The sequence below is a fragment of the Kitasatospora sp. NPDC086791 genome (assembly GCF_040685975.1).
GTDB lineage: Bacteria > Actinomycetota > Actinomycetes > Streptomycetales > Streptomycetaceae > Kitasatospora.
Genome location: NZ_JBFBOC010000019.1, coordinates 56,382 through 111,642, shown reverse-complemented (window position 1 = coordinate 111,642; position 55,261 = coordinate 56,382). Strand labels below are relative to the sequence as shown.

The 55,261-nt window shown below is 74.0% G+C and carries 55 protein-coding genes and 4 pseudogenes (1 of these 59 running past the window's edge); 34 read left to right on the top strand and 25 right to left on the bottom strand.

The features are described from left to right. A protein-coding gene (locus AB0Q99_RS23715; RefSeq protein WP_363574879.1) for a Pls/PosA family non-ribosomal peptide synthetase crosses the window boundary here: on the top strand, positions 1-1,118 show its 3' portion. Its footprint begins 2,890 nt before the window's first position; 1,118 of the gene's 4,008 nt are visible here — the last part of the coding sequence; the start codon falls outside the window, past its left edge; the stop codon is at positions 1,116-1,118. Positions 1,119-1,157: 39 nt separating this feature from the next. Here the strand turns inward: AB0Q99_RS23715 and AB0Q99_RS23710 are convergent, their stop codons facing one another. Continuing rightward, a complete protein-coding gene (locus AB0Q99_RS23710) occupies positions 1,158-1,394 on the bottom strand; it encodes a toxin-antitoxin system HicB family antitoxin (protein WP_363574877.1) in 237 nt (78 codons plus the stop codon). Between AB0Q99_RS23710 and AB0Q99_RS23705 the strand changes: the two genes are divergently transcribed. Both AB0Q99_RS23705 and AB0Q99_RS23700 read left to right on the top strand, forming a co-directional pair. Next, complete coding sequence (locus tag AB0Q99_RS23705) at positions 1,393-2,295, top strand: transposase (protein ID WP_363574875.1); 903 nt, start codon at positions 1,393-1,395, stop codon at positions 2,293-2,295. The two genes, AB0Q99_RS23710 and AB0Q99_RS23705, sit on opposite strands and share 2 nt — an antisense overlap. A 252-nt stretch (positions 2,296-2,547) precedes the next feature. Beyond that, positions 2,548-2,745, top strand: a pseudogene (locus tag AB0Q99_RS23700) (DUF4287 domain-containing protein); the annotation flags it as partial. Positions 2,746-2,785: 40 nt separating this feature from the next. Here AB0Q99_RS23700 and AB0Q99_RS23695 read toward each other — a convergent pair. Further along, on the bottom strand, positions 2,786-3,358 hold the full coding sequence (locus AB0Q99_RS23695) for a helix-turn-helix domain-containing protein (protein WP_363574873.1): 573 nt from the start codon (positions 3,356-3,358) through the stop codon (positions 2,786-2,788). 125 nt (positions 3,359-3,483) lie between these two features. On the opposite strand from AB0Q99_RS23695, the gene AB0Q99_RS23690 reads away from it, so the two are divergent. Together AB0Q99_RS23690 and AB0Q99_RS23685 are read left to right on the top strand one after the other, a co-directional pair. After that, a complete protein-coding gene (locus tag AB0Q99_RS23690) occupies positions 3,484-3,924 on the top strand; it encodes a nuclear transport factor 2 family protein (protein ID WP_363574871.1) in 441 nt (146 codons plus the stop codon). Positions 3,925-4,324: 400 nt separating this feature from the next. Beyond that, positions 4,325-4,969, top strand: a complete 645-nt coding sequence (locus AB0Q99_RS23685) for a hypothetical protein (RefSeq protein WP_363574869.1) — start codon at positions 4,325-4,327, stop codon at positions 4,967-4,969. 66 nt (positions 4,970-5,035) lie between these two features. On the opposite strand, the gene AB0Q99_RS23680 is transcribed toward AB0Q99_RS23685, so the two are convergent. Then, the gene (locus tag AB0Q99_RS23680; RefSeq protein ID WP_363574867.1) at positions 5,036-5,671 is read right to left on the bottom strand and encodes a carbonic anhydrase; all 636 of its coding nucleotides are present in this window, start codon (positions 5,669-5,671) and stop codon (positions 5,036-5,038) included. 217 nt (positions 5,672-5,888) lie between these two features. On the opposite strand from AB0Q99_RS23680, the gene AB0Q99_RS23675 reads away from it, so the two are divergent. After that, positions 5,889-7,205, top strand: coding sequence for a deoxyribodipyrimidine photo-lyase (locus AB0Q99_RS23675; protein WP_363574865.1), 1,317 nt, complete (start codon positions 5,889-5,891; stop codon positions 7,203-7,205). Between the two features lie 63 nt (positions 7,206-7,268). On the opposite strand, the gene AB0Q99_RS23670 is transcribed toward AB0Q99_RS23675, so the two are convergent. Beyond that, positions 7,269-8,456: a PP2C family protein-serine/threonine phosphatase gene (locus tag AB0Q99_RS23670; protein ID WP_363574863.1), complete on the bottom strand. Its 1,188-nt coding sequence runs from the start codon at positions 8,454-8,456 to the stop codon at positions 7,269-7,271. A gap of 220 nt (positions 8,457-8,676) precedes the next feature. On the opposite strand from AB0Q99_RS23670, the gene AB0Q99_RS23665 reads away from it, so the two are divergent. The 3 genes from AB0Q99_RS23665 to AB0Q99_RS23655 all read left to right on the top strand — a co-directional run bounded on the left by AB0Q99_RS23665 (position 8,677) and on the right by AB0Q99_RS23655 (position 10,027). Continuing rightward, entirely contained in the window at positions 8,677-9,057 is a 381-nt protein-coding gene (locus AB0Q99_RS23665) for a helix-turn-helix transcriptional regulator (protein ID WP_363574932.1), read from the top strand. A 5-nt stretch (positions 9,058-9,062) separates the two neighbouring features. Then, the gene (locus AB0Q99_RS23660; RefSeq protein WP_363574861.1) at positions 9,063-9,479 is read left to right on the top strand and encodes a VOC family protein; all 417 of its coding nucleotides are present in this window, start codon (positions 9,063-9,065) and stop codon (positions 9,477-9,479) included. A 155-nt stretch (positions 9,480-9,634) separates the two neighbouring features. Next, entirely contained in the window at positions 9,635-10,027 is a 393-nt protein-coding gene (locus tag AB0Q99_RS23655; protein ID WP_363574859.1) for a RidA family protein, read from the top strand. Positions 10,028-10,046: 19 nt separating this feature from the next. On the opposite strand, the gene AB0Q99_RS23650 is transcribed toward AB0Q99_RS23655, so the two are convergent. Further along, positions 10,047-10,883, bottom strand: a complete 837-nt coding sequence (locus AB0Q99_RS23650) for a hypothetical protein (protein ID WP_363574857.1) — start codon at positions 10,881-10,883, stop codon at positions 10,047-10,049. 217 nt (positions 10,884-11,100) lie between these two features. Then, on the bottom strand, positions 11,101-11,886 hold the full coding sequence (locus AB0Q99_RS23645) for an NAD(P)-dependent oxidoreductase (protein WP_363574855.1): 786 nt from the start codon (positions 11,884-11,886) through the stop codon (positions 11,101-11,103). Positions 11,887-11,951: 65 nt separating this feature from the next. Between AB0Q99_RS23645 and AB0Q99_RS23640 the strand changes: the two genes are divergently transcribed. Continuing rightward, positions 11,952-12,860, top strand: a complete 909-nt coding sequence (locus AB0Q99_RS23640; RefSeq protein ID WP_363574853.1) for a LysR family transcriptional regulator — start codon at positions 11,952-11,954, stop codon at positions 12,858-12,860. Between the two features lie 5 nt (positions 12,861-12,865). Here the strand turns inward: AB0Q99_RS23640 and AB0Q99_RS23635 are convergent, their stop codons facing one another. Beyond that, on the bottom strand, positions 12,866-13,507 hold the full coding sequence (locus AB0Q99_RS23635) for a flavin reductase family protein (RefSeq protein ID WP_363574851.1): 642 nt from the start codon (positions 13,505-13,507) through the stop codon (positions 12,866-12,868). Between the two features lie 276 nt (positions 13,508-13,783). On the opposite strand from AB0Q99_RS23635, the gene AB0Q99_RS23630 reads away from it, so the two are divergent. After that, positions 13,784-14,308 carry a cupin domain-containing protein gene (locus AB0Q99_RS23630; RefSeq protein WP_363574849.1) on the top strand — a complete coding sequence of 175 codons (525 nt, stop codon included), beginning with the start codon at positions 13,784-13,786 and terminating at the stop codon, positions 14,306-14,308. A gap of 247 nt (positions 14,309-14,555) precedes the next feature. Here AB0Q99_RS23630 and AB0Q99_RS23625 read toward each other — a convergent pair. The 6 genes and pseudogenes from AB0Q99_RS23625 to AB0Q99_RS23600 all read right to left on the bottom strand — a co-directional run. Beyond that, positions 14,556-14,822 (bottom strand): annotated as a pseudogene (locus AB0Q99_RS23625) (arylamine N-acetyltransferase); the annotation flags it as partial. Then, complete coding sequence (locus AB0Q99_RS23620; RefSeq protein ID WP_363574847.1) at positions 14,819-15,430, bottom strand: RICIN domain-containing protein; 612 nt, start codon at positions 15,428-15,430, stop codon at positions 14,819-14,821. The gene AB0Q99_RS23620 and the pseudogene AB0Q99_RS23625, both read right to left, overlap by 4 nt. A 35-nt stretch (positions 15,431-15,465) precedes the next feature. Beyond that, entirely contained in the window at positions 15,466-16,104 is a 639-nt protein-coding gene (locus AB0Q99_RS23615; protein WP_363574845.1) for a hypothetical protein, read from the bottom strand. A gap of 587 nt (positions 16,105-16,691) precedes the next feature. Further along, positions 16,692-17,159 carry an NUDIX domain-containing protein gene (locus tag AB0Q99_RS23610; protein WP_363574844.1) on the bottom strand — a complete coding sequence of 156 codons (468 nt, stop codon included), beginning with the start codon at positions 17,157-17,159 and terminating at the stop codon, positions 16,692-16,694. A gap of 241 nt (positions 17,160-17,400) precedes the next feature. Further along, complete coding sequence (locus AB0Q99_RS23605) at positions 17,401-17,538, bottom strand: DUF397 domain-containing protein (protein WP_363574842.1); 138 nt, start codon at positions 17,536-17,538, stop codon at positions 17,401-17,403. Further along, a complete protein-coding gene (locus AB0Q99_RS23600) occupies positions 17,498-18,448 on the bottom strand; it encodes a helix-turn-helix transcriptional regulator (protein WP_363574840.1) in 951 nt (316 codons plus the stop codon). The genes AB0Q99_RS23605 and AB0Q99_RS23600 overlap by 41 nt, the downstream gene beginning before the upstream one ends. Positions 18,449-18,609: 161 nt before the next feature. Here AB0Q99_RS23600 and AB0Q99_RS23595 point away from each other — a divergent pair, with 161 nt between their 5' ends. The 6 genes from AB0Q99_RS23595 (at position 18,610) to AB0Q99_RS23570 (ending at position 22,659) form a co-directional block, all read left to right on the top strand. Next, positions 18,610-19,038 carry an ATP-binding protein gene (locus AB0Q99_RS23595; protein ID WP_363574839.1) on the top strand — a complete coding sequence of 143 codons (429 nt, stop codon included), beginning with the start codon at positions 18,610-18,612 and terminating at the stop codon, positions 19,036-19,038. Positions 19,039-19,052: 14 nt separating this feature from the next. Next, positions 19,053-19,619 (top strand): hypothetical protein, encoded by a 567-nt coding sequence (locus AB0Q99_RS23590; RefSeq protein WP_363574837.1) that lies wholly within the window; start codon positions 19,053-19,055, stop codon positions 19,617-19,619. Between the two features lie 588 nt (positions 19,620-20,207). Continuing rightward, on the top strand, positions 20,208-20,450 hold the full coding sequence (locus tag AB0Q99_RS23585) for a hypothetical protein (protein WP_363574835.1): 243 nt from the start codon (positions 20,208-20,210) through the stop codon (positions 20,448-20,450). Between the two features lie 19 nt (positions 20,451-20,469). After that, complete coding sequence (locus AB0Q99_RS23580; protein WP_363574833.1) at positions 20,470-21,255, top strand: helix-turn-helix transcriptional regulator; 786 nt, start codon at positions 20,470-20,472, stop codon at positions 21,253-21,255. A 97-nt stretch (positions 21,256-21,352) separates the two neighbouring features. After that, positions 21,353-21,763, top strand: coding sequence for a sigma factor-like helix-turn-helix DNA-binding protein (locus AB0Q99_RS23575; protein WP_363574831.1), 411 nt, complete (start codon positions 21,353-21,355; stop codon positions 21,761-21,763). Between the two features lie 344 nt (positions 21,764-22,107). Further along, the gene (locus AB0Q99_RS23570) at positions 22,108-22,659 is read left to right on the top strand and encodes a hypothetical protein (RefSeq protein WP_363574829.1); all 552 of its coding nucleotides are present in this window, start codon (positions 22,108-22,110) and stop codon (positions 22,657-22,659) included. A 19-nt stretch (positions 22,660-22,678) separates the two neighbouring features. Here the strand turns inward: AB0Q99_RS23570 and AB0Q99_RS23565 are convergent, their stop codons facing one another. Beyond that, entirely contained in the window at positions 22,679-23,146 is a 468-nt protein-coding gene (locus AB0Q99_RS23565) for a DUF5994 family protein (RefSeq protein WP_363574827.1), read from the bottom strand. Between the two features lie 271 nt (positions 23,147-23,417). On the opposite strand from AB0Q99_RS23565, the gene AB0Q99_RS23560 reads away from it, so the two are divergent. From AB0Q99_RS23560 to AB0Q99_RS23530, 7 genes and pseudogenes are all read left to right on the top strand, one after another. Further along, positions 23,418-23,912: a CBS domain-containing protein gene (locus AB0Q99_RS23560; protein WP_363574825.1), complete on the top strand. Its 495-nt coding sequence runs from the start codon at positions 23,418-23,420 to the stop codon at positions 23,910-23,912. Between the two features lie 55 nt (positions 23,913-23,967). Further along, entirely contained in the window at positions 23,968-24,963 is a 996-nt protein-coding gene (locus tag AB0Q99_RS23555) for an aldo/keto reductase (RefSeq protein WP_363574823.1), read from the top strand. Between the two features lie 136 nt (positions 24,964-25,099). Further along, entirely contained in the window at positions 25,100-25,930 is an 831-nt protein-coding gene (locus tag AB0Q99_RS23550) for a DUF4253 domain-containing protein (protein ID WP_363574821.1), read from the top strand. Positions 25,931-26,158: 228 nt separating this feature from the next. After that, positions 26,159-26,902: pseudogene (locus AB0Q99_RS23545) on the top strand (ArsB/NhaD family transporter); the annotation flags it as partial. 90 nt (positions 26,903-26,992) lie between these two features. Next, positions 26,993-27,589, top strand: a complete 597-nt coding sequence (locus tag AB0Q99_RS23540) for an SMI1/KNR4 family protein (protein ID WP_363574819.1) — start codon at positions 26,993-26,995, stop codon at positions 27,587-27,589. 125 nt (positions 27,590-27,714) lie between these two features. Next, the gene (locus tag AB0Q99_RS23535) at positions 27,715-29,730 is read left to right on the top strand and encodes an RHS repeat-associated core domain-containing protein (protein WP_363574817.1); all 2,016 of its coding nucleotides are present in this window, start codon (positions 27,715-27,717) and stop codon (positions 29,728-29,730) included. A gap of 1 nt (position 29,731) precedes the next feature. Further along, positions 29,732-30,334, top strand: coding sequence for a hypothetical protein (locus AB0Q99_RS23530; protein WP_363574815.1), 603 nt, complete (start codon positions 29,732-29,734; stop codon positions 30,332-30,334). Between the two features lie 143 nt (positions 30,335-30,477). Here AB0Q99_RS23530 and AB0Q99_RS23525 read toward each other — a convergent pair whose 3' ends face one another. Further along, positions 30,478-30,753 (bottom strand): hypothetical protein, encoded by a 276-nt coding sequence (locus tag AB0Q99_RS23525; protein ID WP_363574813.1) that lies wholly within the window; start codon positions 30,751-30,753, stop codon positions 30,478-30,480. Between the two features lie 652 nt (positions 30,754-31,405). After that, positions 31,406-31,810 (bottom strand): annotated as a pseudogene (locus AB0Q99_RS23520) (IS701 family transposase); the annotation flags it as partial. A 40-nt stretch (positions 31,811-31,850) separates the two neighbouring features. Here AB0Q99_RS23520 and AB0Q99_RS23515 point away from each other — a divergent pair. Then, complete coding sequence (locus AB0Q99_RS23515; protein ID WP_363574811.1) at positions 31,851-32,327, top strand: DNA/RNA non-specific endonuclease; 477 nt, start codon at positions 31,851-31,853, stop codon at positions 32,325-32,327. 5 nt (positions 32,328-32,332) lie between these two features. Next, positions 32,333-32,860: an SMI1/KNR4 family protein gene (locus AB0Q99_RS23510; RefSeq protein ID WP_363574809.1), complete on the top strand. Its 528-nt coding sequence runs from the start codon at positions 32,333-32,335 to the stop codon at positions 32,858-32,860. Positions 32,861-33,749: 889 nt separating this feature from the next. Here AB0Q99_RS23510 and AB0Q99_RS23505 read toward each other — a convergent pair. Then, a complete protein-coding gene (locus tag AB0Q99_RS23505; RefSeq protein ID WP_363574807.1) occupies positions 33,750-34,826 on the bottom strand; it encodes a helix-turn-helix transcriptional regulator in 1,077 nt (358 codons plus the stop codon). Between the two features lie 180 nt (positions 34,827-35,006). Then, a complete protein-coding gene (locus tag AB0Q99_RS23500; protein WP_363574805.1) occupies positions 35,007-35,957 on the bottom strand; it encodes a hypothetical protein in 951 nt (316 codons plus the stop codon). 287 nt (positions 35,958-36,244) lie between these two features. Here AB0Q99_RS23500 and AB0Q99_RS23495 point away from each other — a divergent pair, with 287 nt between their 5' ends. Then, complete coding sequence (locus AB0Q99_RS23495) at positions 36,245-36,571, top strand: DUF1330 domain-containing protein (protein WP_363574803.1); 327 nt, start codon at positions 36,245-36,247, stop codon at positions 36,569-36,571. A 5-nt stretch (positions 36,572-36,576) separates the two neighbouring features. Here AB0Q99_RS23495 and AB0Q99_RS23490 read toward each other — a convergent pair whose 3' ends face one another. Next, complete coding sequence (locus AB0Q99_RS23490) at positions 36,577-37,584, bottom strand: NAD-dependent epimerase/dehydratase family protein (RefSeq protein WP_363574801.1); 1,008 nt, start codon at positions 37,582-37,584, stop codon at positions 36,577-36,579. A gap of 163 nt (positions 37,585-37,747) precedes the next feature. On the opposite strand from AB0Q99_RS23490, the gene AB0Q99_RS23485 reads away from it, so the two are divergent. After that, positions 37,748-39,115: an ALF repeat-containing protein gene (locus AB0Q99_RS23485; RefSeq protein WP_363574799.1), complete on the top strand. Its 1,368-nt coding sequence runs from the start codon at positions 37,748-37,750 to the stop codon at positions 39,113-39,115. A 177-nt stretch (positions 39,116-39,292) separates the two neighbouring features. Here the strand turns inward: AB0Q99_RS23485 and AB0Q99_RS23480 are convergent, their stop codons facing one another. After that, a complete protein-coding gene (locus AB0Q99_RS23480; protein ID WP_363574930.1) occupies positions 39,293-39,484 on the bottom strand; it encodes a hypothetical protein in 192 nt (63 codons plus the stop codon). 203 nt (positions 39,485-39,687) lie between these two features. Here AB0Q99_RS23480 and AB0Q99_RS23475 point away from each other — a divergent pair, with 203 nt between their 5' ends. Next, positions 39,688-40,209, top strand: a complete 522-nt coding sequence (locus AB0Q99_RS23475) for a peptidylprolyl isomerase (RefSeq protein WP_363574797.1) — start codon at positions 39,688-39,690, stop codon at positions 40,207-40,209. Positions 40,210-40,317: 108 nt separating this feature from the next. Here AB0Q99_RS23475 and AB0Q99_RS23470 read toward each other — a convergent pair whose 3' ends face one another. Next, positions 40,318-43,053: a M4 family metallopeptidase gene (locus AB0Q99_RS23470; RefSeq protein WP_363574795.1), complete on the bottom strand. Its 2,736-nt coding sequence runs from the start codon at positions 43,051-43,053 to the stop codon at positions 40,318-40,320. A gap of 263 nt (positions 43,054-43,316) precedes the next feature. Further along, a complete protein-coding gene (locus tag AB0Q99_RS23465) occupies positions 43,317-43,988 on the bottom strand; it encodes a hypothetical protein (protein ID WP_363574793.1) in 672 nt (223 codons plus the stop codon). Positions 43,989-44,397: 409 nt separating this feature from the next. On the opposite strand from AB0Q99_RS23465, the gene AB0Q99_RS23460 reads away from it, so the two are divergent. From AB0Q99_RS23460 to AB0Q99_RS23440, 5 genes are all read left to right on the top strand, one after another. After that, on the top strand, positions 44,398-45,264 hold the full coding sequence (locus AB0Q99_RS23460) for a hypothetical protein (RefSeq protein ID WP_363574791.1): 867 nt from the start codon (positions 44,398-44,400) through the stop codon (positions 45,262-45,264). Between the two features lie 75 nt (positions 45,265-45,339). Further along, complete coding sequence (locus tag AB0Q99_RS23455) at positions 45,340-46,251, top strand: hypothetical protein (protein ID WP_363574789.1); 912 nt, start codon at positions 45,340-45,342, stop codon at positions 46,249-46,251. Beyond that, entirely contained in the window at positions 46,248-47,186 is a 939-nt protein-coding gene (locus AB0Q99_RS23450; protein ID WP_363574787.1) for a hypothetical protein, read from the top strand. Before AB0Q99_RS23455 ends, AB0Q99_RS23450 begins: the two co-directional genes overlap by 4 nt. Then, positions 47,183-48,241: a hypothetical protein gene (locus AB0Q99_RS23445; protein WP_363574785.1), complete on the top strand. Its 1,059-nt coding sequence runs from the start codon at positions 47,183-47,185 to the stop codon at positions 48,239-48,241. Before AB0Q99_RS23450 ends, AB0Q99_RS23445 begins: the two co-directional genes overlap by 4 nt. A 159-nt stretch (positions 48,242-48,400) precedes the next feature. Continuing rightward, positions 48,401-49,084: a hypothetical protein gene (locus AB0Q99_RS23440; protein WP_363574783.1), complete on the top strand. Its 684-nt coding sequence runs from the start codon at positions 48,401-48,403 to the stop codon at positions 49,082-49,084. A 225-nt stretch (positions 49,085-49,309) separates the two neighbouring features. On the opposite strand, the gene AB0Q99_RS23435 is transcribed toward AB0Q99_RS23440, so the two are convergent. The 3 genes from AB0Q99_RS23435 to AB0Q99_RS23425 form a co-directional block, all read right to left on the bottom strand. Next, complete coding sequence (locus AB0Q99_RS23435) at positions 49,310-50,416, bottom strand: NADH:flavin oxidoreductase/NADH oxidase (protein ID WP_363574781.1); 1,107 nt, start codon at positions 50,414-50,416, stop codon at positions 49,310-49,312. Positions 50,417-50,553: 137 nt separating this feature from the next. Further along, positions 50,554-53,268 (bottom strand): AAA family ATPase, encoded by a 2,715-nt coding sequence (locus tag AB0Q99_RS23430; protein ID WP_363574928.1) that lies wholly within the window; start codon positions 53,266-53,268, stop codon positions 50,554-50,556. A gap of 473 nt (positions 53,269-53,741) precedes the next feature. Further along, positions 53,742-55,127 carry an MFS transporter gene (locus AB0Q99_RS23425; protein ID WP_363574779.1) on the bottom strand — a complete coding sequence of 462 codons (1,386 nt, stop codon included), beginning with the start codon at positions 55,125-55,127 and terminating at the stop codon, positions 53,742-53,744. Positions 55,128-55,261 lie beyond the last annotated feature (134 nt).

Here is a 55,261-nt window from a genome sequence, read left to right as displayed (position 1 = left end):
GCCTCTTCACCCCCGTGTGGCTGCGCCTGCTCGGCGCCCGCGTCGGCCGCCGCGTCGAAGCCTCCACCGTCCTCGCCCTGCCCGGCCTGATGCGCGTCGACGACGGCGCCTTCCTCGCCGACGACACCCTCGTCGCCCCCTACGAACTGCGCGGCGGCTGGCTGCGCCTGGGCCCCGCCCACGTCGGACGCCGCTCCTTCGTCGGCAACTCCGGCATCGTCGGCCCCGGCCGCCACCTGCCCGACAACTCCCTCGTCGGCGTGCTGTCCGACACCCCCGCCCACGCCCCCGAGGGCTCCTCCTGGCTCGGCCGCCCCGCCTTCGCGCTGCCCCGGGTCGCCGACGCCGGCGGCGAGGGCCGCACCTACGACCCGCCCCGGCGCCTGATGTGGGCCCGCGCCGGCGTCGAGGCCTGCCGGCTGCTGCCCGTCGTCCTCGCCGCCCTGCTCGGCGACCTCGTCCTCGCCGTCCTGCAGGAACTGCGCGACCAGTACGGCCTGGGCACCGCCCTGGCCGGCGCCGGACTCGTCCTGGCCTGCGCCGCCGTCGTCGCCTGCGCCGTCACCACCGCCGCCAAGTGGCTGCTGGTCGGACGCTTCCGGGTCGCCGAACACCCGCTCTGGTCCTCCTTCGTGTGGCGCAACGAGCTCTACGACACCTTCGTCGAGGAACTCGCCATGCCCTTCGGCGGCCACACCATCACCGGCACCCCCTACCTGAACCTGTGGCTGCGCAGCCTCGGCGCCCGGATCGGACGCGGCGTGTGGTGCGAGACCCACTGGCTGCCCGAGAGCGACCTCGTCACCGTCGGAGCCGGCGCCAGCGTCAACCGCGGCACCGTGCTGCAGACCCACCTCTTCCACGACCGCGTCATGCGGCTGGGCCCGGTCCACCTCGGCGCCGGCTCCACCACCGGCCCGCACTCCATCGTCCTGCTCAACTCCTCCCTCGGCACGGACACCACGGTCGGCCCCGCCTCCCTCGTCATGCGCGGCGAGAACGTCCCCGGCGCCACCCGTTGGCTCGGCAACCCCGTCGCCGCGTGGAACACCGACCCCACCCCGCCCGCGGGACGGCGCGCCGGACGCGGCCGGCGCCGGGCCCCGGCCGCGGTGTGACGCGGGTCACCTCCGGCGGGCGATGAGTGCGCGGTGCGGTCACCGAGTAGCCGGAGGATGCCCCGGCGTTGACGCCGAGGAGGAATCCGGCTTCCCGCGCAGCGGGTCAGGGGTGGCCGGATCGGCGTCAAGGCGATCCGGCGTCTGAGCGACGGTGGCGAGAGCGACGTCAAGCAGGTGCAGGATCTCGGAGTTGATGGACCGTCGATCGTGGGCGGCTTGGGCTGTCAGTCGCGCGTGCAAGTCTTCGGGGATGCGTAGGGCAAAACGAATCATGACGATATCGACGCCAGTGGAGGCGGTGACCGGACACGCCCGGTACACCTACCGCCTGCGCGTCTCGTCCACCGCCCTCGCGGCTCTCGGGCAGGAGTGGGGCCGGGCGCGCTGGGTGTGGAACGAGTGCGTCCACATGTCGCGCACGGTCCACCGCTGGAACCAAGCCAACCCCGAGCAGGAGCCCCGCACCTGCGGACCGGCGCAGCTGGACAGGCTGCTGACCGAGGCCCGTGGGGCGATGACCTGGCTGCGCGAGGGGGCATCGGTTCCGCAGCAGCAGATCATCCGGGACTTCGCGAAGTCCCGCGCGAAGGCGTTGAAGGACATCATCGACTGGGGCGTGAGGGAGACCGCGACCACCACCAGCGACGCGCACGACCTGCCGCACCCGGAGCACGGCAGGAAGGCCCGGGACGTGCTGACCCGGTATGACCGGATGGCGGCCCGGCGCAAGCCCCCGAAGGGCAAGCCCGGCTCCAAGGGCTACCGGCACGCGAAGAAGCTCCGCGCCAAGGCGTACCGCAAGGTCGCCGACCAGCGGCGGGACACCGCCCGCAAGTGGGCCAAGCAGGTCGTCCGCGACCATGACGCCCTCGCGGTCGAGGACTTCCGCCCGACGTTCCTCGCCAGGACCACCATGGCCCGCAAGGCGGCCGACGCGGCGATCGGAGCGACCAAGCGCGCCCTGATCGAGATGGGCCGCAAGCACCACCGGGCCGTGCACCTGGTCGACCCCAGGCACACCACCATGGACTGCGCGCACTGCGGGGCGAGAGCCAAGCACCGCCTGCCACTGTCCGAACGCACCTACACACGCACCGCATGCGGAGCCGTCTCCTCGAGAGACAAGAACTCCGCCCGCGTGATGCTCGTCCGGGCTGGACTCGTACCCGGCTGACGTTGAGGGCGTAAGACACGGCGGTCCGCAGGGCCACCATGCAGTCCGAGTCAGAAATCCCCCAGGCGAAGGCGGAATCCCCCGCCTTCAGGCGGGGGAGCAGTCAAGGTCCTACCCGTGACCGCACCGCCTCGGCGGTGCCCGGACCGACCGAGAGGAACCACGGCCATGACCGCCACTTCCGCGAAGAAGACCGCCGCCCCCGCGAAGGAGGGCGCCGCGAAGGACCCCGCCACGAAGGCCCCTGCGGCGAAGGGCAACCCGGCCTCCTACTTCCCGTCCATCGAGAAGAAGCACGGCCGCCCGATCGAGGAGTGGAAGGACCTGATCCGCGCCTCGCCCCTCGTCAGGCACATGGAACTCGTCGCCTGGCTCAAGACCGAACACGGCCTCGGCCACGGGCACGCCAACGCCCTCGTCGCCCACACCCTCGCCGAGCGCACCGCCTGACGGCGCCCCGGCCCCGGGCCGCTCCGCCCCGGGGGGGGGGTCAGCGCGGGCGCAGGCCGGCGAAGACGACCTCGAAGATCCGCTCGCGGGCGGCGGGGTCGTCGGCGAGGTGCTCGACCGCGGTGCCCACGCCGACGAGCAGGGCGACCAGTTCGGGCAGGCCGAGGTCGGGGCGGACGGCCCCGGCCCGCTGCGCTGCGGCGAGCAGGCCGGCCAGCCGGGCGCGCATCAGGTCGGAGGACTCCCGCAGGGAGGCGTGGACGTCGACGCCGGCGTCGGCCAGGGCGCGGGTGAACTCCTGCTTGCCGGCGGACCGTTCGACGACCAGGCGGAAGCAGGCCCGGAAGGCCTCGGCGGGCGGGTGCCCGGCGGCGAGCCGGGCGGTGTCGGCGGTGAGGGTCTCCAGCCGGCGGACCACGACCGCTTCCAGCAGCGCTTCCTTGGTGGGGAAGTGACGGAAGAGGGTGCCGACGCCGACGCCGGCGGCGCGGGCGATCTCCTCGGTCGGCACGGTGACGCCGCGGGTGGTGAAGACCTCGGTCGCGACGTCGAGCAGCCTGGCCCGGTTGCGGGCGGCGTCCGCGCGCAGCGGCCGTGGCGTGGCCCCGCTCATTCCCGTCTCCTTCCTCCGTCCGCGGCGGCCGCGGACTCCCCGTGGACAACCGGAGTGGTTGGTCCGTATCGTGGTAACCGGAGTCGCTGGTCCGATTCCGGCGACGTGTCCCGTGGGGGTTGATCATGTCCGAAACGCCGTCGCCGCGCGAGGTCTTCCTGGAGCTGCTGGAGGGCATCACCGCGGGGAGGTTCACCGAGCTGGCCCGGCTCTACGCCGAGGACGCGGTGGTGGAGACCGTGTTCGAACCGGTCGGGCCGCGCCGCTTCGAGGGACGGGCCGTCCTCGCCGAGCGGTTCGCGCAGGTCGGCGCGCAGACGCCGCTGGAACTGCGGGCGGAGAACGTGGTGGTGCGGGAGACCGACGACCCCGAGGTGATCGTCGCCCAGTTCGACTACCGGGCGCACCACCGCACCACCGGACGCGATTTCGCGAGCGCCAACATCCAGGTGCTGCGGGTCCGTGACGGCCTGATCGTGCACAGCCGGGACTACCACGACCACCTGGCCTTCCTGGTGGCCGACGGCGGGCTGCCCCGGCTCGTGGAGACGCTGGCCGGGCGGTAGGGGCACGGGGTGCGGGGCTCGGAACGTGGGGTGACCCGGGGGCCGGGGCCGCCGACGGCACGATCGGAAAGACGGCGGCCCCGGCCCCGGGTACGGGTTCCGTACGGGCGGGGCATCGACCGCGGTGCCCGTACGGCTGCGGTCGGGTGCCATTCGACAACTTCAACAGGACTTGAAGTCAAGCCCGCGGTCGGTCGGGCGGTCCGTCCGGCGGTCCGTCCGGCGTCCCGTTTCGGCAGTTCGTCCGGCGTTCCGTCCGGCGTTCCGCCGTGTTCCGCCGCGTCCCGGCCCCGGCCGCCCCCGGCCGCCCCCGGCCGCCCGCGGCCCTCCGCAGCGGGGTAGCCTCGCTCACGGCGGAGACCTGCGGACGGGTACGGACGAGGCGGACAGGGGCGGGCGGATGGCGGAGCAGCAGCGCGGGTACTGGCGGGTGTCGGACGGCGTGGCCGTCGGCGCCACCCAGGCGCACATCGTGTGGACCAGGGCGGCCTACCCGGCCCTGGTGGAGGTGGCGCGCCGCTACCACGCGGTGATCACCTACGCGGACCTGGCCGAGGCGGTCCAGGAGGCCTCCGGGGTGCGCACCCGCGTCAACCACCGGCACTGGATCGGCAAGGTGCTGTCCCTGGTGGTCCTGGAGGCGCACCGGCGCGGGGACCCGCCGCTGACGGCACTGGTGGTCAACGCGACGGACGGCAAGGTCGGCTCCGCCTACCAGGAGGTGCTGACCGTGGCCGGGCAGCCGCCGGTGGCCGAGGAGATGGACCGCGAACTGCACGCGGCCGCCGCCCGCCTGGCCTGCTACCGGCACTTCGGCGCCGACCTGCCCGCCGACGGCGGCACGCCCGCCCTCGCCCCGCGCCTGCTGGCCTCGGTGGAGCGCAGGACGACCACCACGGCCAAGGCCACGGCCAAGGGCGCGAGCAAGGCCGCGACGGCCACCGCCGCGGCCGTGCCGCGCCCGCCGGCGATCTGTCCGAACTGTTTCCTGGAGCTGCCGGCGACGCGGGTGTGCGACTCCTGCGGGGAGACCATCGCGCCGTGAGCCGCGGCCGGGTGCCGCCGCCGGGTGCCCGGTGAGCGGCCCCGGGCCGGTCGGTCCGCCGGTCGGTCAGTCCACCGGCCCGTGGGCGGCGACCTGACGGGCCTTGCCGTCACGCAGCCGGTAGGACAGGCCCACCACGGCCGCCTCGCCCGCCGCGACCCTGGAGGCGAGCACCTGGGAACGCTCCACCAGCAGGTCCACGGTCTGGCGGATGTGCTCGTCCACGATCGCGTCCCGGTCCTCGATGCCCGCCGCCCTGGCGGACAGCACGCTCGGCGTCACCCGCTCCACCACGTCCCGCACGAAACCGCCCGGCAGCCGCCCCTGCTCCAGGGAGTCCAGCGCCGCCGCCACCGCACCACAGGAGTCGTGCCCCAGCACCACCACCAGCGGGCACTCCAGCACGCTCACCCCGTACTCGATGCTGCCCAGCGCCTCCGCACCGGTGACGTGCCCGGCGGTGCGCACCACGAACAGGTCGCCCAGCCCCTGGTCGAAGATGATCTCGGCGGCCAGCCGGGAATCCGAACAGCCGAACAGCACCGCGAAGGGTCGCTGCGCCGGGGCGAGCGCGGCCCGGCGGCCGGCGTCCTGGTTGGGGTGCGCGGGGCTGCCCCCGACGAACCGGGCGTTGCCCTCCATCAGCATCCGCAGTGCGTGCGCGGGGTCGGAGATCGGGTCGGATATCGGTGTGGGGATCATGCCAGCACCCTAGATCGCCGAGGCCGGGCCCCGCAGCCGGGAGTGACCGGTCTCTCACCCGCCGCCCACCGCCGCCCACCGCCGCGACACGCCGGCCCGCCCGCCCGGGCCCGTTCGTCCACCTGGTCCGTCCGCTCGGTCGGTTCACCCAATCCGTCTCCCCGGCGGCTACGAACCACAGACGAACCACCGACCCGCCGCACCGTACGAGGCCCCGATGAGCACCGCCGTCGTCCTGTTCACCCAGGACCTGCGCCTGCACGACAACCCCGCCCTGCACGCCGCCCGCACCGGCGCCGACCAGGTCCTGCCCCTGTTCGTCCTCGACCCCGCCGTCGAGCAGGCCGACTTCGCCCCGCCCAACCGGCGGGCCTTCCTCGCCGACAGCCTCGCCGACCTCGACCGCGCCCTGCGCGCGGCCGGCTCCCGCCTGGTCCTGCGCCACGGCGACCCCGCCGAACAGACCGCCCGCGCCGCCGCCGAATGCGGCGCCACCGCCGTCCACGCCACCGCCGGCGTCTCCGCCTTCGCCACCCGCCGCGAAACCGCCCTGCGCCGGGCCCTGGGGGACCGGCTCCACCTCCACGACGGGCTCACCGTCGTCCCCGCCGGCGCCGTCACCCCCGCCGGACGCGACCACTACGCCGTCTTCACCCCCTACCTGCACGCCTGGCAGCAAGCCCCCCGCCGCCCCCTGCTGCCCGCCCCGCGCACCCTCGCCACCCCCGACCACCCACACGGCGACCCGCTGCCCACCGCCCCCGCCGGCACCTCCCCGGGCCTGCCGCCCGGCGGCGAACAGGCCGCCCGCCGCCGGCTGCGCGCCTGGGACGCCGACGACTACGACCGCCTGCACGACGACCTCGCCGCCGACGCCACCTCCCGCCTCTCGCCCTACCTGCACTTCGGCTGCCTGTCCGCCGCCGAACTCGCCCACCGCGCCGCCGCCCGGGGCGGACCCGGCGCCGACGCCCTGGTCCGCCAGCTCGCCTGGCGCGACTTCCACCACCAGGTCCTCGCCGCCCGCCCCGCCGCCGCCCACACCGACTACCGCCCCCGCGGCATCCGCTGGCACCACGACGAGCAGGAACTGCGGGCCTGGCGCGAAGGCCGCACCGGCTACCCCATCGTCGACGCGGGCATGCGCCAGCTCGCCCACGAAGGCTGGATGCACAACCGCGCCCGCCTGATCACCGCCTCCTTCCTCGTCAAGACCCTGCGCCACGACTGGCGCCCCGGCGCCGCCCACTTCCTGCGCCTCCTGGTCGACGGCGACCTCGCCAACAACCAGCTCAACTGGCAGTGGATCGCCGGCACCGGCAACGACACCCGCCCCAACCGCGTCCTCAACCCCCTGCGCCAGGCCGAGCGCTACGACCCCGACGGCAGCTACGTGCGCCGCTGGCTCCCCGAACTCGCCCACCTGCCCGGGCGCACCGTCCACCAGCCCTGGACCCGCGACGAACCCCTCGACTACCCCGACCCCCTGGTGCCCCCCGACGCCCTGACCGCCCGCATCCACGCCACCGGCTGAACCGCATCCACGCCACCGGCCGGCTGACCGCATCCTGGCCGCGGCCGGGGCGCGCCCCGGCCCCTACGGCGCCCCGCGCAGGGCCAGCACCGTCACGTCGTCGCGGCTGCGCCCGCCGCTCCAGCGCCGGGCCCGCTCGTCCAGGGCCCCCGGCAGGGCGTCGGCCGGGGTCGCGGCGAGCTCGGCCAGGCCCAGCTCCACCGGGTAGAACTCCCCGGCGGCGTCCTGCGCCTCGGTGATCCCGTCCGTCAGCAGCACCAGCACCCCGTCCGCGGGCAGCGCGAACCGCCGGACCGTCCGCGGCCGCGAACCGCCGGCCGGCTCCGCCAGCGACGCCAGGCCCAGCGGGATCCCGGCCGGCAGCGCGACGGGCTCCACCCGGCCGCCGGCGCGCAGCAGGTACGGGGCGAGGTGGCCGCAGTTGACGGCCTCCACCACGGGGGCGGGGTCCTCCAGCAGGGGGTCCTCCGCCAGGGGGTCCTCCGCCCCGGGCCCGGCGGCGTCGACCCTGGGGCCGTCGCGGTCACCGGGCCCGCCCAGGCCCAGGACGGTCGCCGTGACGAAACGTTCCTGCTCGCCGCTCTGCACCGCGTACGCGTTGTGCCGCTCGACCGCCGCCTCCAACGCGTCCGCGACATCGGTCAGCTCCGCCTCGCGGAACGCCGCCTCCCGGAACGCGCTCAGCACCGCGAAGCCCGTACCGATCGCCGGCAGGCCCTTGCCCTGCACGTCACCCACCAGCACCCGGGTCCCGTACGGGGTCTCGGCGACGTCGTACAGGTCGCCGCCGACCAGGGCGTCCTCCTCCACCGGCCGGTACAGCCCGTCCAGGCGCACGTCCGCCGTCGTCACCGGCAGCGGGCGCAGCAACTGGCGCTGCAGCGCCACCGCGCTCTGCCGCATCCGCGACAGCTCCCGCTCGCGCCGCACCCGCCGCGCGCACAGCCCGATCACCGCGGCCTCCGCCCCGACCACCCCGACCAGGGTGCCCACCCGCGCCTCCAGGTCCGGCGGCGGGAACAGCGCCGTGAGCACCACCACCACCACGGTCACCCACACCGACACGGCCACCGTCTGCGCGACCGTGCCCAGACCCGCCAGCAGCGCGGGCAGGAACACCAGCAGCAGCACCAGCCGGGCGTTGCTGCCACTGGCCGCCTGCGCCAGCAGCAGGACGACCGTGGCGGCCAGCACGCCCAGCACCACCGCCCGGTTGCCGGGGGCGCGCGGGACGGTTCCGTTGCTCTCCACCCCGCCGCCCTCTCCGCCGTCCGCCGCGCGCCCTGATCCTCGCCCGACCGTCCCCCCAGGGTGGTCGGCCCGGCGGCACGGGCGCCAACGGGCCGCGCCGGACGGGGTAAGCCGCCTGTCACCGGCGGTCGGTACGGTGGTCGGTGTGTCCACCCGTGAACCCCGCGCGACCCGCGTCCCCCTGGCCGACCTCGTCCGGCTGCGCCGGGCCCGGGACCGGATGGACCGCGACTACGCCGAGCCCCTCGACGTACCCGCCCTGGCCCGCACCGCGCTGATGTCCTCCGGCCACTTCTCGCGCAGCTTCCGCACCGCCTACGGCGAGACCCCGTACAGCTACCTCATGACCCGCCGGATCGAACGGGCCAAGGCCCTGCTGCGGCGCGGCGACCTGAGCGTCACCGAGGTGTGCATGGCGGTCGGCTGCACCTCGCTGGGCTCCTTCAGCACCCGCTTCACCGAACTCGTCGGCGAGAGCCCCAGCGCCTACCGCGCCCGCGACCACGGCGACGGCGCCGCGATCCCGGCCTGCGTCGCCAAGATCCGCACCCGCCCGTTGCGGCGCACGGAAGCCAAGGGCGGGACGCCTCCCGTAGCGTGACGGTCATGAGCATCGAACTCGCCCAGTGCTTCATCGCCGTCGACGACCACGACAAGGCCCTCGCCTTCTACCGCGACGTCCTCGGCTTCGAGGTCCGCAACGACGTCGGCTTCGAGGGCATGCGCTGGGTCACCGTCGGATCGCCCGACCAGCCCGGCGTGGAGATCGTCCTGGAACCCCCGCTGGCCGACCCGCACGCCTCCGAGGACGACCGCCACGCCGCCGCCGAACTCCTCGCCAAGGGCCTGCTGCGCGGCGTCATCTTCCGCACCGACGACTGCGACGCCACCTTCGAACGCATCCGCGCCGCCGGCGCCGAAGTCCTCCAGGAACCCATGGACCAGCCCTACGGCGTCCGCGACTGCGCCTTCCGCGACCCCTCGGGCAACATGCTCCGCTTCAACCAGCCCCGCACCACCTGACCCGCCCCGGGCCCGCCGGGGTCGGGGGGAGGGCCGGTGCGGGCAGGCGCCCAGGGCCGGCCTTCCGGGTCCGGCCGGTGGGCCCTTTCCGCAGGCGGGAGGGCGTCGAGCGCGGCGCCGGGTGCACTGGTGCACCGGTGCGGGACGATGGCGCCATGGAGAACACCCGACAGCTCGTCAGCTCCGGCTCGCCCCTCGAACCCCGGATCGGTTTCTCCCGGGCCGTGCGCAAGGGCCCGTACGTCGCGGTCGCGGGCACCGCACCCATCGGCGAGGACGGCACGGCGGTCGCGCAGGGCGACGTCCACGCCCAGACCGTGCGCTGCCTGGACATCGCCGAGGCCGCCCTGAAGGAGGCCGGCGCCTCGCTCGGGGACGTCGTGCGGACCCGCATCATGCTCACCGACATCACGCGGTGGAAGGAGGCCGCGCGCGCCCACGGCGAGCGCTTCGCGACGATCCGCCCGGCGTGCACGTTCATGGAGGTCTCGCGCCTCCTCGACGAGCGGTGGCTGGTCGAGGTCGAGGTCGACGCGGTCCTCGGTTAGCCGGCCGGCTCCCGGCCCGTCAGCCGGCCGGGGATGCCGGTGCCGGTGCCGGGCCCATCAGGGTGTGCAGCAGGTCGCTGCCCAGCGTCCGGCCGCTCGGCGACTCGTCCGGCAGCTCGTAGTCGCGGTACCAGTCGGCCGGGGCCTCCGGGTGCGGGCCGCTGACCGCGACCCGGCCCGCGCCGTACGGGGCGACCACGACGGCCGGGCGGTCGCCCGGGTAGCGGGCCAGGACCTCCGTGTCCGGGCCGTCGACGTCGAAGTACGGGCCGTCCTGGAAGTACATCCGCTGCGGGCGGCCGCGCCAGGTGACGTCGACCAGCCGGTCCCGCTCGTCGGTGACGGCCGCGCCCGGGGTGCGGATGTACTGCCCGGAGTCGCCCGGCAGGAGGTCGTAGCCCGGGTCCCCGGCCAGGTAGCCGCCCATGCACAGCCCCAGGTAGTGCCCGCCGCCGCGCACGTAGGCCCGCACCAGGTCCGGGGAGAAGCCGGGGTCGCGCCCCAGCAGGCCCCACGCGGTGCCCACCTCCTGCCCGTTGGTGCCGCCCGGCTGCACGTACAGGGCCACCCCGGCCAGCGCGGCCGGGCCGAACCGCACCTGCTCCTGCGGCCCGATGAAGCGCACCGCGAAGCCGTCGTGTTCCAGCATCGTCCGCGCCGCCTCCGGGCACCCCTCGCACGCCGCCGGGCCCCGGTAGACCAGGGCCGTCGGCCGGCCGTCGTCCCGTCCCTGCGGTGTCCCGTCCCCGCCCGCCGGCCCGTCCCCGTCGGCCGGTCCGGCTCCGCACCCCGAGGCCACCAGCACCAGCGCGGCCGCCAGCACCGCCCGGATCCGCCCACCCCGCACGTCCGCCACCCCTCCCCAGGGTTGCCACCGCTCGTACGCCCGGCTCGCCCGGGCCGCTCGCCGACGACGCTACGTCCCGGCGGGGGAGCGCGGCGAACCGGCCCCACGATCGGGTGGGTTTCGGCTGCGCGCGTTGACGTCCGGCGGCGGGTCCGGACGGGCGGCCGGCCCGAGCAGCGGTGGATCCGAACGGCGTCGGCGGGTGCGGGCGTTCCCCGGCGGCGGCCTACCGGCGCCGCAGGGAGCCCACCACCGCCGACAGGTCCCGCTCGGCGATCGACGGGTCCGCCAACAGCACCTCGCGGGCCGCCGACAGGACCGGCCCGCCGCCCGCCAGCGCGAGGTCCTTGGCGGCCAGCCGGACCGGGAAGTCGGAGTCGGCGCTGTGCGCCCGGGCCACCACCCCCGCGAGCGGCCCGGCCGTCAGCGCCTCCCGCGCCAGCTCCTGCGAAAGGCCCAACTCCTCGGCCACGGCCAGCACTTCGCCAACCACCGCGACCGAGGCCACGATCGCGCCGATCACCACCACCTTCAGCGCCGCCCCCGACCCCGGGCCGCCGCAGCGCCGCACCCGGCCCAGGTGCTCCAGGACGGGCCGCGCGCGGTCCAGGTCGGCGTCCTCGCCGCCCGCGTAGACCACCAGGTCGCCGGTCGCCGCCGGGCCCACGCTGCCCAGCACCGGAGCGTCCACCAGGCCCACCCCGTCGGGGAGTCGCTCGCGCAGTCCGGCGGTGGCCGCCGGGCCGATCGAGGACATGTCGATCCACAGCGTGCCCGGCGCCAGCCGCGCCGCGATTGCTCCGGCCACCTCGGCCACGGCCGCCGGGTCGGACAGCATGGTGACGACGACGTCCGCGCCCCGCACCGCCTCCGCCGCGGTGGCGGCCTCGGCGAGGCCGTCGGCGCGGCCGGGGGAGCGGTTCCAGACGGTCAACGGGTGGCCGGCGGCGGCGAGGCGACGGGCCATCGGCAGGCCCATGCGGCCCAGCCCCAGAAAGGCGATCTTCTCCATGGCCGCCACGCTAGGCAGCCGCGATCCAGGCGACAAGCGAATGTCCCGCATGCTATCCATGCGGAATGGACATGGCTTGGCTGGACGTCTTCCGCACCGTCGCACACCTCGGCTCCTTCACCGCCGCCGGCGAGCGGCTGGGCTACACCCAGTCCGCGATCTCCCGCCAGATCGCCACCCTGGAAAGCGAGTTGGGCACCCCGCTGTTCGACCGCCTGGCCCGCGGCGTGCGGCTGACCGAACACGGCCGCGCCCTGCTGCCACACGCCGAGGCGATGCTCGAACGCCTCGACACCACCCGGCGCGACCTCGCCGCCCTCACCGAACTCACCGCCGGACACCTGCGGGTGGGCGCCTTCGACAGCGCCAACGCGGCCCTCGTCCCCGGCGCGCTCGCCGCCTTCCGCACCGCCCACCCGCACGTGCGGATCAGCCTCACCGAAGGCCTCTCCGCCCACCTGCTGGACCTGCTCGGCGACGGCGCGATCGACCTCGCGGTGGTCGCCTCCTACGCGCAAGACACCTTCGACGGCGAACAGTTCGAGCTGCGGCCGCTGCTGGACGACCCCGTCCTGGTGGCGCTCCCGCCCGGACACCGCCTCGCCCGCCGCCGGCGCCTGCGCCTGGCCGAACTCGCCGACGAACCCTGGATCGCCGCCCGCCGTCACGCCGAATCCACCCTCCTCGCGGCCTGCCTGCGCAGCGGCTTCCAGCCCCGGATCGAGTACGCCGTCGCCGCCTGGACCGCCAAACTCGGCCTGGTCGCCGCCGGGTTGGGCCCCACCCTGATCCCCTCCCTCGCCGCCCGCGCGGCCCGCCCCGACCTCGCCCTCATCCCCCTGCACCCCGACGACACCCCCGTCCGGCACGTGTACACGGCAACGCGCAGGGGGCAGCGGATACCGCCGGCGGTGGCGGCCTTCACGGACTTCCTGCGCGAGGCGGCGGCGGGGACGGCGGTGGCGGGGGAGTAGTCCGCTCAGCCCGCCGTCACCGACGGGCGCCGGTGCGGCATCTTCCAGCCCTCGGCCAGCCGCGACGGGTGAACGCTGCGCCCACCGCCGAAGAACTCGCAGAACTTCATGATCAGCGGATCCCAGCCCAGCGGGTCCACGTAGTGCGTCCCCGGGATGACCAACTCCTCCTCGACATGGGCGCGAAGGACCTCGACCTCGAAGGCCGTGGCGTGGGACGCGGGGACACCGAAGGGACGGGACGAGACGACCCGGCACTCCAGCTGGACCGGACACTCCGCGACCCGTGGCGCCCGGACCAGATCCGACGCCTGCTCCGTCAGCCCCCCGGCCGCGAACTTGTCCGGCTCGTACCGGTACCCCTGCTCCACCTTGTAGTCCGGCACGGCCCGCTTCCCGGTGGTGAGCGCGATCCGGTCGACCGCACCGACCATCGCCGACGAGGGCAGGTTGAGCACGCACTCGCCCTCCCGCAGCAGGTTCGCGGTGGTCTGGGCGTTGTTGCCCAGACCGAGCATGCACGACTGGCCCAGCCACCACGCCGAGGAGATCGGCGCGAGATTCGCCGAACCGTCCTCGTTGAGCGAACTGACCAGCACCACCGGAGTTCCGAAGTACAGGACCTTGAGCCCGGGGACGACGTGCATGCGCTGCGCCTTTCGCAGAGTTCCGAACGGACGGACCCGCGATCACGACCACGAGCCGTCACCGACTCTCCCGCCACCGGACCACCGGCGCTGGCGGTAATCCGACACGGCGTTCCGGCCCCCGGCCCCGCCCCCGCACCCTGCGGGCACCGACCCCGAGGACCTCGTGACCACCGGCAACGCGCTGCGCCGCATGGCGGCCGACCCGAATTGACCCATGAAAACGACTGCCGATTGCCACCTGTTCATGGGTCTATCCGGCCGTAGATTGATCACATGACGACGACGAAGAACACCGCCGCCACCGCCGCTCCCGCCACCGCAGTCCCGATCCTGACCCGCTGCGCCGAGGCCGAGACCTGCGCCGACCCGAGCGCCACCATGACCCTGCTCGCCGAGACCGACCCGGGCCAGGGCGGCTTCACCGTCTACCGCTCCACCTTCGCGGAAGGTGCCGCCGGAGCCCCCTCGCACGTCCACACCCGGGCCTGGGAGCTGTTCTTCGTGATCAGCGGCTCGCTGGAGGTGCTGGTCGGCGAGGAGGTCACCGTCCTGGGCGCCGGCGACTTCCTCGCCGTGCCCCCGCACACCCCGCACGCCTTCGCCGCCGCCCCCGGCCGCGAGGCCGACGTGCTGTTCCTGTTCACCCCCGGCATGGACCGCTTCGACTACCTGCGCCTGCTGGGCGGCGTCATGCGCGGTGAGACCCCGCCGGCGGCCGTCGCGGCCTCCTCCGAGCGCTTCGACAACCACTACGTCGACAGCCCCGCCTGGCGCGCCGCCCTGGAGAGCCGCGCCTGAGCGGCGGGCCCCGGCCGGGTGTGGAACGGTGGAAGACCAGGGGTGTCCCGGTTGCGAGAGGAGTGGCCGATGTCGTCGAAGCGTCGTCGCAAGAAGAAGGCCCGGGCCAGGCGCGGGGCCAACCACGGCCGCCGCCCCCAGTGCTGAACGGCTGATCGCCTGAGCGCCTGAGCGGTTGACCACGCGGCCGTCGGCGGCCCCCGCCGACGGCCGCGCCCGTGCCCCGCCTCCCGGCGCGGGTGATCTAGCCGAGCGAGATGAGCAGGGCGGCGAAGGCGCCGTTGAGTTCGCAGCAGAAGCCGCCGCGGCGGCGGGTCACGACGTTCGTGTGCAGGGTGTCGGGGTCGAGGGCGATGCGTTCGCCGAGGTGGACGGCCAGGTTCTCGAACGGGACGGTGCGCAGGTGGGCGAGTTGGAGCCGGGCGAGCGCCCGCGGGGAGGGGGCGCCGGGGCGGGGGCGGGCCCGTCCGGCGGTCCGGACGGGTCCGCCCCGGGGTAGGGCGGGGGGTGTCACGCAAGGTGCTCCAGGGTGAGCACGGTCATCCTGTCGGAGTACTGGGCCAGGGCCGAGCCGGTGCTGCCGTTCGGGTCATTGAGGGCCGCGAAGAAGCCGCTGTGCCCGATCTGGAGGACCACCTGGTTGGTGTTGCTGGGGTTGGGGTAGAGGAAGTGGAAGATCTGGTTGCCGTAGATCCACCCCTCGCAGTCGAACACGTTGAAGTTGGCGCCCTCGCCCCCGGTGGCGCCGTCGTTCGGGTCCTGCTTCCACACGCCCAGGCACTCGCCTTCGTGGCGGCGGCTGCGGATGATGTAGGACTGGTTGTCGTCCCGGTAGTGGCACACCTTCCACTGCTGGTTGTAGCCACCGGTGTCGGGGTTCTGGATGGCCTGCCCCCAGGCGCTGTACAGGTTGCGCTCCAGGAGCTGGTTGAACGGCGTCCTGATCCGGTAGTAGCCGTCGTCGCAGACGTAGCCGTGCCATTCGCTGGAGGCCAGGCCCTGGGTCGCGGCCGAGGCGGGGCCGGCGAGCAGGGTGAGGCCGGCCAGCGAGGCGAGGGCGGTGGCGCCGAGGGCGCGCAGCGCGGTGCCCCGGCGGGTGGTGCGGCGCGGGCGGTTCGTCACGGTGTCCTCCGTCGTCGTCGGGTCGGTGGGCGCGGTCAGCAGCTGCTGATGAGGAGCTGGGCGGCCCGGCGCACGGTGCCGGCCGGCTGGGCGGGTGCGCAGCCGACGGAGCCGATCTCCGGGGCCTCATAGGTGGTGAAGGTGCCGGGGCTCGGCGAGGTGGTGACCCAGAGGCCGGTGGTGGCGCCGGTCTGGGCGCAGACGCGGTTGACGTACTGGCCGGTGACGACCCGGGTGCCGCGGTAGAGGCCGTAGCGGCCGGGCGAGTTGAGGTTCCAGGTGTCGCTGACGGTGGTGCTGGTGGTGCTGGAGGTGACCTTCTGGACCGAGAAGCCGACCTTGACCTCGACCTTGGCGAACAGGGCGCTGGCGGTGGCGGTGATCTCGGTCTTGTTGTCGACGGTGGTGGTCACCGAGCTGATCCGGTTCAGGGTGTCGGTGTGCTGCCCGGTGGTGCCGGCGGCGACGTTGTAGATCAGGAAGTCGGTGACGAGGGGGGTGATCTGCACGTTGAAGGGCTCCGTGGTGGTGCGGTCCACGGTGGGGTTGCAGAGGGTCGGGAGAGTGTCGGCGTGGGCCGCAGGGGCGGCGCCGAGGCTCAACAGGCCCACCGCGACGGCGGTGGTGGCCGAGGCGGCGAGGGTGCGCCGGTGCGTCCTGCGGGTGGTGGTCATCTGGGCTCCTCCAGCGTCACGGAAGCATGGGAAGAGGCGTGCGTGCGACGACGGATGCGCGCGCACGCCTCGTGCAGGGGGGTGCGTACGGACTGCGAGTGCGTAGGCATCCTTGTCGATGCCTCGGGCCCGCCGGTATCCGAGTTTTCTCGGGGGTGTCCGGCCCCGGCCCTCCCGTTGCCCGCCCGGAGGCGTCGGGGGAAGGCGTCAGGCCCCCGATTGGTAGGCCACCAGGGCGGCGAATCCTCAGGGGCGAGGACACGGATGCCCAGTTCCTCGGCCTACGCCGTGCCGGGCGACGCGGCCGACCCTTTCGCCTGCGTTCCGCGCAATTCAGCGGCCCGGAGTCACGAATCTGGGGTCTGACCTGCGCGGACATGGGTGAGGGCGCCTGAGAGGCGTTTCTCTGGTGCCGCATCAGGCAACGTTCGCCCGTGGTGACGTGTCGCCCGGCTGCTGTACCGGGCGCGGCACCGGACCGCCAGAATGATCACGTGGCTGAACGCGTACAGGTCCGCGAGATCGATGAGGATCCTCGCGCGGCCTTCGCCGGGTGGCGGGCCGGTGACTCCACCGGTGAACTGCGGTCAGCGCACCACGGGGATCGCCCCGGAGCGCCAGTCGGCCAGCCGCTTCCGGATGCTCGCCACCATCGGCAGCCCGTCCGTCTCGGCCGGGGTGAACCACGCCACCTCGTGGGACTCGTCGGACACCTGCAGCTCCCCGCCGACCGGCCGCCCGAGGAGGCAGATGGAGAATTCCTGGCGGACCTCTCCGTCGTCGTAGGCGAAGACGTGGCGGGGGTCGGTGTAGGTCCCGACGATCCCGGTGATCTCGACATCGAGGCCGGTCTCCTCGCGCGTCTCGCGGATGCCGCACCCGGCGAGCGACTCCCCGATGTCCATCCTGCCGCCGGGCAGGGCCCACATTCCGTTGTCGGTACGGCGCTGGAGGAGGACGCGGCCCGCACCGTCGACCACGACGACGGACGCGCCCGGGACCAAGGAGTTCGCCTCGGGGGCGTTCGGATCGTCCTCGTAGTCACGCCTGGGCATGATCCATCACCTCCGCCGTCGGGACTGTCCACCCATCACGTCCCTTCGCCCACAAGTCCTCGACGTGACCGGCGAAGCGGTCGAACACGCCGCCCCCATCTGGCTCTTGAGATACTTGGCCGTGCTCGCTACCTGGTCCCGTGTCGGGCCGGACCTCGCCCCACGAGCTCCCGTACACCTGCCGGCGTGCGAACGACACCCCTTCCACGGGCAGCCTTCCTCGCACGCGCACGGCTGCGGTTCAGACTTCGCCGAACTCGCCGCTGCGAACCGCGGAAACGAACGATGCCCACGCCTCGGCCCGGAAGACCAGGGCCGGCCCCAGGGGGTCCTTGGAGTCACGCACTGGGATGGCGTCGGGCAGGAATCCGGGGGCCACCTCGATGCAATCTCCCCCGTTGCCGCCGCTGTAGCTGCTCTTCCGCCAGGCGGTCGCGTCGAGCTCGATCCTCATCATCCATGAACCCTTTCAGCGCATCAGTGATCAGCGCGAGCGAGTCGGCTACTGGCAGCGCCGCCCCGTGGGCCAGATCATAGCTGCGGCGATGCGCTGCCACGGTTGCTGGATCATCACTTGCATGCCCGCGATCGAGGCTCTCGGAGTACACCCAGGTCCGACCGTCAGGCATCTCCAACATGACCATGGACTTGTCGATGATGGCCTGGCGGCATTCGAACGGCGCGACCTGAATGATTACGTTCGGGAGCTGCGCAACGGCCAGCAGGTGTTGCATCTGACGTCTCATGATGCCGGGACCGCCGAAAACGGTCCGAATTGCACTCTCGTCCAGGATCACCAGCAAAAGCGGTCCGTCCGGATCCAGGAACCGCTTCTGCCTCGCCAGCCGAGCCGTCGTCCGCTCCTCGATCACCTCGGGCTTTCCGGCCGCATCGCTGACTGCGAACACGGCCTCCGCGTACTCGCGACACTGCAACAGTCCATGCATGACGGCCAGCTGGAAGATCCTGGCAGCCAAGGCCTCGGATTCCATGTCGACATGGCTTTGGAACCAGTCCGGATGTTCGACTTCGGCGTTCCAGTCGACCCGATCCCAAAGTCGCTTCAGTGCCCCGCCTGCCCTGAGCAGCGCGTCAACCTTCACGACCATCTCCGGCGGCATGCGCCGCTGGCCGGACTCGTACCGTGTGATGTTCGGCCGAGTGCAGTGCAGGAGTTTCGCCAACTGTTCCTGTGTGTAGCCGGCCAACTCCCGGTAGAACCGCAGCTCTTCGCCGAAGATCCTTGCCGAACTGGCCGTCACATCGCCCTTGAGTCGCCGGTGTGCCATGCCAGACCCCCTGACGTACCTCATGTACCTGGTACCTGATTTCGGCCATCACCGTACCTTCGGGCGTCGATCATTGATACCGGAACGCGATCTTTTGCTTGCACAGCGTTATGCCGCGCTCCCTTCGTACGCCCCCATTCCGCCCCCCGAGGTACTTCGCCATGCTCGCTGCCTGCCGCCCCCGCACGTTCGCCGCTCGGCTCGACTCGCGCACCGATTTCACGCCCCTGGCCCGGTACTTGCTCCGGGCCTACCTGGCCGGCCTGCCCTCCGGGGACCGTTACGCCGAGGTCGCCGAGCTGCTGCTCGGTGAGCTGTTCGCGAACGCGGTCCAGCACTCCGACGCGCCCGCCGACCGGCTGATCGAGGTCCGGTTCGCCGTCGTCGGGGACCGGCTGCGGATCGAGGTGCACGATGCCGGTTCCGGGCGTCCCTCCGTGCGGTCCGCCGTCCCCGACGACGAACACGGGCGGGGGTTGTTCCTCGTCAACGAGCTGGCCGAGCGGTGGGGTTGCTGCCCGCGTTCCGGCGGCATCGGCAAGTTCGTCTGGGCCCTCGTCGCCCCCGCCCTCCCCGTCGTCACCGTCTGAAAGCCCGATTCCTCATGCACCTCGCCACCCTCGCCCGGCACGCCCTCTCCCGGGGCACCACCCCCGCCGCCGCCTACGCCCTGCTCGCCCGCCGTACCCGCGAGCCCCTGCCGTCCGCGCGGGCGGTGTGCCTGGCCCTCGGCATCCCCCTCACCGTGGTCACCCGCCGCCTGAATGACTGCTACAGCGCCCTGCTCGCCAACCCCCGCCCCAACTCCGAGACCGACACCGGCGAACTCCTCGAAGCCCTCGGCGTGTTCGACGTCCCGGTCGACCTCACCCCCACCGGCCGCGCGGTCGTCGCGCACTTCCTGACCGCCGTCGACGCCATGGGCGGCATCCGCCCCGGCCACCAGCACGGCCTCGACCGCTGGTTCACCACCGGCAACCTCACCACCGCCTACCTCTCCCTCGCGGCTGCTCACCCCGTGCCCCGCACCGGCGACCCCGCCACCTACTGGACCGCCCTCGTCACCGCCGGCGAACTCCTCGCCACCACACCCAGCCCCGACAGCCGCATCAAGTACGCCCTCGCCCACTGCCGCGCTCAGGCCGCCGCCACGCAGGCAACCCGCACCTGAAAGCCCGTACCGAGCACCGGACCCCGCCGACTTCCTGCGCGCACCCCCCGGGGCCGCTCCGGCGGGTCGGGCCCGGGCAGGTCGGCGATCCCTTCCCTCCATGTCGGCGCGGATCAGCCGCAGGCCGGGGGAGGGGTGCACGCCGGGAACGCAGAGAGACCGCCGGGGCCGCTGGGGCCGGGCGGTCTCTGCTGTCCGGACGGGGCCCATGCGCCAACACGGCCCGCTGCCGATGTTCCCGAGATTGTCGGAGCGAACAGCGTCCCCCGGGTTCCGGACCCGCAGGTCCTGGTGACGCCGCTGCAAATCGTCACACCCGCCCTGGAGGGCTCACAAGGGGGTGCTGCACAAAGGCGCATCAAAATCCGGTTTCAGATCGCTGAACTGCCCGTTTCTGGTAGGGAGTTCGGAAAACCACGGGCGGGAGCCGGGACGGCGGCGCATCAATCCGCGCGATGTTCACCGAACCGATTGGGAAACACCCGTACGCCTGACAGAGTGTGACCCCAACGGACACCCAGCGCGACGCCAACCGCGCGAAGTGCCCGTCAGTCGGAGTGAACAGTGATACAGGAAGGGTCCCCCTCGATGACGAGGAAACGGAACAGGCGCGCCCGCATCCACTGCGCCGTCGGCGTCCCGAAGCCCGCGCGGCCGGGCCTGCCCCGGCGCCCCGCGCACGGCGGGACGGCCGTGGTCGTCGTGGTCGTCGTCCTGACGGTCGCCCTGTCGGCCGTGCTGGTGGCGACCGGGATGTCGGCCGGGGTGTCGCTCGAACTGGCCGCCGGCGGCTGGCTGCTGGCCGCCAGACTGCGACAGGAGCGGGTCTAGCGGAGAGCGCCTGCCTGCGATGGGACGCCGAGAGAAACCGATCGAGGCGACCGAGCCGGCGCTGGGCCGGCTGGCCGCATGGCTGCGCGAGCAGCGCGAACGATCCGAGTTGACGTACCGTCAGCTCGCGGTCCGGACCAACTACCACGCCACCACCCTGCAGCGGGCCGCCAGCGGCCGTACCGTGCCGAACTGGAAGGTCGTCGAGGCCGTCACCCGTGAATGCGGCGGCGACCTCAAGGCGGCCCGGCGCAAGTGGGTCCAGGCCAACTACTGGGCCCACGTGCCCCTCCCGTCGGGAACCAGACGGCTGCGGCCGCCCCGGCGGGTCGACCCCCAGCAGGTCGACTCCTTCGCCGACCTGCGCCGGGCGATGCACGAGATGCGCCGCAAGGCGAACTGGCCCTCCCTCAAGGAGCTGGACCGCCGGGCCCGCGACAAGGGCCGGCGCCTGCCCGCCAGCACCCTGGCCCTGGTCCTCAAGGGCGAGGCCCCGCTGCACAAACCCGTGTTCCTCACCTACATGGAGGCCTGCGAGGTCAGGGAGGTCCGCCGCGCACTGTGGGCGGCGGCCTGGGAACGGACGAACAACGCCCGCACCCAGGCTCCGGTCAACTCCCGCATCCACCACAGTGAGTTCGCCCGGGCGATGCAGTCCTCCAGCGGCGGCACCTCGACGGACACCCTGTTCCGGCTGTGGGTCACCCTGCGCAACAGCCTCGCCGCCGACCGCGCCGAGGAACCCGGCCCCCGCACCCCGGCGGGCCGCGACGGCACCGACGACAACCCGCCGGTGCCCGTGTGACCGGGCCCGCGGACGGAGCGCGACACCCGCGCTCCGTCCGCGGGCCGGCACCCACCCGCGGGACCAGCACCCACCCGCGCCACCCCGGGACACCACCATGCCGACACCACCCCGCCCACCAGTCGCCCCCGGACCCGCCCTGGGCCTGTGGGCGCTGCACGACCTCCACCAGCGCCACTACCTGGACTACGCCGCCCTGCTCCTGCCGCCCGACGACGCGCCACGGGCCGTGCACGACGCCTTCGAGGAACTCGGCGGCCACTGGCTCGACGCCCTGTCCACCGCGAGCCCGGCAGCCTGTGCCTGGCAGGCGGTGCGCCGCCGCGTGCGCACCCTGGCCGGCCCGCGGCCGTTCGGTCCGGTGGCCCACCTCACCGCCACCCAGCAGGACGTCCTGCTGCTGCACCTGGTCCTCGACCTGTCCGCCGAGGAGGTCGCCGCGCTCACCGGCACCGAACCCGCCGCCGTCCACGTCCAGCTCCGCTCGCTGGCGGCTGCCCGGCGCTGACCGCGGCCGCCCGGCCGGTCGGCTGCTGTGTCGGGTGGTTGCGCGGAATTCGTCCGTATCCACAGGTCCGGCATGCGGATCTCGGCGCCTGAAGGATATTGACCATGAATGTGATGACTTCGCGTGATTTCCGTCCGGTGCGCTCCGGCGGACTTCCCATGCTTACCCGGAGGAGGGAATGACCAGGAGGTGTCCAATGATCACCGAGGTCAGGGAAGCCGACGTCGCGCGTGCGGCGGTGAGGCGTCGGCGCGTGCGGCGGTGAGCCGGAGGGCGGCCCGGGTCCGTATACGTGGGCGGAGCGCTGCCTGCCGGAGGGGGCGCCGGGGTGTCAGGAGGCGGGCATGCTCAGGTTCCACGGAGCGTGGCGGATCACGGTGATCGGGCGCAGCGCCGACTTCGACCAGCGGGCGGTCGTGCGCGGCGCGTACGGCCTGCGGATGCTGGCCGGGCGGGTCGGCGCGACGCTGGAGGTCGACGAGGAGAGCTGGACGCTGTCCCTGGAGCACCACCTGTGGGGGCGCAGCTGGCAGCCGAACCTGCGCACCACCCCGGGGCCGGTCACCGAACGTGACGGCGTCCGCAGCCAGTTGCTCACCAGCAACGACTGTCACTGGCCGGGCAAGCCGCTGGACTACGTCAACTTCGTGCTGCGGCTGGACCAGGCGCTCGCCCCGGCCGCGGTGCCGGCCGCGACGTCGGTGCGTGCCGCCGGTCCGGGCGCGGCGCCGATCGCCGCGCCCGTCCAGGCCGTGCGCACCTCGTCGTCGGGCGGGGTCGGGCCTGGGGTCGCGGTGCCTGGGGTCGCGGTGCCGGGCGTTCCGGTCGAGGGCGTCTCCGTCGAGGGCGTTCCCGCGGTCGTGCCGGGGCGGGCCGTGCGGCGCTCCGCCTGGTAGCCCTACCCGTTGGGCCGGCTCACCGAAGCCTGACCAGTCTCGGCGAGGTCCGGTCGTCCAGGAGTTCGGCGGCCGGCGTGTGGTTTCCGGTCGCCGAGGCTCCGGTCATCGCCGTGGCGGCCACCTCCGTGCGGGTGCCGGGCGGTACCACCAGAAGCAGGAAGTGGTCCTGGAAGCCCCGGGTGAGGCTGATCGTCGCGGCGCTGCCGGTGAACCAGTTGATCCTGACCAGCAGGCCGTTCACGGCGACGGACCGGGGCACACCGTCCCAGGCCGAGGTGTCGAGGCCTACGCGGACGATGCGTCCGAGGTGTGCGCCGATCGCGGTGATCAGGTCGGGCAGCTCGGCGAGGACGTGGTTCGAGCGGGGCCACCAGGCGCCGTCGAAGACGCTCTGCCGTGACATCGTGGGCTCCAGCTCCAGGCGAGGCAGCAGCGTGTCGCCGGGCGCGGGGGGATGGGAAGACGAGGGGGTGGGGTCCGGCATCGGAGGCCGCCCGTCCGGTCCGCGAGGGACCACTCATGACCTAGGGCGACACGGGCGCTGATGCCGATGTTCAGGATGTCCTCGGTTGTCTCCACCCTACTCCGGAGCGGTCTTCTCCGGAGTAGTTCCTTCCAGGGCCATCCGCCATCGGAGTAGCCTCGAAGACATCCAGGGCATCCCGCATTCCGGTCCCCGTTCCGGCTTCGTTCTGGGTGAAGGACAGCCCGGCGAGCCCGATCGGGCAAGATCGGGCAACCGGAGACGGGAAACGGTGAACACCGTGACCACTCACCCCGACCAGCCGGCACGGCTCGGCCACGGCCTCACGGTCGCCGATGCCATGGATCTGTGCGACTACCAGATCGCCGACGACAGCACGGCCGACCTGGCCAACGACATCCTTTACAGCGCCCATGTCGATTTCCTGCTCGTCCGTGGCCACGACGGCCGCTGCGAGGGCCTGGTCACCCGGACCGGCCTCCACTCGTTCCTGACCCGTTCCGAGTACACCGAGCGGACCGCGATCAGCTCCACCTCGCACCAGCGCGGCCCGTTCGCATGGCCCACCCTGAACCTGGCCCTGGCCTTGCTCGCCATGCAGATCAAGCACCTGACGCTCTGGCCCGTTGTCGACGACGACGGCTACATCCTCGGCGTGCTCACCGCGGACCGTGCCGCCGGGCTCCTCGCCGGGACGCCGCACCCGGGCCCTACCCGGGCCGTACCCGTGGCTGTGGCCGCAGCCCCGCCACGTGACCGGGTGTGACCGGCGCACGGCTAAGGTCCCGGGTGAGAACCGCCGCGCCCGAGGAGACCACGCCATGCCGACCGACGCCGCCACCGGAGCCCCCGCCCGCCCGCAGCCCGCGCGCCTGGGACTGGGCACCGCCGCCGTCGGCCGGCCCGGCTACATCACCCTGGGGCGCGACGCGGACCTGCCCGCCGACCGCACCGTCGAGGCACTGCGCGAGCGCACCCACGCCCTCCTCGACGCCGCGTACGCCGCCGGGGTGCGCCACCTCGACACCGCCCGCTCCTACGGCCGCGCCGAGGAGTTCCTCGCCCAGTGGCTGGACGAACACCCCGAGGCGGCGGCCGAGGTGACGGTCGGCAGCAAGTGGGGCTACACCTACACGGCCGGCTGGCAGAGCGACGGGGTGGCCGCGCACGAGGTCAAGGAGCACTCGACGGCGGTGTTCGACCGTCAGGTCCGCGAGACCCGCGCCCTGCTCGGCGAGCGCCTCGACGTCTACCTCGTCCACTCCGTCGTCCCCGGCAGCCCCGCCCTCACCGACCCCGCCCTGCACGAGCGCCTGGCCGCCCTCGCCGCCGAGGGCGTGCGGGTGGGCCTGTCCACCAGCGGCCCCGCCCAGGGCGCCACCATCCGCGAGGCCCTCGCCGTCACCGTGGCCGGGCGTCCGCTGTTCACCGCCGTCCAGGCCACCTGGAACCTGCTGGAGACCTCCGCCGCCCCCGCCCTCGCCGAGGCCCACGCGGCCGGCTGGCTCGTCGTGGTCAAGGAGGGCATGGCCAACGGCCGCCTGGCCGGCCGCAACGCGACCGGCCCCGACACCGCCGCCCTGCGCGCCCTCGCCGACCGCACCGGCACCACCCCCGACGCCCTCGCCCTGGCCGCGGCCGCCGCCCAGCCCTGGGCCGACGTCGTCCTCTCCGGCGCCGCCACCCTCGACCAGCTCGCCTCCAACCTGACGGCGGCCGAGGCCCGGCCGGGCCCGCAGGACCTCGCGGCCCTCGACGGCATGGCCGAGCCGGCCGAGGCGTACTGGCGCACGCGCGCGGAACTGCCCTGGGGCTGACGGGCGTTCGGGTCTGGCGGGGCCTGGGCCTGGCGGGTGCCCGGGCCTGGCGGGGGTCCGGGTCTGGCGGGGCCCGGGCACCGACTGCGGGCCGCGTCCGCCCGTCCTGTCGGTGCCCGCTCCTACGGTGGGTGCCATGACGCCGCCCCCGGACCTCGCCGCCGCCCTCGCCCACCTGCCCGCCCACCTGCCCGTCCCCGTGCCGCCCGGCCGCCTGATAGGGGAGGAGGGGCGGGAGCCGCTGCTGTGGATCACCGACGCCCCCGCCCCCGGCGGGCTCTGGGCGCAGCTGCACCGCGCGCACCCGCGGAGCGGGCTGTGGCCGCTGCTGCTCCGCCCGCTGGACCGCAGCGGCCCCGACTACCGGCCCTGGCTGTCCGGCGAGCTGTACCCGAGCGACGCCGGCGTCGCCGAGCTGTACGACCCGGCCGCGCTGCTGCGCGGCTGGTGGCAGACGTACGACGGCGGGGAGGAGGACGACTACGACGACGGGGAGGACCGCGCGGAGCTCGCCGAGGCCCTGGCCCCCTACGGCCTGACCTGGCCCGGTACCGCCCCCGCCGTCGACGTGCCCGACGGCGCGGCCGGCGCCGAGGCCCGGGGGCTGGCCGACGTGCTGCAGTGCGTCAAGGACGTGCGCCTGGGCCTGGTACGGGCCGACAGCGGCGCCGAGGCGCTGGCGGTGTGCGGGTGGAACGGGCCGGTGAACCACGAGGACGACATCGCCAAGGTCGCCGCCGTGCTCGCCGACTGGGAGCGCCGCTTCGGCGCCCAGGTCGTCGAAGTCGGCTTCGACACCCTGGAGTTGAGCGTCCCGGTGCCGCCCGCCACGCTCGCCGAGGCGCTCCCGGTGGCCGCCGAGCACGTCTCCTTCTGCCCCGACCTGGTCTTCCAGGGCACCGGCAGCCTCACCGAGTACGCCGAGGAGCTGGTGGGCGCGCACCAGTGGTCGTTCTGGTGGGACTGACCGGGCCGCCTGGCTGACCGGACTGCCGGGTCCGGGCCGGGGCGGGGCCGGGTCCGGGCCGAACCGGTGCGGCCTGACCCGGGAGGATGACCGGGACGATCCCGTACGCCCGCCCGGCCGTCCGCCCCGCCGGTTACTTGAGCACCCGAGGAGCACCCCTGAACACCGCCTGGGCCGAAGTCCTGTCCGCAAGCCTGCTGGCCCTGGTCCTGGTCTGCGCCGTGGGGCGGCCTGAGCTTCGGCCGCTTCGCCGCGCTGATGACCCTGCCGTGGCTGACGGCGGTCGGCGTCGAGTACCTGGTGCTGCGCCGCTTCTTCGCCGCCGACCTGGACACCGGCGCGAGCGCGCCGCCCGCCGGCGAGGCACCCGCGATGCCGCTGTTCGCCCTGGTCACCGTGGGCTGCACGCTCGCCGGGTTCGTCCTCACCTCGGCACTGGGCGTCGACCCGGTCTGGGCGGCCGCGGCCGGCGCCGCCGTGCTGGCCGTCCGCGCCCTGGCCCGCGGCCACGCCACACCCGCCGACGTGCTGCGCTCCGCGAACCCGCCGTTCCTGGCCTTCGTCCTCGCCCTCGGCGTCGTGGTGCGCACGGTCGTCGACAACGGACTCGCCACCGGCCTGGCCCACCTCGTCCCGCACGGCACCGCCCTGCCCGCCCTGCTCGGCACGGCGGCGCTGGCGGCCGTCCTCGCCAACGTCATCAACAACCTGCCCGCCACACTCGCCCTGGTCCCCCTGGCGGCACCGGCCGGGCCCGGCGCCGTCCTCGCGGTACTGCTCGGCGTGAACATCGGCCCCAACCTGACCTACGCGGGCTCGCTCGCCACCCTGCTGCGGCGCAGCATCGTGCGCGAGCGCGGCGTCACCGTGAACCTGCGCCAGTTCACCCACCTCGGCCTGCTCGCCGTCCCGGCGACCCTGGGCATCGCCGTCCTGGCCCTCTGGGCCTCGCTGCGCCTGATCGGTACCTGACGGGCCACAAGGCAGAAGTCGTTCCCCACTCCCCCTACGGGCTGAAGACCAGGACCCGGTACGACCCCGGGCTCCAGTGAAAGTGATGAAATGGCACGCGAATTCGACATCAGCAGGCTGCTGGAGCTCATGCCCCCGCACGAGGGAGCCGGCGAGTCCGGTGACTGGGCGGCGGTCGAGCAGGCGTGGGGCTTGCGGTTCCCGCGCGACTACACCGAGTTCATCGCCCGGTACGGGAACGGGGGCATCGAGGAGTGCGTCTCGGTGCTCGCGCCCGACGAGCTGATGCCGCCGGATGCTCCGCAGCCGGGGATGCACAACCTGACGGAGGAGGCGCGCTGGCTCTTCGAGGAGGACGGCGAGCCCACCGAGGAGGTCCGCTGCGCCGAGCAGCTCGTCGCCTGGGGCGGCTCCTCGACCGCTGACACGCTGTGCTGGCTGACGGTCGGGGACGACCCCGACGCGTGGCCGGTGGTGGTCCTCGGCCGCAACGGGGGCGCGCCGCAGGTCTTCCGCATGGGGATGGCCGAGTTCCTCCACCGGATGCTCACGGCGGAGATCGACCCGTGCCCCATCGGCATCACCGACGCCTGGGGCTGCGAGTTCCCCCGCTTCGTCCACTGGCGGCTCAGCCGGCAGAGGTACCGCGACAGGCTCGACCCGCTGACCGGCGGGCCGAGGAGCTGACGCACCCCTGGGCCGGTGCCCGGCCGCCGGCCCAGGGGTGAGCAGGCCTGCCGTCCCCGCCCGGTGCGAACGTCGGTCGGGGACGGGGGAATTCAGGGCTGGTGGGTGGCGTTGGTGATCGGGTGGTGGGCGGTCCAGTTGGTCGTCCCGCCTACGTAGAGGGTGGTGCCCCATCTGCCGCCCCGGGCAAGCCGGCGGGCGACGCCCTGGCCGCCGTCACCACCGGACCCGAGCAGGACACCGACGCCTACGACGCCTTCGGCCGCCTGATCACCGAAGGCACCACCAGCTACACCTACGACGGCCTCGACCGGGTCACCACGCGCAACGCCGCCCGCTTCACCTACGACGGCGGCTCCAACAACCTGACCAACGACGGCACCTGGACCTACGCCCGCGACGCCGCCGGAAACCTGCTCGGCGCCGCCAACGCCACCAGCAGCGTGCGCCTGCGCACCGACCAGCACACCGACGTCACCGCGACCCTGGACACCAACGGCACCAGCGTCACGGGCTCCACCACCTACGACCCCTTCGGCAAGCCCACCGCCACCACCGGGACCGGTACCAGCCTCGGCTACCAGAGCGGCTGGACCGACCCCACCACCGGCGACGTCAACATGGCCGCCCGCTGGTACCGCCCCGGCACCGGCGGCTTCACCAGCCGCGACTCCTACCTCCTGAACCCGAGTCCTTCCGTCCAGGCCAACCGCTACACCTACGGCAACGGCAGCCCGCTGAACGGGATCGACCCGACGGGGCACGAGGTTCCCAAGGCCGGCGGCGGCGGTGGCGGTGGCGCCGGTGGTGGCGCAAGGCCCGCCCCCGCTCCCATCGCCGGCCAGCGGGCACCCGCCAACAACAACAACCAGGGCATCCAGTTCGGGGAGGGCCAGTTCGAGGGCAGCATCACCATCAAGCCGGGCCAGACCGCAGGCAAGCCCCGGGCCTCCCAGGCCTACGCCGACGAGCTCAACACGTACACCGGGAAGGCCCCGACCAACAACCGCTTCACCGCGGACTACACCAACCCCTCGGGCTACGTCGGGTACTACGGCGCGACGGCAGACGGCTCCTACGACCTCAGCGAGTACTGGCTGGAGAAGCGGGAGGCCCGGCAGCGCGCGAGGTCCAACTCTTCGTCGTCCTCCTCCCCGCAGAGCCCGACCGGCCAGCCGGTCGCCGACGAATGGAAGCCCGCAGGACGGGGCGGCTCGCAGTCCTCGGGCGGCGGTTGCACCACCTGCCGCCGGTCCACCCCGCCCGTGCGCCCCGCAGTCTTCCACCCCGATCCCCCCAAGCCTCCGTTCGACAAGACCCAGGCGGCCGTCGAGCGCCCCGCCCCCCAGCTCGACTGGACCCCGCCGAACCCCCAGCAGGCCCTCAACGTCATCGCGGCCTCCTACAGCTCCGCCGACCTCCAGGCGATGCTGGCGGTCCAGCAGAACGTCGCCCCGACCGTCGTCGCGGCCGCCACCGGCCCCCAGCCGGGCACCGAGCCGGGTGAGGACAGGGGTCGGTCGGGCAGTGACTGCCGGAACGGATTCGGTGGTGGCTGGCGTCTCTACTCGCCGCTCGACGCGGGCAACGGCGGCCGTGCCACGGGCGTGGAAGCCTGTCTCGACAAGGCATTCGTCGAGACGCACAACAAGGGCAAGGACATCGCGACCAAGCCGTCCGGATCCAACGCGGTCCTACCGCCGGGCCACGTGTGGGCAGCCACCTTCACCTGGTGGCTCGGACACAACGACACCAGCAACTGGCGCAACATCTGCCATCTGCTCGCGGGTTCCCTCGGCGGCGAGGGGACGGCGTACGAGAACATCGCCAGCTGTTCCCGTACGGCCAATTCGACCCCCATGGGCGGAAGCCCGGACCACCATGTCGACAACATGGCCCACTACGAGGATCTCGTCAGGAAGGCCGTGAACGCAGGGCAGGTCGTGCACTACTGGGTGACGCCGAAATATGCCGGAGGTGGAGTGATTCCCATCGGGTTCCAGATGAAGGCTTCGGGATACAGCTCGACCGGTGGCACCGAGCTCTTCTTCGACAACTATGTTCCCAACGACATGTACAGCTTCTTGGACATGAAGTGGCACAATATGGGAGCGTATTCGCCAAGTGGGTGGGTGAAATAGCATGAACAGCAAGACGCATGACACATCGGATGTCGTGGCGGAGATCATCCGGAGAGTTTCACGTCCCGGCCCGACCAGGGGTGAAGACGTAGACTGGACCGTGGCTTCTGAAGCGTACGGTGTGTCGTTCCCGGCTGATTACCGGGCCTTCGTGGCGGCCTTCGGCAGCGGATCGATCGAGGACTCGCTGAGCTTCGTCACACCGGCCGTTCACGGGGAACCGTTGCGCGGGGACTGGGTTTCGCGGATCTCCGAGGCGGCGTTGGCGGACAGTACGCTGCGGCATTGGAGCGATCCGGCGGCGGGGGTCCACCGTTTGGAGGACATGCTCATCTGGGGCACGACGGCAGGTGCGGACACCCTCTGCTGGGTCACCACGGATCCTGATTCGAACCGTTGGCCAGTTGCTGTCTACAAGAGGGTCGATGCCGGATGGTCGGTGTACCCCTGTGGGATGGCCGAGTTCCTGCTCCGGCTTCTGCGTGACGACTTCGAAGAGTGGCCCTTGAGTGACATTTCCCTTCCGGACATTCCGGTACCCCGCTTCTTGCACTACAAGGACCAGGCAGCGGCCCGGGGTCGCTTCGAGGACCCTTGGGCGTGAGGGGATCCTCAACGTGAGCCGCCGATAGGTGACCTGCTCCACGCGGGGGCTCATGGGCGAGCGGAGGGGACGGAGGGTGGCGCGGCACCGACACCTGAGGTTTGCCCCCGCCCGGCGCGGACGCCGGGCGGGGGCGGGGAAGTTCAGGAGCCGTGGGTGGTGATGGTGATCGGGTGGGCGGTCCAGTCGGTCATGCCGCCGACGTGGAGGGTGGTGTTCCAGCTGTCGCCCCGGGCGAGGCAGCCGGCGACGCCCTCGCCGCCGCCGGGGCCGATGCAGATACGGATGAAGTCCCGGTGGGCCTCGCGGACGGGGAGCCTGCGGACGTGTTCCCACAGGACGGGCGGGGCGTGGTCGAGGCCGGGGAAGAGGGCGGCCAGCATGACACCGGTGATTTCGGCCCGGACGACGGTGGTCACGCGGCGGCCCCCTCGGGGGTGATGAGGCACCAGACGAACTTGCCGATGCCGCCCTCGCGCGGGGAACAGCCCCGGCCGGCATCGTGCTGCGCGGACGGGATCGCCGTGGGAACCGGCCGCCGACGAGCACTGCCCGTACCCCGTCCACCCCGAGCCCGGCGGTCTGCTTTCCCGGGGTTCCAACCTCAACGCGGACCAGTTCTTCTGGCTGACCGAGGGCGACGACCCCGGTGCCCGGCCGGTGGTGGCGTTCTACCGGAGCCTGGGGGAGTGGGACCGCTTCGACGGCGGCTTCGCGGCCTTCCTCCTCGCCGTCGTCGACGGCACCTACCGGTCGTTTGTTGACGGCAAGTCAGCCGGTCCGGCCAGGGAGGGGACCCGGGAAAACCTCGTCAGCCCCATCCGGCCGCCCGGCGCAGACCACCCGCTTGACCGCTGCTCCCCGGAGCGTCAGGCCACCGCTAGTACTGCAATCACAGTTATGGGGTGTGGCCTCTGTGTTTGTAGTGGCTGCGGCGGGCTCGGGTCTGACTGAGGCGTCTCCACCATGACCAGTGCAGATGGTGCTGTGGGGTGAGCCAGTGTGGCCGGAGGACCAGGCCGATGAGGCGGCGGATCTCCGCGACGGACAGGGGTATCAGGTCGGTTTGTCCTAATCGGCATCCCCCTTTTCCAGCTCGTTCGCGCGGATGGCGGTGAGTGCGGCGAGGGTGGCCATGGACAGGGTGATGTGTCGGTACCAGGCGTCGTAGCGGCGGACCTGGTAGTGGTCCAGGCCGCACTCGTTCTTCGCGACCTGGAACGATTCTTCGATCGCCCACCTGGCTGAGGCGACCTTGACCAGGTCCTTCAGACGGGTGGCGACGGGGCCGTGGCAGACGTAGTGGGCGATCTCGGTGGGGTCCTTGACGGAGCGGCGGGCCAAGACCCAGTGGCCGACGCCGTCCTCCCACACGGGGCGGATCGCCACGCGGGCCCAGTCGTAGATCCGCTCTCCGTGCGAGCCTTTGCCGCCGGACAGGCGCTTCCAGGCCTGCCGCGGCAGTCGGGCGACCAGCTCGTCGACCCGGATCTCGCGCCACCCCCGCGTGATCACGGTGTCGTTGACCCTGGATGGCTGCCGTGCAACTCGTACCCACGGAGACTTCAACGGCCCCGAGGACCTGGAAGACGGCACCGCAACAGCATGGAAGAACGATCCTCGGAGACCCATGGTGACTCCGCCGGAATACTGGCTGCTGCCAGATCATCAGCACGGCCGGGCCCGCGGTCATCTCATGGGTAAGCAGTTCGGTGGTTCTGGAGACAATTTGCGCAACCTTGTGTCACTCCATGGATGGGCCAACTCCCCCGTGATGAGCGGGATCGAAACCAAGATCAAGACTGAGATCAAGTCGGGGCGTCAGCGGGTCAGCTACGACACGCGGGCAGTCTATGCGCCCGGCAGTGGCACCCCGTTGGCAATCCACTTGGAGGCCCATGGGACAGGGGGCATGAACGTGGACTGCCTGGTCCTTAATGTCGCCGATGAGGACAACGAGCCAATCTGTTCATCCCAGACTTACGGAGGTTGATGTCGATGGGAATGCCCGAAGGAATGTTTCATGATGTGGTTCGAGTGGACCCGTGGATTCGGCCGCCGCGCCCCGAGTCGTGGGCTGCGGTAGAGGCGTGGGCAGGTATCGAACTTCCCGCAGATTTCAAAGAGTTCGTTCGTTTGTATGGCGACGGCCTGGTGATGCGGCACCTCAACGTCCCGCACCCGGATGGAATCGACCCGATGATCGATTTTATGAAGCGGGCTCGGCGCAAGCTCGACAGGGTGCTGCCCGATTACGTCGAGGATCTCCGTTCGCTCTCTTTCGGTCCGGCTGATTTGGTTCCTTGGGGCTATTCCAACTGGGATGGTGACGATTGCTTCCTGGTGCCGCGATCCGGAGGGGAATGGGGCGTCGTTGTCATATTTCGGCAGTTGGCCCGCATTGTGACCTATGAAGGTGGATTCACTAAATTCATCACTGGGGTTCTTTCGGGTCAGGAGGTGCCGACTGGGTGGCCTCTCTTCGAGCCGAGATGGGAGCCGATTCCAGGTTCGCCGCTTGTGTGAGACGTGAAATTCGACCGTTTGGCGCAGATTCTCGGTGAGCCGTCAGTTCCGGTGCACATCCTGCAGTCTTACGCTTTCCGGCCCCGCCCGGCGGTCGCGCCGGGCGGGGCACCACTGGCTGCTCGGGGTGCGGACCGGGCGGTGGGGCCGAGGCTCTGCCGGCCGGGGTGGGTCAGCGGGGTGTGGCGGGTGGGTTGGTCGGGCCGACGGGGATGGCCGGACCGAGCGGGTGGCAGCCGTCCCAGGAGGCGATCTGTCCGGGCGGGCAGGAGGCGGGGACGGGCGGCAGCGTGGGTACCGGCCTGGGCGGGATGGTCCAGTCGGGTGAGGGTTTGGCGGCGGGGGCCGCCGGTTGTTTGCGGGTGGGCGATGCCGGGGCCGGGGTGGCGGGTGCCGGGGCGGCCGTGGGGCGGGACCGGGTCGGCGGGGTGGTGGCCGGGGCCTCGGGCGTGGCCGCGGGTCCGTCCGTCGTCGGTGCGGCCGCAGGTGTCTCGGTCGGTGCCGCTGCCACTGCCGGCGCCTCGGCCGATGGGGAAGCGGAGGGGGAGGGGGCCGAGGTGGCCGCGGAGTCGGGCGTCGCCGGGGCCGGCGACCCCGCCAGCAGGAGCGTCCCGCCGATCCCGGTCGCGCCCAGGACGCACACCCCGGCCGCCACGGCGAGGGTTCGCCGCCGCCGCGTCGTCCTGTCGTCCTCGGCTCTGTCCCCGGGGGCGCCGTCGGCTGTCTTCCGCACTTTTCCTCATCCGTCCGTATGGTCACGCCTTTGAGCTGCGCGGATGCTACACGAGGCGTCAGGACCGGCAGGCACGTCACCCCTGCCGATGCGTGCCGGATTCGCGATCGAGACTCTGACGGAGGTTCGCCGTACGGCGGCGACGAGGCCGCCCCGCTACGCCGGGGGCAGTCCGAGGGTGGGGAGGTGGTCGGCCATCAGGAGGGTGACGAGTTCGCGGCGGGTGCGGGTGCCGGTCTTGGTGAGGATGGCGCCGACGTGCTGCTGGACGGTGGGGACGGTGAGGTGCAGGAGGGCGGCGATGTCCTTGGTGCTGGTGCCGCGCGCCGCGTGGAGGGCGACCTGCTGTTCGCGGGGGGACAGGCCGTGGGCGAGGACGGCGAGCGGGAGGCGCTGGACGGGGGAGACCGGGGTGGCGATGACGGCGACGCCGCCGGTGGGGCCGTCGAGCGGGGTGGCGTGCAGGGCGAGCCACTGGCCGTCCGGGGTGCAGACGCGGACCTCGGTGGGGCGGCCGGTGCGGGTGGCCTGGCGGGAAACGGTGAGGAAGCCGCTGGGCACGCTGCCGGTGAGGCCGGCGGGTTCGGCCATCCGGGCGATGAGGTCGCGGGCCGCCGCGTCGGTGGAGCGCAGCCGGCCGTGGGTGTCGAGGACGGCGACGGCCGGGGCCTGGGCGGGCGGGGAGGGGCGGGCGGTGCGCAGGGCGGTGAGGTGCGCGCCGCGCAGGGCGGCGCCGATGGGGGCGGCGATGCGTTCGGCCAGGCGCAGTTCGGGCAGGTCGTAGGGGTCGCGGCCGCTCTCGCGCATGAACGCCGCGCAGCCCCACCGGCCGCCGCCGAGGTCGAAGTTGATCCGCAGTTCGTCGCCGTAGCCGCAGGGGTGGAGCAACTCCCGGTAGCGGACGCTGCGTTCGGGGTGCCCGTCGGTGGCGCGGCCGATGGTCTGCACCCGGTGGCCGGCGGCGCGGATGGCGCCGAAGGTGGTGGCGTCCTCGCCCTGGAGTTCCAGGCGGACGGCCTGTTCGAAGCGGGCGGGGTCGAGGCCGTCGGCGACGGTGGAGGTGGGGAACCCGGTGACCGGGTCGGTGCCGTGCCAGCACCCGCCGTCGAAGCCGAACGGGCCCCGCAGCAGGGCGTGCAGCTCGCGGAACAGGTCGGCGGCGGGCAGCTTGGAGGCCGCCAACTCGTCGATGGAGCGGAGGACTTCGCGTTCGAGCTCGCGTCGTTTGGCCACGGACGGAATGCTAGGGAAGCCGGTGCCCCGGGGTGGGGGGAGGTGCGAACGAATGGCTTGACGCGGGCATGTCGTGACCGAAAATCCGGGGGCGGACGCCACCGCGCTCGGCGCCCGCCCCCGACCCCCGATCACCCGCCCCCCGTCCCCCCGGTCACCCGTGACGCGCCGCCGGGGCGGTCAGCTCCACGGGTTGGCCGGCTGGTCGTCGATCGCCGTCCAGAACCGGGTCTGGGTCGGCAGGGTGCCGTTGGCCCACAGCCCCCAGCCCGAGGCGTCGTGGAACTCCGCCATCCGGAAGCCCGCCCCGAACGAGCCCGCGCACAGCTGGTCGGCGCCCGCCCGGCTGCTCAGCTGCGTGCCGGGCACCGGCGTGGTGGCCTTCACCTCGCCGCCGGCCCAGCTGTGGAAGCCGCTGGTGGGCACGCCCGCCGGCGCGGGCCGGCCGTCTTTGCGCAGGCACAGCACCGGCAGCCGGACGCCGGCCGGGGTGTCGCCCTGGTACGGGTCGCTCGCCGTGTCGTAGCCGACGTGCACCACGTTGTCGGCGCGCTGCTCCAGGTTCGCCCAGGTCATGCCCTTGTGGGCGCCGACCGGCCCGAACAGGGCCTCGTAGCTGCTGCGGTAGATGTCCCACTGCTGGTAGGCGCCGTCGTTGCAGCCGAACATGTAGAGCTTCCAGCCGCCGAAGTTCTTCTCGGTGTTGTCCAGGCACTGCGAGCTGGACACGTTCTGGATCCGCACCCCGACCATGTCGTACTTGGCCGTCTGGTCCGCCGCCGTGTACGGGGTGATCCGCCACATCTGGCTGGTCACGTTGGCGAGGCACTGGTAGCCGCCGGGGCGGCCGTCGGAGGCGGTCAGGCACGAGCGCCGGTCGGCGTCGTTGTTGATCGTGTAGACGCCGCTCCAGCCCGGGACCGGGGTGAAGACCCACTTGCCGGGGTTGTTCGACGGCGCGCAGGGGTGCATGTCCTGGGTGTCCCACACCGCGCCGTTGGGACAGCGTTCGGAGGCCTGGTTGAACAGGACCGTCGCGGGGGTGTCGGCGGAGGCGGCACCGGGGGCGAGCACCAGGCCGCCCAGGGCGAGCGCGGCCGAGAGGACGATGCGTCGGATCAACGAGCGCACAGGGATTCTCCAGATCGAGGGAAGACGGGGAAGGGGGCGGTACGGCCGGCCGACCGCCCCCAGCTTGTCAGGGCTCCGCCACCCGCCGGTATCCGAGCTTTCTCGGACCCCGCCGGTATCCCGCCGGTACCCCGCCCCCGGTAGGTGACGGATACGTGACTGATTCGCCCACCGGACCCCGCGTCCTACCGTCGGGGACGTCGGCAGGACGCCCCCGACGGACCACCCCCGACGGACCAACCCCGACGGATCACCCGTGACGAACCCCCGACCCCCAGGAGCAGCACATGACCGCCTACGCGATCGCCCAGGTCCACTCCGTCGAGTTCGGCCCCGACATCGTCGAGTACCTGCAGCGCATCGACGCCACCCTCGACCCCTTCGGCGGCCGCTTCCTCGTCCACGGCGGCCCCTCCGAGACGGTCGAGGGCCGCTGGGGCGCGGGCGGCACGATCGTCATCGAGTTCCCCGACGCCGAGCGGGCCCGCGCCTGGTGGCAGTCGCCCGCCTACCGGGAGATCCTGCCGCTGCGCATCCGGCACATGGTCGCCGACGTGATCCTGGTCGAGGGCGTGCCGGCCGGCTACCGCGGCGCGGATTCCCTCAAGCACTGAGGCCGTCAGGAGGCCTGCCGCTCGCGCCACCACGCGACCGTCGCCGCGACCTGCTCCTCCAGCGGCGTCGCCCGCACCGCGAACGCCGTCTCGTACGCGGTGCAGTCCACGACGAAGGGGCGGTCGAACTGGTAACGGGTCTCGCGCAGTTCGCGCAGCAGCGGGGAGAACAGCCCGGCCGCGCGCAGCAGGCCGGGCGGCAGCCGGCGCACCGCGACCGGGGCGGTGCCGGCCTCGGCGGCCAGGCGCTCGACCATCGCGCGCACCGGCAGGGCGGGGGCGGTGGGCACGTGCCAGGCCCGGCCCCAGGCCCGCTCGTCGCCCGCGACCTCGGCCAACGCCCGTGCCACGTCCGGCAGGTAGGTCCAGCTGTGCGGGGCGTCCGGGTCGCCGAGCACCGTGACGGGACGGCCCTTGAGCAGGCCGGGCATCACCCGGGAGGCCAGGTGGCCGCCGTCGGTGACGCCCGGTCCGAAGAAGTCCGAGGCGCGTACCTCCACCGCCCGGATCCGCCCGGCCTCGTGCAGCGCCCGGGCCCGCTCCCAGGCGGCCGCCCGGACCCGCCCCTTGGGGCCGGTCGCGGCGAGCGGCAGGTCCTCGGTCATCGGGCGGGCGGGGTCGGGCAGCGGCCCGTAGCCGTAGAGGTTGCCGAGCATGACCAGCACCGCGCCGCTCTCCTCGGCCGCCGCGCACAGCGAGGCGGACAGGGCGGGCCAGAGTGCGGCCCACTGCGGCAACGGCGGTGCGGCGCAGGCGTGGATGGCGACGGCGCCGCGCGCGGCGCGGGCGAGCGCCGCGGGGTCGGCCGCGTCGAGGGCGAGGTGTTCGACGCCCCCGGTGCCCCCGGTGCCCCCGGTGCTCTGGGTGTCTTCGGCGGGCCGGGTGTCCTCGGCGGGCCGGTGCGCGGGGCCTCCGGTGCGGGTGGCGACCCGGACCCGATGGCCCTGGCCGGCCAGCAGGCGGGCGGTGGCGGCCCCGGCGGGCCCGTGTCCGACGACGAGATGGAAGCTCATCCGTCGCACCCTATCCATGCTCCGGCCGGGACAAGGCGACGGTGGAGGGGAGCTGTTGAGGGCCTGCATTTATTCGGTATGGGAAACGTGAAAGACGATCTATGCTGGCGAGGTTCGTGATCCTTCTTGCGAAGTAAGGTCCGCTGCATTGAAGCTGCCCCGGGTGTCCGCCGTCGTCGCGGCCGCCGTCCTGGCCCCCGCCGTCCTCTTCCCCTCGACGGCCTCCGCCGCCGACGCCCCGCAGCCGGCCGGTGTCTCCGGTCCTGACACCGCCTCGGGTTCCGCGCCCGACACGGCGCCGGACACGGCGAAGGACACGAAGGGCGCGAAGGACACCGCCCCCGGTGCCTCCGACGGCGCGGGCGACCAGGAGAAGCGGGACCGTGCCGAGATCGAGCGGATCCTGGCCGACAAGGACACCGGTCCCGGCGTGCGTGAGGCGGCGGAGAAGGCGCTGAAGGGTACGGCGAAGGACCTGCGGCACTTCCTGGAGGTCGAGCTGGCGAAGCAGCGGGGGGATGACAACCGGGTCAAGGTCGCCCAGATCATGTCCTCCGGCGGCCGTGCCGTGCGCGAGGCGGCGAACAAGGCGATGGACGGCGACGACGCGGCGATCCTGAAGTTCCTGACCGAGGGCTGGCCCGCCGCCCAGGCCGAGGACCAGGACCGTGCCGAGATCGAGCGGATCCTGGCCGACAAGGACACCGGTCCCGGCGTGCGTGAGGCGGCGGAGAAGGCGCTGAAGGGTACGGCGAAGGACCTGCGGCACTTCCTGGAGGTCGAGCTGGCGAAGCAGCGGGGGGATGACAACCGGGTCAAGGTCGCCCAGATCATGTCCTCCGGCGGCCGTGCCGTGCGCGAGGCGGCGAACAAGGCGATGGACGGCGACGACGCGGCGATCCTGAAGTTCCTGACCGAGGGCTGGCCCGCCGCCCAGGCCGAGGACGACCGGGTCGCGATCCTGGTCATCCTCGCGAACAAGGAGACCGGCCGTCAGGTCGTCGAGGGCGCCCAGAAGGCCCTCAACGGCACCCCCGCCGACCTGCGGCGCTTCCTGGAGGTCGAGCTCCCGAAGCTGCGCGCCAGCGACAACCGGGTCAAGGTCTCCCAGCTCGCCGAGAACGGGGGGCCGGCCGTGCGCAAGGCCGCGAACACCGCCCTGGAGGGCAGCGACGCGGACATCTCGGCCTTCCTCGCGGACGGCTTGGCCAAGGCCCGCGCCGAGGACGAGGCCGCCGCGGCCGCGTCCGGCACCGGGACCCCCGCGCAGGGCACCGGGCAGCAGGGGCAGGGCACGCAGCAGGGGCAGGGCGTCCAGCCGGCCGGCTACACCGAGACCACCACGGGCACCGGCACCGGCCTCAACGGTTCGGGCACGGGCACGGGCACCGGCATCGCCGCCTTCGGCTCCGGCTCGCTCGCCGCGACCGGCACCGAGGGGATCGGCTGGGAGGCCGGCGGCGCCGCCGCGGCCCTGGCCGCGGGCGCGGCGCTGGTCGCGGTCTCCCGCCGCCGCTCCGCCGAGGACTGACGACCCCTCGCGTCCCCGGCCGCCGCCCGCCACCACGGGCCGCGGCCGGGGACGCGGCGCGTCGGACGCGGGGGATGGGCGTCAGCCGCCGGGACGCCGGGGCCGCACGTCACGGACCGCCTCGACCGCCCGCGCCGCCTCGAAGACGGCCCGCGGCCGCCCCCGCTCCGTCACGCCTCAGTCCCCGCCGCCGCCCGAGCCCTTGCCCCGCCGGCTGCGCCGGGCGTACGTGCGCAGCGCGTCCCCGGCGCGGATCGTGAGGGTCGCGACCACGCGGACCCAGCCCGGCCCGCCCCGGTCGGCCCACACCACGCACCCGCACCCGGCGAGCACCAGCACCAGCAATCCGATCAGCACCGCACCGACCATCACGGTCACCCGCCCTCCGTCCGCACCGCATGCCCCCGTGTGCGGATCCTTCCACCCGGTCCGGCCGCGAATCCCCGGGCTGTGCCAGGATGCCGTAGCCGATCCTCCCGATCACCGCACGAGCCGCCCGCGCCGCACCGGTCGCATCGGCCGGGCCGGCCGCACCCAGCCCCACCAGCCGTACCGCACCCGAGGAGTCACCCGTGGCCACTGCCCGCTACGCCACCCTGCACACCACGGCGGGCCCGATCCGCCTGGAGCTGTTCCCGTTCCACGCGCCGAAGACGGTCCGCAACTTCGTCGAACTCGCCGAGGGCACCCGCGAGTACACCGACCCGCGCACCGGCGGGCCGGGCAGCGGCCCGTACTACGACGGCACGACGTTCCACCGGGTGATCGCGGGCTTCATGATCCAGGGCGGCGACCCGACCGGCACCGGCACCGGCGGACCGGGCTACGCCTTCGCGGACGAGTTCCACCCGGAGCTGTTCTTCACCAAGCCCTACCTGCTGGCCATGGCCAACTCCGGCCCGGGCACCAACGGTTCGCAGTTCTTCGTCACCGTGGGCACCCCCACCCACCTCAACCGCAAGCACACCATCTTCGGCCAGGTCGCCGACGCGGCCTCCAAGGCCGTGGTCGACGCGATCGCCACCGCCCCGACCGAGGGCGACCGCCCGGTGGCGGACGTGGTGGTCGAGTCGGTCGAGATCACCTACTCCTGACGCCGCGGCGGGGCCGCAGGGCGCGTTCGCCCCGCGGCCCCGCCGCCGTGCCGTGGCCGTACCGCGGCCCTACCGCCGCCCTACCGCCGGCGAGGTGTCGAGGCGCGGTCAGCAGGTGCCCGCCGGACGGTCGCGGACCACCAGGTCGGCGCGGCCCGCGGTGGCGTCCAGCCACACCACCCGGGTGCCCCGGTCGGCGGCCGGGGCGTACTGGCCGCCGCGGTCGCAGGACAGGCGCTGCGGGGCGCCGCCGGTCAGCGGGAGCTGCCACAGCTTGGGCAGGGCCGCGTTGGTCCAACCGCCGGCCGGCCGGTCGGACTTCAGCTGGAAGGTCACGGCCTGGTCGGAGACGGTGAGCGTGGTGTAGCGCGGGGCCTGCGGGGAACCCGCGGGCAGCAGGTCGACGACGCCCGAGCCGTCCACCGCCGCCGAGCGGATCGTGCTGCGCCCGGTCGGGGCGATGGGGGTGTCCAGCCACAGCAGGCGCCCGCCGGCCAGACGGGGGGAGGAGGCGGTGCTCGGACCGGAGCCGGCCGGGGCGTGCGCGGTGTACTGCGCGGTGACCTTCCCCGCGGCGATCGAGTAGACGGTCGGCACGCTCACCTGCTGCGTGCCGTCCTGCCAGGTCTCGACCCAGCCGAGCAGGCCGTCGCGCAGGGTCAGGCCGGACAGGTCGTGGCCCTCGGGCAGCGGGAGTTCGACCGTCGAGCCGCCGTGGACCAGCTGGATCCGGCTGCGCCCGGTGGTGTAGTCGGTGACCTTGAAGGCGATGTCCGCGCCGGAGACCTGGGGGACGTCGAGGCCCAGGGAGGTGGAGGAGAGGAGGCTGCGCACGGGGCCCTGTCCGTTGAGCGGGGCGGTCAGCACGTCCTTGGCCGGCCCGCCCTGGGCGCCGCCCTGGGCGATCCAGACGGCGGTGGTGCCGTCGGTGGCGGCCAGGCTGTGGACGCGTCCGTCGTCGGGGCTGAGCCGTACGGGCTTGCCGCGGCCGTCGGTGGTGCCGGTGTACAGCCCGGTGCCGGCGGGCCCGTTGCCCAGTACCACCCAGTGCCCGTTCGCGGCGGCCGGGTCGGTCATGCCGCTGGGGACGTCGGTCAGCAGGGTGCGGCTGTCCGTGCCGAGCTGCTGCTGCCAGCCGGTCCGGATCCCGTGGGCGTCGAACGCGGCCGCGATCGCGCGCAGTTGGCGCCGGTCCAGGCCCTGGTCGCGGCCGGCGGCGAGCACCGCGTCGCGGCCGGCGAGGAAGTCGTCCATCGGGGTGAGGTAGTCGGCGAGGGCGTGGTAGACGACCCGGTCGGCGGTGAGCGGGTCGAGGGCGCGCCGCACGTCCCACAGCGCGCCGCCGAAGATGGTGGAGTTGAGGTGCACCCCGCCCTGGTCGACGTCGAGGGAGCCCAGGTAGTCGGCCGTGGTGGTGCGGTGGTCGTCCAGGCGGCGCTGGGCGCAGGCCTGCGGGGTGCCGGTGCGGCACAGGCTCTCGCCGAGCAGCGCGGCGGCGGGGTCGGTCATGGACAGGCCGCGGGCGGTGACCTCGATGGCGTTGCCGAAGTAGTCGGCGATCGCCTCGTCCATGGCGCCGGACTGGCCGAAGTAGGCCAGGTTGGCGGTGTGCTGGACGACGGCGTGGGTCATCTCGTGGCCGGCCACGTCCAGCGCGGCGGAGAACGGGTAGTACTGCGGGGCGGAGCCGTAGATCATCTTTCGGCCGTCCCAGAACGCGTTCGGGAACGGGTTGCCGCCGTCGGTCACGTCGACCACGGAGGCGATCGGCCCGCCCTTGCCGTCCAGGCCGTCGCGGCCGAGCCGGTCGTGGTAGAAGTCGTACACGATCCCGGCGTTGACGTGCGCGTCGGTGGCGCCGTGCTCGCCGGTGGCGGCGGGGAAGCCGGGGGTGGGGGAGGCGGCGGGGGCGGCGTCGGCCGGCAGCGGCCCGTCGAAGTCGCCGGCGTCGCGGCCGGCGGCGTCGTAGGTGGTGATGGCGGCGGGGCGGGTGAGGTCGGTGAGCTGGTAGGTGCCGTCCGCCCGCTCGGCGATGTGCACCGCGGTGGGGCGCCCGTGGGCGTCGGGGGCGGTGCCGGTGGCGGGTCGCAGCCCGCTGCCCGGGTCGGCGGGGGCGGTCGTGGTCGTGGGTGCGGCCGGTGCGGGGCCGGTCGCGGGCCGGGGAGCGCGGGCGTCGTGGGCGAGGGCGACGGTGCCGGTGGTCGCGTCGACGTACACCTCCCGGGCGGTGCCGCCCGCCGCGCGCACGGTGTAGTGCTCGGTGAGCCGGCCACCGCCGCCGGGCAGGATCACCGGGCCGTGGTCCTCGGCGGCGGCCGAGGCGCGGGCCTGCGGCTCGGGGAGCCCGTCGAGCGCCGCCTGCCGCAGGACGCCGGCCGGGACGGTGGGGGCCGTGGGGGCGGTCAGCCCGGTGAAGTAGCGCCCGCCCGCCGACTGCACCCGCTGCCCGGCGCCCTGGCCGGACAGGTGCACCAGGTACTGGCCGCCGAGGACGGGGATCCCGCCGTGGCGCTGCTCGAACCTGACGGTGCGCCGGCCGTCGGGGCCCGGCGTGGAGTCGAGCCGGGTCAGCTCGCCGGTGTCGATGCGGTAGCGGTCGGGGTGGGCCGCGAGGTGGGCGAGCGCGGCGTCGGCCGGGTCGCCGGGGGCGGGTTCGGACAGGCCGGTCACCAGCTGCGGGGCGGCGGTCCCGGTGCCGGCCACCAGGGCGGGCACCGGGTCCGCGTCCGGCGCCGGGGTGCCCGCCGCCGGCAGGGCCAGGGCGGGCGGCACGGCCAGCGCCAGTGTCACGACGGTGGCGGCGCCGAGGGCGAATGTGCTTGCGGTACGGGGGATTCGGGGCACGGCGGTCCTCTCGCGCGTGGGTCGGAAGCGCGGCGGCACACCGGCCACCGCACCGCCCACAATAGGCAGTCTGCCGACATATGTCGATCGACTGACTATTGCTCGGGGGTGTCGGACCGCTCACTCCCGTCCACGTCCGTGCGTGGGCGATTCGTTCAGGGCGCGACCGGCCGCCGCGCCCGACTCCCCGCCCGGGCGGGACGCACGGCTCCCGCCGGCCCGGCCTCCGCCCGCGCCAGGTTGACGCACCGTCACCTCCGCCGTCACCCCCGGCGCCGGTCGCCCCGCAGGCCCGCGTCCCCGGCCCGGGCGGCCAGTCGCCCGGCGAACGCCGCCGAGCCGGCCAGGCCGACCAGGGCCAGCACGATCCAGAACGGGATCGACAGCGGGCTCGGCCGGCCGGTGGCCATCCGCCCGCCGTCCCGCAGCCAGACCCGGGTCTCGTGGCCGTCCGGGAAGGGGCTCTCGACCGGGCGCTCCGCGCTGAACTCCCGTCCGTCCGCGTTCCAGCGGTAGGTGCAGCCGTACGTCCCGGAGCCCAGGCCGCCGCCCTCCACCGGATGCCGGCCGGTCACCCGGCAGTGCGTCACCACGGCCGGCACGCTGCGCGGCTCGTGCACGCGGGTGCGGACGGTGTCGGCGGCCTGCGCCGCCGCGAACGCCGTGCCCCAGACAGCGATCAGGAACAGCACCGCGAACGAGGCGACCGGCGCGAGACCGCGGCCCGCCGCCCGCCGGCGCAGCGGGACGGCCGCGGCCACGACCACGGCCAGTGCGGCCGCGCACACCGACTCCCGCGTCCCGCCCACCGGTTGGTCCAGCGACCACCGCCACACCGCCGTCGCGCCCGCCCCGGCCAGCACCGCCAGGGCCACCCCCGCCAGTGCCACCGCGGCCGGCACCGGCCACCCCCGCCCGCGCTCCCCGTCCGCCACCGCGCCGCCCTTCCCCCGTCGTCCGGCCTCCCCGCCGCTCCTCCTACCGCCCGCCGGCCCGCCCGTACCCCCGGGGCCGGGTTCCGTACCGAGCGGTGACACGGCCGCGACATCGTCCGGACCCGACGCGCCCGCCCGCTCCGTGGGGCCTTCCCCGGCCCCGGTCGCCACCCCTGTCACGGCTGTCCGTCACTTCGGGGCGGCCCCATTGCGGTTGGATCACGATGTGTCCGGTTCATCAAGCATTGGGTGAGAGTGCGGTGATTGATTTTGTTGGCAGCCCTGTCAGCGAACTCTCATAATTCCTGCTGAAACGCGTGACGGAGGGTCCGGAGAACCTGCTGGGGGAGTGATTCCCACGAGGGCGCCGCGCGCGTGAGATTCCGCATTCTTTCCCTGGGGGAGTCCCTTGCCCGAGCCCGAGAACGAGAGCGCCGCCGCCGAACCCCCGGCACCGGCCCAGCCGCCCGCGCCGGTCCACGGGCCGGACCCGGCCGCCGAGCCGGAGCCGCAGGCGCCGGCCGCGCGCCGGCTGCCGCGTGCCGTCGGCGTCGCGCTGGCCACCGCTGGCCTGCTCGCGGTCACGGCGGCCAGCGCCGCGGTGACCGTCGCCGTCGGCAAGCCCGACGCGCACCCGGCCGCCGCCCCCGCCGTCACCGCCACCCCGACGGCGAGCGCGAGCGCCACCGCGAGCGCCTCGCCCACCGCCGCGCCCGTTCCGGTGCCGACCGCCGTCCCGGCCGAGCCCGCCCCGGCCAGCACCGTCAAGGGCACCGTCAGCGGCGGCAAGCACGCCGGCGACCTGCGCTACTTCCTGCTCCCGATCCCGGCCGGCGGCGAGTCGTACGGGCCCGCGGACGGGATGACCATGACCGACGAGGACGTCGCCGACCTCTTCGGCAAGCAGGACGGCATCAAGGACATCCTCGCCTCCTACGGCTACAAGGAGGGCGCGACCCGGATGTACCGGACGGCCGACGGCACGGCCGAAGTGACCGTCACCCTGCTGCACTTCGGCTCCACCTCGATGGCGAGCGACTTCGTCAAGGGCTACAAGATCAAGTCGCTGGACCCGATCGACGTCGATGGCCTCCCCGAGGCCCGCGGCTACCTCAAGAAGCCCAAGCAGCAGGCCTACACCGGCTCGATGACCGGCATCGCCAGCCAGGGCGACGTCCAGTACACGATCGACGTCGACGTGAAGGGGACGCCGGACAAGGCGCTGCTGAGCGAGCTGATGAAGCGCCAGCGCGACTGGCTCGCCTCGGGCGGCTGAGCCCCGCGCCCACGCGCGCGCCGCCGCCCGCCCTCCGACGCCACCCTTCCGTCCTCCTCCTCTGGAGCCACTTCCGTGACCACCGAACCCGCGGAGCCGGTGCCCGCCGCGCCGCCCGCGCCCCCTGCGCCCGCCGCGCCGCCCGCGCCCCCTGCGCCCGCCGCGCCGCCCGCGCCCCCTGCGCCCGCCGCGCCGCCCGCGCCGCCCGCCGTCCCGCCGCCGCTGACGCCGCCCGCCACCGGGCCGTGGGCCGCCGACCCGTTCACCACCGGGCCGGGCGACCTGCTGGAGGCCGGCCCCGAGCGCGAACCCCGTGCCCCGCGCCGCCCCCGCCCGGTCGCGCTCGCGGCCTGCGCCCTGGTGCTGGGCACCCTGACCGGCGGCGGCGTCGGCTACGCCGTGCAGGCCCAGCGCCCGCCCACGCCGCTGCCGTCGCTGCAGGTCGCGCGCCCGTCCTACCCGGCCGGGACGGTCGACCCGGCCGCCCTCGCCGCCCAGCAGCCCGCGCCGCTGTCCATCGAGGGCGACCTGACCAAGCTGCTGCTCACCGCCCCCGAGGGCAGCACCCCCTGGGGCGACAACCCGGACAAGCCCAGCTGGATCTCGATCGGCGAACTCGCCGACCACAGCGGCAAGTCGGCCACCGTCTTCCGGGACCTCGCCTCGCGCGGCTTCCGGCGCGCGGTCGAGGTGGACTGGACGAAGGACGGCGTCCACTACCGCGTCTCGCTGATCCAGTACGCGCCGGACCACGCCGACGAGGCGAAGTCCTCCCCCTGGCTGCCGTTCGCCGAGGGCGCCAACGGCGGCTACAAGGTGGAGACCGAGCCCGATCACTGGGCCGAGAGCACCGAGCAGTTCTACTACGGCCAGGCCGTCGCCAAGCGCGGCTCGGTGCAGATGACGATCGAGGCCTTCGGCACCCAGCAGGTGAACGCCGACATCCTCAAGGACCTCGCCAAGCGGCAGTGGGAGCGGCTGACATGAACGACGACACCGTGACCACGAACCCGAACCCGAACCCGAACCCGGACCCGGCCTCGCCCGCGCCGGAGCCCGTGCCCCTGCCCGACCAGGTGTCCGCCGACGCCGCGCCCACCCCCGCCGACGCCGCGCCCACCCCCGCCGACGCCGCGCCCACCCCCGCCGACGCCGCGCCCACCCCCGCCGACGCCGCGCCCACCCCCGCCGCCCGCCGCCTGCTGCGCGCGGGCGCCGCGACCGCCGCGGCCGCGCTGGTCGGCGTGGTCATCGGCATCGGCATCATCAAGACCCAGTACGACGACCCGACCCCGGCCACCGCCGCCGCCCCCTCCACCGGGCCCACCCCGACCGCGACCGCCACCCCCTACGGCGCCAAGTCCAACGGCAGCCACTTCGGCTCGCTGCGCGACCTGCTGCTGCCCGTCCCGGCCGGTTACGAACCCGGCCCGGACGACGGCGTCTACGGCAACGACACCGAGCTGAACGGCGAGCAGCTGGCCGCCCAGCTGGACGCCGAGCTCCAGCAGGTCCCCAAGGAGAAGCGCGACAAGCTCCGCTCCTACTGGGAGGGCCTGCACGTCAAGGCCACCGGCGTGCGCACCTACCTCGCCGGCGGCGACGACCTGGTGATCGGCCTGAAGCTGCGCCAGTTCAACCAGCAGGAAGTGCAGAAGATCAACGAGTACACCGCGGTCTTCACCGGCGACACCGGCCTGTTCCGGATCGGCCCGGCGATCCCGGGCCACCCCGAGGCGCACTGCTACCTGATGCCCGCGCCGCCGTCCGCGCCGATCGACTACCTGGAGTGCTCGGCCGCCGAGGGCGACCTGCTGGTCGTCATGAACGCCGAGGGCGTGGCACCGCTGCCCAAGGACAAGATCGTCGCCCTCTTCACCCTGCAGCTCGACCGACTCGCCCGCCCGGGAGCGTCCGTATGACCGACCACGCCACCCCGCCGCAGCCCGCGTCGGACCCGCTCCCGCCCGTGCCGCCGACCCCTCCGGCACCGCCGACCCCGCCGGTGCCGCCGCCTCCGCTCCCCGGGGCCGCCGGGGCCGCCGGGGCGCCCGAGGCCATCGGGGCCGTCGAGTTCACCGAGCCCGTCCAGACCCCCGAAGCCCTCGCGGAGCAGCAGGCCCACCGGGCCCGCCGCCGCAAGGCCGCGGTGCGCTGGAGCTGCGCCGCCCTGGTGTTCGCCCTCGCCGGCACCGGCACCGCCCTGGCCGTCACCGCCCCCGAGCGCACCGACATCCCGGGCCTGGCCACCGCGAGCGACGGCCGCTACACCTTCCCGCCGCTGACCTTGCCGCCCCTGCCGTCCGGCAAGGCCGCGCCGGGCGCCAAGGGCAAGTCCGCCCACTACGCGGACCTGCGGTACCTGCTGCTGCCCGTCCCCAAGGAGGCCGGCGGCGCTCTGACCGCGCCGACCTTCCCGGCCCCCACGGCGAGCCCCACCGCCTCGGGATCCCCGACGGCGTCGCCGAGCACGTCCCCGAGCACGCCGCCGAGCGCCTCCCCGACGGCAGCGGGCACCCCCGCCGCAGCCACCGCGGACTGGGTGCCCTGCGACGCGGTCCTCGCCGAGCAGCAGGACCCGGCCAAGCTGCGCGAAGCGCTCCTGAAGAACGCCTGCCGCGCGGCCACCGTCCGGGAGTGGACGGCCTCCGACGGCACCCGCACCCAGATCCGGCTGCTGCGCTTCGGCTCCGCCGACGAGTCCCGGGACACCTACACCTCGCTGCGCAACAAGGGCCGTTCCAAGGCCGCCCCGGACACCAAGTCCACCCCCCACACGGACTGGGACGGCATCGACGGCGTCGAGCTGACCACCGTGGAGTCCACCGCGACCGCCGCCAAGGGCAACCCCACGGCCCGGGTCGGCTACCTCTGCGCCTCCGACGTGCTGGCCGTCATCACCATGACCAACCCCGGCGGCGTCCCCACCGCGCCGTTCCGCCAGGTCGTCACCCTCCAGTCCGACCTGCTGGCCTGACCCGGGACGTGACCGTGCGCGGGACGTCGGCCCGGCCGACGTCCCGCGCACGGCCGTTCCCGCGTGGCGACCTGCGACGAATCCGGGACGTTCCGAGGCCTTGTCGGTCACCCCGCCGGGGCGGAGCCTGGAGGCAACGGCCGCTACGGGGGGTACGCGATGAACCGGATGCCGGGGGCACTGCGCCGGGCGGCGCTGCTGGTGGCCGTGGCCGTGGCCGTGGCGGTGGCCGTGGTCGTGGCCGTCCGTACGCAGGGCGGGAGCGGCGGGCCCCACCGTCACAAGGTGGTCCTGCCCGAGCCGGCCCCGGCCTCGGCCCAGTGGATCGTGAACACCGTGACCCCGCAGGCCAGGAGGCCCGCGCGGTGTCCGGTACCGACCCTGGCGACCCTGGCCGTGCTCGACTCCGAGGGGCAGAGCCGGGCGGAGGCGTTCTGGCTGATCGACAACGTCGACGTCTGCTGGGTGACCATCGACGGCAACGGCGCCGTGGGCGTCGGGTCCGCCACCATCGACAGCCTGACCGTCGAGCACCCCATGCCCCCCGACCAGACCCCGGGCGCGGAGTCGTATGCGATCACCGCCTTCCGCGGCCGGGTGGAGGACCTCAGGGCGACCGGCGACACCGACCGCCTCCTCGGCCCCGTCCACAGCCGCGCCGTCGACCTCGGTGGCGGCAGGTTCGTCACCTTCGTCTCCTACGGCGTCCGGATCCCCGAGGAGGGCGAGGGCGACGACCTCACCCTGAACCTCTGCCCACCGGCCGGCGACTGCCGCGACGCCAGTCTCTACCGCCTGCGCGCCACCGGCCCGGCGGGCACCGGCTTCCGGCCCGTCCGGTGAGCCGGGGGAGGCGGCCCGCGGGGAGGAGACGAGCCCGGAGCCGCTACGGCCCAGCCCACGGGCTGGGCCTGGCGGTCGTGGCCGCTGTGACCGACGCCCACCACGGCGAGCTGCGGCCGGCCCCCGCCCCGACCGGCGGCCTGCGCGCGACCCCCGCCCTGCCCGCCTGGGGCGGGGCCGGTACGGGGTCAGGGCGGGGTCAGGGCGGCAGCGTCGTCGGGGCGGTCAGGCGCGGTGGTACTGGACCGGGGAGGGGACCTCGCCGCCGAGTTCGGCGGCGGCGCGGCGGGCCCAGTACGGCTCGCGCAGCAGCTCGCGGCCGACCAGGACGGCGTCGGCGCGGCCCTCGGCGACGACGGCCTGGGCCTGGGCGGGGTCGGTGATCAGGCCGACGGCGGCCACCGGCAGGCCGGCCTCGTTGCGCACGGCCTCGGCGAAGGGCACCTGGAAGCCGGGCGCGGCCTCGATCCGGGCGTCGGGGACGAGGCCACCGGTGGAGACGTCCAGCAGGTCCACGCCGTGCGCCTGGAGTTCCTTGGCGAGGCGGACGGTGTCCTGGGAGGTCCAGCCCTCGCGGCCGTCCTCCGGGTTCTCGGTGAGCCAGTCGGTCGCGGAGACGCGGAAGAAGACCGGCAGCTCCTCGGGCCACACGGCGCGCACCGCGTCGACGACCTCCAGCGCGAAGCGGATGCGGCCCTCGAAGGAGCCGCCGTAGCCGTCGGTGCGGCGGTTGCTGTGCGGGGAGAGGAACTGGTGGATCAGGTAGCCGTGGGCGCCGTGGACCTCGGCGACCTGGAAGCCGGCGTCCAGCGAGCGCCGGGCGGCGTCGGCGAACTGGCCCACGATCGCGCCGATCTGCTCCTCGGTCAGCTCCTCCGGCGTGGTGTGGGCGGGGGAGAAGGGCACGGCGCTGGGGCCGACCGGCGCCCAGCCGTGCTCCTCGTCGGCGGCCAGGGCGCGCCCGCGGTCGACCCAGGTCCGCTCGGTGGAGGCCTTGCGGCCCGCGTGGGCGAGCTGGATCGCGGCCACGGTGCCCTGGGACTTCAGGAAGGCGGTGATCCGCCGGAAGGCCGCGACCTGCTCGTCGTTCCAGATCCCGAGGTCGTACGGGCTGATGCGGCCCTCGGGGCTGACGGCGGTGGCCTCCGTGATGATCAGCCCGGTGCCGCCGGCGGCCCGCGCCGCGAGGTGGGTGAAGTGCCAGTCCGTCGGCACGCCGGCCGCGTCCCCGTCCGGCGCGGCGCTGTACTGGCACATCGCCGGCATCCAGATCCGGTTGGGGACGGTCAGCTCCCGCAGGGTGTACGGGGTGAAGAGGGTGGTGCTGCTCATGTCGGACTCCCGATGGGTCGGCGGCGCCAGGACGGAGGGGTGCACCCGCAAAGTGATTGCAGCTGCAATTTATGATCTTAAAGATAGTTGCGCGTGCAGATATCTGCAAGGGTCCGCCGCCCCGCCCCCGTTCGTCCTCAGCCCCTGCCCAGCAGCTCGCGGGCCCGGGCTGCCAGCCCGTCGGCGTCGCACCGGGTCGCCAGCTCCAGCCCCCGGGTCAGCGCCTCGCGGGCACCCGCCGCGCCGCCCAGTGCCTCCCCCAGGTCGACCAGGGCGATCGCGTGCTCGTAGCGGGCCGGCGACCGCTCCAGGTGCCCCACCGCCTCCGCCAGCAGGGCGGCCGCGCGGGGCCGCTCGTGCACCGCCGCGCACAGCCGCAGCGCACTGCCGACGGCCGAGTCCGTCCCGGACTCCCGGGCCCGGCGCACCCCCTCCGCGGCCAGGCCGCGGGCCCGGTCCGGCTGCCCGGGGGCCACCGCGCGGGCCAGGTGGCCCAGCCACGGCGCCCACACCGTGTTGCGCCACCCGCGCGCGTCCAGGGCCGCCCCGGCGGCGGTCAGCGTCGCGGCCGCGCCCGCCGCGTCGCCCCGGGCCAGCAGCAGCCGCCCGTACAGCGTCGGGGCGTCGGGCAGCACCATCACCGTCGGGTACGGCGGGCCGAAGGCGTGCACGCGCGCCAGCTCCAGGGCCTCCTCCACCCGGCCGCGCGCGGCCACGGTCTCGGCCAGCGCCCCCACCGCGTCCCAGTGCAGCGGGCTGCCCGGGCCGATCCGCTCGGCCAGGCGCAGGGCCCGGCGCAGGTAGTCCTCCGCCGCGGCGAGGGAGCCGCAGCGGAACCGGAGCATGCCGGTGAGCAGGTAGGCGAAGCCGAGGTGGCCGCCGCTCCACCCGGCGACCTCGTAGGTGCGCACCGCCTCGTCGAACAGCTCCTCCGCCCGGTCGACCCGGTCGGCGTACAGGTAGCTGATGCCCAGGATCCCGGGCAGCTCGAAACCCCAGGTGGTGTTGGTCCAGCCCAGGCTGCGGGGCAGCCTGCCGCCCGGCAGCGCGGACTCGCCCAGCGCGATCGCCTCCGCGCTGTCGACGCCGCGCAGCGTGAGGTCCCAGCAGCGCAGCACCGCCACCGCGTGGGACAGACCGTCGCGTTCGAACACGGCCTCGGCGGCGGCCTCGGCGCGGGCGCCGCCGGAGGCCTCGGCGGAGGCGTCGGTGAAGGTGTCGCTGAAGGCCAGGCCCACCGTGCCCAGCATCCGGTCGAACTCCGCGAGCCGCCGCGAGCGCCCCGGGCCGTCCGGGTCCTCGGACTGGAACGCGGCGAACATGAAGTGGGCGACCTCCAGGCGCAGCCGTCCCGGCCCGGGCCCGGTGCGCGCGGCCTCCTCGGCGCACAGCGCGGCGGCCTCGCCGAGCCGGTTGCTGTGGGCGAGGGCCTGGGCGAGCCGGAAGGTCGCGTCCACCCGCAGCCCGGGCTCCAGCCCGTACGGGTCGGCGAGCGCCAGGCGCAGCTGGTTGACCGTGGTCGCCGGGTCGGTGAGCAGCGCCGAGCAGCCGAGTTCGTAGAGCACCGGGGCCCGGTCCTCGTCGGCGGGCGGCTCGCTGATGGCGCGGCGCAGGCAGCGCTGCGCGGCTTCGGGCGCGCCGATGGCCAGGTGTTCGCGGGCCGCCCGGCGCAGCTTGTCGACGATCTCGCCGTCCCCTTCGGGCAGGATCTCCAGCAGGTGCCGGGAGGCGGCCAGCAGGCCGAGGCCGGCGTTCTCCAGCTCGACGGCGGCGACCCCGTGCATCGCGGTCCGGGTGGCGGGCGGCATCGACTGGTAGACCGAGGTGGCGACCAGCGGGTGGACGAACTCCAGCCGGCCCGTCGCGGCGCCGGTCAGCACCCGGTGGTGGCGCAGCTCCCGCACGGACTGGGCGGCGGTCTCCGGGCCCTGGGCGCAGATGGTGGCGGCCAGGTCGGGGCGGATGTCGGTGTCCAGCACGGAGGCCGCCCAGGCGAAGCACAGCGCGGTGGGGCCGAGCCGGTCCAGCCAGTGCCGCAGCGTCATCCCCCGTGCGGTGGCGGCGAGTTCGCGCAGCTGCCCGGTGCTCTCCTCGACCGGTTCGAGCCGCTGGTCGGCCACCTCGCGCAGCAGGGCGGCGGTCTCGTACGGGTTCCCGCCGGTGACGGCCCAGACGTGGCGGCAGAAGGCGTCCTCGGCCCGCGTGCCCAGGGCCGCGCGGACCAGGTGCGCGACCGAGGCGGGCTGCAGCGGGCGCAGTTCGTGCCGGCGGTCGGCCCGGTCGGTGAGGCCGCGCTGCAGCGCGAGGGCGTCGTCGGGGAACTCGTCGCGGCAGGCGAGCACCAGCAGGGCCGGCAACTCCCGGGCGCGGACCGCGAAGCCCGCCAGCCAGCCGAGCGACTCCGGGTCGGCCCAGTGCAGGTCGTCGACGAACACGGCCACCGGGGAACGCAGTTGCACCAGGCGGGTGAGGACGAAGTCCAGCCCGTCCCGCACTCCCTGCGGATCCAGCTGCCCACGGGGCGCCAGCAGCCCGGCCGCCGGGCCGACCACGTCCTCCCACGGCCCGAAGACCCGCTCCCGCTCCTCGCCGGACAGGGCCGCCAGCACCGGGCGCAGCAGCTGGCGCACCACGTGGAACGGCTCGTGGCACTGCCGCTGCCCGCCCCGGGCGAACAGCACCGTGCAGCCCGCGCGCCGCGCCGCCCGCCGCACCTCGGTCAGCACCGCGGTCTTGCCCAGCCCGGCCGCGCCCGTGTAGAGCAGCAGCTCCCCGACCTCGGTGCCGGCGGGGGCGGTGAGCGCCTCGATCGCGCGCTCGGCCGAGCGGATCTCGGCCTCGCGCTCGTGCAGCGGGCCGCCCTCCGGGCCGGGGCCGCCGTCCCTGCCCGGCCTGTCGTCCCTGCCGGACCGGGCCTGCGCGTCGGACCTGGCCTGCGCGCCGTCGCCCCCGGGCTTCGCCTCGGTCACCACTGCCTCCAATTCACCGTGTCGGAACGGTCGTTGAGAGGCGACGCTATCGCCGCGCGGGCCGCTCCGGTGCGGGCTTGACAAAGCCGCGCGCCACGCTGTGCGGGCGGCCGGTCCGACGCGGAGCGTTCGGACGCGGACGACCTGCGCCGGCCTGCGGGAACCCTGTTCCGTGATCGATCCCACCGCTCCCGCCGCGCCCCTCGCCGTCGTCGTCGCGGTCGTCGGCGAACCCTGTCCCGTCCGGACGCCCGGATGCATCGGACGTGACGGCCGCCGCGTGCGCGCCGGCCTCCCGGACGCCCCACGGGGTCCGGGGCGTCCGGGAGGCCGGCGGCGGTCGGCCGGGTACGGGGTCAGCGCACCGGCTGCGGGAGGCGCCGGGCCGGTACGCTCCGCGCCGTGCCCTCGGTGGGCGCTGCCGGTGCGGCGCCCAGGGCCGTGCCGCGGGTCTCCTCGGCCCACAGCACGCACACCAGCAGGCCGAGCGCGGTGGTGCCGGCGGCGATGAGCATGGTCGGGCCGGTGCCGAGCCCGGTCAGGGACAGCGGCAGCAGGTAGGTGCCGACGGCCGCGCCGATCCGGCTGACCGAGGTGGCCACGCCCACGGCGGTGGCCCGGATCTCGGTGGGGAACAGCTCGTTGGGGTACGTCCAGTCGAGCACGTTGGGCCCGCCGCACAGGAAGGCGTACGCGCACAGCGCGGTCAGCGCGATCGCGGCGGGGGCGGTGGGCCACACGCCGAGCAGGGCGAGCGGGACGGTCATCAGGGCGAAGGACCAGATGATGACGGGGCGCCGGCCGCGGGTGTCGATCAGGCGCAGCGCCGGGTAGCAGCCGAGCAGGAAGACCAGGCTGATCAGCCCGGTGCCGAGGGTCTCCATCACGGTGCCGCCGGGCATGCCGAAGGAGGCGAGGATCTGCGGGCCGAAGGTGAGCATCGCGAACAGCGGGCCGACCTGGCAGAGGAAGAACAGGCCGCAGAAGAGGGTGCGGCGCCGGTAGGGCTGGGTCATCAGCAGGCGCAGCCCGGCGGGCCGGTCGGCCCCGGCGGGGTCGGGCATCAGCTCGCGGCCGTCGACCCGGACCCCGAGGTGCTTCTCGACCAGGCGCACCGCGTCGCCGACCCGTCCGTTGGCGGCGAGCCAGCGCGGCGACTCGGGCGAGCCGCGGCGGATCACCAGGAAGAGCACGCACGGCACGGTGGAGCTCGCCAGCATCCAGCGCCAGCTGCCCGGCCCGGCCAGCTCCAGGAACAGGTAGCCGACCACGTAGGCGAGCACGGAGCCGGCGTACCAGGCGACGATCTGCTGGCCGAGCAGGCGGCCCCGGTGCCTGGCGGGCAGCCACTCGGCGAGCAGCGAGGTCGCGATCGGGTAGTCGGCGGCCACGGCCATGCCGAGCACGAGGCGCAGCACGGCGATCGCCCACACCTGGTCGACCCAGAAGGAGAGCACCGAGCAGGCGACCATCACCAGCAGGTCGGCCGTGTACATCAGCTCCCGGCCGATCCGGTCGGTCAGCACGCCGAAGAGCGCGCCGCCGACGAACATGCCGACCAGGGCGGCGGCGCCGATCAGGCTGACCTCGGCGGTGGACAGTCCGAGGTCGGGGCGCATGCCGATCAGGGCGACGCCGACGATGCTCAGGATGTAGCCGTCCAGCAGCGGCCCGCCGGAGCAGGCGAGGGCCAGTCTGCGGTGGAAGGCGGTATACGGGGCGTTGTCGATCGTTTGGGACATGGGCTTGGGGTCCTCCGGAGCGTACGGCGGCGGGCGGGGGCCCGTTCGCCGTGCGCCGGGTAGACGGCGGGGAACGGCGCCGCCCACGCGGGACGGCGCCACCGCCCGATCACACCGGGCGACCGTCCACGGTT

Coding starts and splice junctions, on each gene's coding strand:
- AB0Q99_RS23705 (WP_363574875.1), top strand. CDS start 1,393: ATGACGATATCGACGCCAGTGGAGGCGGTGACCGGACACGCCCGGTAC.
- AB0Q99_RS23710 (WP_363574877.1), bottom strand. CDS start 1,394: ATGATTCGTTTTGCCCTACGCATCCCCGAAGACTTGCACGCGCGACTG.
- AB0Q99_RS23695 (WP_363574873.1), bottom strand. CDS start 3,358: ATGAGCGGGGCCACGCCACGGCCGCTGCGCGCGGACGCCGCCCGCAAC.
- AB0Q99_RS23690 (WP_363574871.1), top strand. CDS start 3,484: ATGTCCGAAACGCCGTCGCCGCGCGAGGTCTTCCTGGAGCTGCTGGAG.
- AB0Q99_RS23685 (WP_363574869.1), top strand. CDS start 4,325: ATGGCGGAGCAGCAGCGCGGGTACTGGCGGGTGTCGGACGGCGTGGCC.
- AB0Q99_RS23680 (WP_363574867.1), bottom strand. CDS start 5,671: ATGATCCCCACACCGATATCCGACCCGATCTCCGACCCCGCGCACGCA.
- AB0Q99_RS23675 (WP_363574865.1), top strand. CDS start 5,889: ATGAGCACCGCCGTCGTCCTGTTCACCCAGGACCTGCGCCTGCACGAC.
- AB0Q99_RS23665 (WP_363574932.1), top strand. CDS start 8,677: ATGGACCGCGACTACGCCGAGCCCCTCGACGTACCCGCCCTGGCCCGC.
- AB0Q99_RS23660 (WP_363574861.1), top strand. CDS start 9,063: ATGAGCATCGAACTCGCCCAGTGCTTCATCGCCGTCGACGACCACGAC.
- AB0Q99_RS23655 (WP_363574859.1), top strand. CDS start 9,635: ATGGAGAACACCCGACAGCTCGTCAGCTCCGGCTCGCCCCTCGAACCC.
- AB0Q99_RS23645 (WP_363574855.1), bottom strand. CDS start 11,886: ATGGAGAAGATCGCCTTTCTGGGGCTGGGCCGCATGGGCCTGCCGATG.
- AB0Q99_RS23640 (WP_363574853.1), top strand. CDS start 11,952: ATGGACATGGCTTGGCTGGACGTCTTCCGCACCGTCGCACACCTCGGC.
- AB0Q99_RS23635 (WP_363574851.1), bottom strand. CDS start 13,507: ATGCACGTCGTCCCCGGGCTCAAGGTCCTGTACTTCGGAACTCCGGTG.
- AB0Q99_RS23630 (WP_363574849.1), top strand. CDS start 13,784: ATGACGACGACGAAGAACACCGCCGCCACCGCCGCTCCCGCCACCGCA.
- AB0Q99_RS23615 (WP_363574845.1), bottom strand. CDS start 16,104: ATGACCACCACCCGCAGGACGCACCGGCGCACCCTCGCCGCCTCGGCC.
- AB0Q99_RS23610 (WP_363574844.1), bottom strand. CDS start 17,159: ATGCCCAGGCGTGACTACGAGGACGATCCGAACGCCCCCGAGGCGAAC.
- AB0Q99_RS23600 (WP_363574840.1), bottom strand. CDS start 18,448: ATGGCACACCGGCGACTCAAGGGCGATGTGACGGCCAGTTCGGCAAGG.
- AB0Q99_RS23595 (WP_363574839.1), top strand. CDS start 18,610: ATGCTCGCTGCCTGCCGCCCCCGCACGTTCGCCGCTCGGCTCGACTCG.
- AB0Q99_RS23590 (WP_363574837.1), top strand. CDS start 19,053: ATGCACCTCGCCACCCTCGCCCGGCACGCCCTCTCCCGGGGCACCACC.
- AB0Q99_RS23585 (WP_363574835.1), top strand. CDS start 20,208: ATGACGAGGAAACGGAACAGGCGCGCCCGCATCCACTGCGCCGTCGGC.
- AB0Q99_RS23580 (WP_363574833.1), top strand. CDS start 20,470: ATGGGACGCCGAGAGAAACCGATCGAGGCGACCGAGCCGGCGCTGGGC.
- AB0Q99_RS23575 (WP_363574831.1), top strand. CDS start 21,353: ATGCCGACACCACCCCGCCCACCAGTCGCCCCCGGACCCGCCCTGGGC.
- AB0Q99_RS23570 (WP_363574829.1), top strand. CDS start 22,108: ATGCTCAGGTTCCACGGAGCGTGGCGGATCACGGTGATCGGGCGCAGC.
- AB0Q99_RS23565 (WP_363574827.1), bottom strand. CDS start 23,146: ATGCCGGACCCCACCCCCTCGTCTTCCCATCCCCCCGCGCCCGGCGAC.
- AB0Q99_RS23555 (WP_363574823.1), top strand. CDS start 23,968: ATGCCGACCGACGCCGCCACCGGAGCCCCCGCCCGCCCGCAGCCCGCG.
- AB0Q99_RS23550 (WP_363574821.1), top strand. CDS start 25,100: ATGACGCCGCCCCCGGACCTCGCCGCCGCCCTCGCCCACCTGCCCGCC.
- AB0Q99_RS23540 (WP_363574819.1), top strand. CDS start 26,993: ATGGCACGCGAATTCGACATCAGCAGGCTGCTGGAGCTCATGCCCCCG.
- AB0Q99_RS23530 (WP_363574815.1), top strand. CDS start 29,732: ATGAACAGCAAGACGCATGACACATCGGATGTCGTGGCGGAGATCATC.
- AB0Q99_RS23510 (WP_363574809.1), top strand. CDS start 32,333: ATGGGAATGCCCGAAGGAATGTTTCATGATGTGGTTCGAGTGGACCCG.
- AB0Q99_RS23495 (WP_363574803.1), top strand. CDS start 36,245: ATGACCGCCTACGCGATCGCCCAGGTCCACTCCGTCGAGTTCGGCCCC.
- AB0Q99_RS23490 (WP_363574801.1), bottom strand. CDS start 37,584: ATGAGCTTCCATCTCGTCGTCGGACACGGGCCCGCCGGGGCCGCCACC.
- AB0Q99_RS23480 (WP_363574930.1), bottom strand. CDS start 39,484: ATGGTCGGTGCGGTGCTGATCGGATTGCTGGTGCTGGTGCTCGCCGGG.
- AB0Q99_RS23450 (WP_363574787.1), top strand. CDS start 46,248: ATGAACGACGACACCGTGACCACGAACCCGAACCCGAACCCGAACCCG.
- AB0Q99_RS23445 (WP_363574785.1), top strand. CDS start 47,183: ATGACCGACCACGCCACCCCGCCGCAGCCCGCGTCGGACCCGCTCCCG.
- AB0Q99_RS23440 (WP_363574783.1), top strand. CDS start 48,401: ATGAACCGGATGCCGGGGGCACTGCGCCGGGCGGCGCTGCTGGTGGCC.
- AB0Q99_RS23435 (WP_363574781.1), bottom strand. CDS start 50,416: ATGAGCAGCACCACCCTCTTCACCCCGTACACCCTGCGGGAGCTGACC.
- AB0Q99_RS23425 (WP_363574779.1), bottom strand. CDS start 55,127: ATGTCCCAAACGATCGACAACGCCCCGTATACCGCCTTCCACCGCAGA.